At 70.1% G+C, this 56,342-nt stretch carries 53 protein-coding genes and 3 pseudogenes (1 of these 56 cut by a window edge); 32 read left to right on the top strand and 24 right to left on the bottom strand.

Features of this window, described 5'->3' with window-relative positions; genetic code table 11:
- Together K1J60_RS00565 and K1J60_RS00560 are read left to right on the top strand one after the other, a co-directional pair.
- On the top strand, nt 1-558 hold the 3' portion of the coding sequence (locus K1J60_RS00565) for a trypsin-like serine peptidase (protein WP_220644377.1). It extends 420 nt beyond the left edge of the window; the window shows 558 of its 978 coding nt (coding positions 421-978); its start codon lies beyond the left edge, outside the window; the stop codon is at nt 556-558.
- 257 nt (nt 559-815) lie between these two features.
- Nucleotides 816-1,181 carry a hypothetical protein gene (locus tag K1J60_RS00560; RefSeq protein WP_220644376.1) on the top strand — a complete coding sequence of 122 codons (366 nt, stop codon included), beginning with the start codon at nt 816-818 and terminating at the stop codon, nt 1,179-1,181.
- Between the two features lie 114 nt (nt 1,182-1,295).
- Here K1J60_RS00560 and K1J60_RS00555 read toward each other — a convergent pair whose 3' ends face one another.
- The 3 genes from K1J60_RS00555 to K1J60_RS00545 form a co-directional block, all read right to left on the bottom strand.
- Nucleotides 1,296-1,976: a class I SAM-dependent methyltransferase gene (locus tag K1J60_RS00555; RefSeq protein WP_220644375.1), complete on the bottom strand. Its 681-nt coding sequence runs from the start codon at nt 1,974-1,976 to the stop codon at nt 1,296-1,298.
- Between the two features lie 335 nt (nt 1,977-2,311).
- Nucleotides 2,312-3,154 carry an NAD(P)H-binding protein gene (locus K1J60_RS00550; protein WP_220644374.1) on the bottom strand — a complete coding sequence of 281 codons (843 nt, stop codon included), beginning with the start codon at nt 3,152-3,154 and terminating at the stop codon, nt 2,312-2,314.
- Nucleotides 3,155-3,159: 5 nt separating this feature from the next.
- Complete coding sequence (locus K1J60_RS00545; protein ID WP_220644373.1) at nt 3,160-3,648, bottom strand: nuclear transport factor 2 family protein; 489 nt, start codon at nt 3,646-3,648, stop codon at nt 3,160-3,162.
- Nucleotides 3,649-3,783: 135 nt separating this feature from the next.
- On the opposite strand from K1J60_RS00545, the gene K1J60_RS00540 reads away from it, so the two are divergent.
- Together K1J60_RS00540 and K1J60_RS45515 are read left to right on the top strand one after the other, a co-directional pair.
- Complete coding sequence (locus K1J60_RS00540; protein ID WP_220644372.1) at nt 3,784-4,674, top strand: LysR family transcriptional regulator; 891 nt, start codon at nt 3,784-3,786, stop codon at nt 4,672-4,674.
- 52 nt (nt 4,675-4,726) lie between these two features.
- On the top strand, nt 4,727-4,849 hold the full coding sequence (locus tag K1J60_RS45515) for a hypothetical protein (RefSeq protein WP_259407488.1): 123 nt from the start codon (nt 4,727-4,729) through the stop codon (nt 4,847-4,849).
- A 569-nt stretch (nt 4,850-5,418) separates the two neighbouring features.
- Here K1J60_RS45515 and K1J60_RS00535 read toward each other — a convergent pair.
- A complete protein-coding gene (locus tag K1J60_RS00535; RefSeq protein ID WP_259407487.1) occupies nt 5,419-6,369 on the bottom strand; it encodes a LysR substrate-binding domain-containing protein in 951 nt (316 codons plus the stop codon).
- 71 nt (nt 6,370-6,440) lie between these two features.
- On the opposite strand from K1J60_RS00535, the gene K1J60_RS00530 reads away from it, so the two are divergent.
- The 3 genes from K1J60_RS00530 to K1J60_RS00520 are packed head-to-tail and all read left to right on the top strand — an operon-like array spanning nt 6,441 to nt 8,997.
- Nucleotides 6,441-7,646 carry a thiolase family protein gene (locus K1J60_RS00530; RefSeq protein WP_220644371.1) on the top strand — a complete coding sequence of 402 codons (1,206 nt, stop codon included), beginning with the start codon at nt 6,441-6,443 and terminating at the stop codon, nt 7,644-7,646.
- On the top strand, nt 7,643-8,338 hold the full coding sequence (locus K1J60_RS00525) for a 3-oxoacid CoA-transferase subunit A (protein WP_220644370.1): 696 nt from the start codon (nt 7,643-7,645) through the stop codon (nt 8,336-8,338). The genes K1J60_RS00530 and K1J60_RS00525 overlap by 4 nt, the downstream gene beginning before the upstream one ends.
- Nucleotides 8,335-8,997: a 3-oxoacid CoA-transferase subunit B gene (locus tag K1J60_RS00520; RefSeq protein ID WP_220644369.1), complete on the top strand. Its 663-nt coding sequence runs from the start codon at nt 8,335-8,337 to the stop codon at nt 8,995-8,997. The genes K1J60_RS00525 and K1J60_RS00520 overlap by 4 nt, the downstream gene beginning before the upstream one ends.
- A 150-nt stretch (nt 8,998-9,147) precedes the next feature.
- On the opposite strand, the gene K1J60_RS00515 is transcribed toward K1J60_RS00520, so the two are convergent.
- Nucleotides 9,148-10,581, bottom strand: a complete 1,434-nt coding sequence (locus tag K1J60_RS00515; RefSeq protein WP_220644368.1) for an eCIS core domain-containing protein — start codon at nt 10,579-10,581, stop codon at nt 9,148-9,150.
- A 725-nt stretch (nt 10,582-11,306) separates the two neighbouring features.
- On the opposite strand from K1J60_RS00515, the gene K1J60_RS00510 reads away from it, so the two are divergent.
- Together K1J60_RS00510 and K1J60_RS00505 are read left to right on the top strand one after the other, a co-directional pair.
- On the top strand, nt 11,307-12,251 hold the full coding sequence (locus K1J60_RS00510; protein ID WP_220644367.1) for a LysR family transcriptional regulator: 945 nt from the start codon (nt 11,307-11,309) through the stop codon (nt 12,249-12,251).
- A 116-nt stretch (nt 12,252-12,367) separates the two neighbouring features.
- Complete coding sequence (locus tag K1J60_RS00505) at nt 12,368-13,651, top strand: MFS transporter (protein WP_220644366.1); 1,284 nt, start codon at nt 12,368-12,370, stop codon at nt 13,649-13,651.
- A 288-nt stretch (nt 13,652-13,939) separates the two neighbouring features.
- On the opposite strand, the gene K1J60_RS00500 is transcribed toward K1J60_RS00505, so the two are convergent.
- Nucleotides 13,940-14,137, bottom strand: a complete 198-nt coding sequence (locus tag K1J60_RS00500; RefSeq protein ID WP_220644365.1) for a hypothetical protein — start codon at nt 14,135-14,137, stop codon at nt 13,940-13,942.
- A gap of 7 nt (nt 14,138-14,144) precedes the next feature.
- Between K1J60_RS00500 and K1J60_RS00495 the strand changes: the two genes are divergently transcribed.
- Nucleotides 14,145-14,681 carry an alpha/beta hydrolase family protein gene (locus K1J60_RS00495; protein WP_220644364.1) on the top strand — a complete coding sequence of 179 codons (537 nt, stop codon included), beginning with the start codon at nt 14,145-14,147 and terminating at the stop codon, nt 14,679-14,681.
- Nucleotides 14,682-14,803: 122 nt separating this feature from the next.
- Here the strand turns inward: K1J60_RS00495 and dgoD are convergent, their stop codons facing one another.
- The 3 genes from dgoD to K1J60_RS00480 form a co-directional block, all read right to left on the bottom strand.
- Complete coding sequence (gene dgoD / locus K1J60_RS00490; protein ID WP_220644363.1) at nt 14,804-15,949, bottom strand: galactonate dehydratase; 1,146 nt, start codon at nt 15,947-15,949, stop codon at nt 14,804-14,806.
- Nucleotides 15,950-16,220: 271 nt separating this feature from the next.
- Nucleotides 16,221-16,988: an SDR family NAD(P)-dependent oxidoreductase gene (locus tag K1J60_RS00485; protein WP_220644362.1), complete on the bottom strand. Its 768-nt coding sequence runs from the start codon at nt 16,986-16,988 to the stop codon at nt 16,221-16,223.
- Nucleotides 16,985-18,034 carry a LacI family DNA-binding transcriptional regulator gene (locus tag K1J60_RS00480; RefSeq protein ID WP_220644361.1) on the bottom strand — a complete coding sequence of 350 codons (1,050 nt, stop codon included), beginning with the start codon at nt 18,032-18,034 and terminating at the stop codon, nt 16,985-16,987. The genes K1J60_RS00485 and K1J60_RS00480 overlap by 4 nt, the downstream gene beginning before the upstream one ends.
- 419 nt (nt 18,035-18,453) lie before the next feature.
- On the opposite strand from K1J60_RS00480, the gene K1J60_RS00475 reads away from it, so the two are divergent.
- From K1J60_RS00475 to grpE, 13 genes are all read left to right on the top strand, one after another.
- On the top strand, nt 18,454-19,890 hold the full coding sequence (locus K1J60_RS00475) for an extracellular solute-binding protein (protein WP_317619687.1): 1,437 nt from the start codon (nt 18,454-18,456) through the stop codon (nt 19,888-19,890).
- Complete coding sequence (locus K1J60_RS00470; protein WP_220644360.1) at nt 19,887-20,918, top strand: carbohydrate ABC transporter permease; 1,032 nt, start codon at nt 19,887-19,889, stop codon at nt 20,916-20,918. Before K1J60_RS00475 ends, K1J60_RS00470 begins: the two co-directional genes overlap by 4 nt.
- Entirely contained in the window at nt 20,918-21,739 is an 822-nt protein-coding gene (locus tag K1J60_RS00465) for a carbohydrate ABC transporter permease (protein WP_220644359.1), read from the top strand. Before K1J60_RS00470 ends, K1J60_RS00465 begins: the two co-directional genes overlap by 1 nt.
- A 137-nt stretch (nt 21,740-21,876) precedes the next feature.
- Nucleotides 21,877-22,548, top strand: a complete 672-nt coding sequence (locus K1J60_RS00460; protein ID WP_220644358.1) for a bifunctional 4-hydroxy-2-oxoglutarate aldolase/2-dehydro-3-deoxy-phosphogluconate aldolase — start codon at nt 21,877-21,879, stop codon at nt 22,546-22,548.
- Nucleotides 22,545-23,513: a sugar kinase gene (locus tag K1J60_RS00455; RefSeq protein ID WP_259407486.1), complete on the top strand. Its 969-nt coding sequence runs from the start codon at nt 22,545-22,547 to the stop codon at nt 23,511-23,513. The genes K1J60_RS00460 and K1J60_RS00455 overlap by 4 nt, the downstream gene beginning before the upstream one ends.
- A gap of 41 nt (nt 23,514-23,554) precedes the next feature.
- Complete coding sequence (locus K1J60_RS00450) at nt 23,555-24,628, top strand: lactonase family protein (protein WP_220644357.1); 1,074 nt, start codon at nt 23,555-23,557, stop codon at nt 24,626-24,628.
- Between the two features lie 58 nt (nt 24,629-24,686).
- The gene (gene arfA, locus K1J60_RS00445; protein WP_220644356.1) at nt 24,687-26,216 is read left to right on the top strand and encodes an arabinosylfuranosidase ArfA; all 1,530 of its coding nucleotides are present in this window, start codon (nt 24,687-24,689) and stop codon (nt 26,214-26,216) included.
- A gap of 11 nt (nt 26,217-26,227) precedes the next feature.
- Nucleotides 26,228-27,181 carry a glycoside hydrolase family protein gene (locus K1J60_RS00440; RefSeq protein ID WP_220644355.1) on the top strand — a complete coding sequence of 318 codons (954 nt, stop codon included), beginning with the start codon at nt 26,228-26,230 and terminating at the stop codon, nt 27,179-27,181.
- 59 nt (nt 27,182-27,240) lie between these two features.
- Nucleotides 27,241-27,756 (top strand): hypothetical protein, encoded by a 516-nt coding sequence (locus tag K1J60_RS00435; protein ID WP_220644354.1) that lies wholly within the window; start codon nt 27,241-27,243, stop codon nt 27,754-27,756.
- Complete coding sequence (locus K1J60_RS00430) at nt 27,753-30,137, top strand: carbohydrate binding domain-containing protein (protein WP_220644353.1); 2,385 nt, start codon at nt 27,753-27,755, stop codon at nt 30,135-30,137. The genes K1J60_RS00435 and K1J60_RS00430 overlap by 4 nt, the downstream gene beginning before the upstream one ends.
- Before the next feature lie 313 nt (nt 30,138-30,450).
- Entirely contained in the window at nt 30,451-30,912 is a 462-nt protein-coding gene (locus tag K1J60_RS00425) for an SRPBCC family protein (protein WP_220644352.1), read from the top strand.
- Between the two features lie 622 nt (nt 30,913-31,534).
- On the top strand, nt 31,535-33,427 hold the full coding sequence (gene dnaK / locus K1J60_RS00420; RefSeq protein ID WP_220644351.1) for a molecular chaperone DnaK: 1,893 nt from the start codon (nt 31,535-31,537) through the stop codon (nt 33,425-33,427).
- On the top strand, nt 33,424-34,017 hold the full coding sequence (gene grpE / locus K1J60_RS00415; protein WP_220644350.1) for a nucleotide exchange factor GrpE: 594 nt from the start codon (nt 33,424-33,426) through the stop codon (nt 34,015-34,017). The genes dnaK and grpE overlap by 4 nt, the downstream gene beginning before the upstream one ends.
- Here the strand turns inward: grpE and K1J60_RS00410 are convergent.
- Nucleotides 33,948-34,315, bottom strand: a pseudogene (locus K1J60_RS00410) (NAD-dependent epimerase/dehydratase family protein); the annotation flags it as partial. The gene grpE and the pseudogene K1J60_RS00410 sit on opposite strands and share 70 nt — an antisense overlap.
- 288 nt (nt 34,316-34,603) lie before the next feature.
- Nucleotides 34,604-35,014: a nuclear transport factor 2 family protein gene (locus K1J60_RS00405; RefSeq protein ID WP_220644349.1), complete on the bottom strand. Its 411-nt coding sequence runs from the start codon at nt 35,012-35,014 to the stop codon at nt 34,604-34,606.
- A 100-nt stretch (nt 35,015-35,114) separates the two neighbouring features.
- On the opposite strand from K1J60_RS00405, the gene K1J60_RS00400 reads away from it, so the two are divergent.
- The 3 genes from K1J60_RS00400 (at nt 35,115) to K1J60_RS00390 (ending at nt 38,163) form a co-directional block, all read left to right on the top strand.
- The gene (locus K1J60_RS00400; protein WP_220644348.1) at nt 35,115-35,714 is read left to right on the top strand and encodes a TetR/AcrR family transcriptional regulator; all 600 of its coding nucleotides are present in this window, start codon (nt 35,115-35,117) and stop codon (nt 35,712-35,714) included.
- A 601-nt stretch (nt 35,715-36,315) separates the two neighbouring features.
- A complete protein-coding gene (locus K1J60_RS00395) occupies nt 36,316-37,455 on the top strand; it encodes a TolB family protein (protein ID WP_220644347.1) in 1,140 nt (379 codons plus the stop codon).
- 333 nt (nt 37,456-37,788) lie between these two features.
- Nucleotides 37,789-38,163, top strand: a complete 375-nt coding sequence (locus K1J60_RS00390) for a hypothetical protein (protein WP_259407485.1) — start codon at nt 37,789-37,791, stop codon at nt 38,161-38,163.
- Between the two features lie 244 nt (nt 38,164-38,407).
- Here the strand turns inward: K1J60_RS00390 and K1J60_RS00385 are convergent, their stop codons facing one another.
- Together K1J60_RS00385 and K1J60_RS00380 are read right to left on the bottom strand one after the other, a co-directional pair.
- Nucleotides 38,408-39,430 (bottom strand): aminotransferase class I/II-fold pyridoxal phosphate-dependent enzyme, encoded by a 1,023-nt coding sequence (locus K1J60_RS00385; RefSeq protein WP_220644346.1) that lies wholly within the window; start codon nt 39,428-39,430, stop codon nt 38,408-38,410.
- Complete coding sequence (locus K1J60_RS00380; protein ID WP_220644345.1) at nt 39,427-40,767, bottom strand: radical SAM protein; 1,341 nt, start codon at nt 40,765-40,767, stop codon at nt 39,427-39,429. The genes K1J60_RS00385 and K1J60_RS00380 overlap by 4 nt, the downstream gene beginning before the upstream one ends.
- A gap of 250 nt (nt 40,768-41,017) precedes the next feature.
- Between K1J60_RS00380 and K1J60_RS45505 the strand changes: the two are divergent.
- Nucleotides 41,018-41,297: pseudogene (locus K1J60_RS45505) on the top strand (hypothetical protein); the annotation flags it as partial.
- Between the two features lie 656 nt (nt 41,298-41,953).
- On the opposite strand, the gene K1J60_RS00370 reads toward K1J60_RS45505, so the two are convergent.
- Nucleotides 41,954-42,859: an oxidoreductase gene (locus K1J60_RS00370; protein WP_220644343.1), complete on the bottom strand. Its 906-nt coding sequence runs from the start codon at nt 42,857-42,859 to the stop codon at nt 41,954-41,956.
- Between the two features lie 71 nt (nt 42,860-42,930).
- Here K1J60_RS00370 and K1J60_RS00365 point away from each other — a divergent pair, with 71 nt between their 5' ends.
- The gene (locus K1J60_RS00365; protein WP_220644342.1) at nt 42,931-43,554 is read left to right on the top strand and encodes a TetR/AcrR family transcriptional regulator; all 624 of its coding nucleotides are present in this window, start codon (nt 42,931-42,933) and stop codon (nt 43,552-43,554) included.
- A 205-nt stretch (nt 43,555-43,759) separates the two neighbouring features.
- On the opposite strand, the gene K1J60_RS00360 is transcribed toward K1J60_RS00365, so the two are convergent.
- The 10 genes from K1J60_RS00360 to K1J60_RS00315 all read right to left on the bottom strand — a co-directional run bounded on the left by K1J60_RS00360 (nt 43,760) and on the right by K1J60_RS00315 (nt 52,841).
- The gene (locus tag K1J60_RS00360) at nt 43,760-44,410 is read right to left on the bottom strand and encodes a CoA transferase subunit B (protein WP_220644341.1); all 651 of its coding nucleotides are present in this window, start codon (nt 44,408-44,410) and stop codon (nt 43,760-43,762) included.
- On the bottom strand, nt 44,410-45,165 hold the full coding sequence (locus K1J60_RS00355) for a CoA transferase subunit A (protein WP_220644340.1): 756 nt from the start codon (nt 45,163-45,165) through the stop codon (nt 44,410-44,412). The genes K1J60_RS00360 and K1J60_RS00355 overlap by 1 nt, the downstream gene beginning before the upstream one ends.
- A gap of 14 nt (nt 45,166-45,179) precedes the next feature.
- Nucleotides 45,180-45,950, bottom strand: coding sequence for an SDR family NAD(P)-dependent oxidoreductase (locus K1J60_RS00350; RefSeq protein WP_220644339.1), 771 nt, complete (start codon nt 45,948-45,950; stop codon nt 45,180-45,182).
- Entirely contained in the window at nt 45,947-46,699 is a 753-nt protein-coding gene (locus tag K1J60_RS00345; RefSeq protein WP_220644338.1) for an SDR family NAD(P)-dependent oxidoreductase, read from the bottom strand. Before K1J60_RS00345 ends, K1J60_RS00350 begins: the two co-directional genes overlap by 4 nt.
- Nucleotides 46,696-47,667 (bottom strand): fumarylacetoacetate hydrolase family protein, encoded by a 972-nt coding sequence (locus K1J60_RS00340; protein ID WP_220644337.1) that lies wholly within the window; start codon nt 47,665-47,667, stop codon nt 46,696-46,698. The genes K1J60_RS00345 and K1J60_RS00340 overlap by 4 nt, the downstream gene beginning before the upstream one ends.
- A gap of 95 nt (nt 47,668-47,762) precedes the next feature.
- A complete protein-coding gene (locus tag K1J60_RS00335) occupies nt 47,763-48,701 on the bottom strand; it encodes a VOC family protein (RefSeq protein WP_220644336.1) in 939 nt (312 codons plus the stop codon).
- Between the two features lie 13 nt (nt 48,702-48,714).
- Complete coding sequence (locus K1J60_RS00330; RefSeq protein ID WP_220644335.1) at nt 48,715-49,719, bottom strand: amidohydrolase family protein; 1,005 nt, start codon at nt 49,717-49,719, stop codon at nt 48,715-48,717.
- A complete protein-coding gene (locus K1J60_RS00325; protein ID WP_220644334.1) occupies nt 49,716-50,846 on the bottom strand; it encodes an FAD-dependent oxidoreductase in 1,131 nt (376 codons plus the stop codon). Before K1J60_RS00325 ends, K1J60_RS00330 begins: the two co-directional genes overlap by 4 nt.
- A 34-nt stretch (nt 50,847-50,880) precedes the next feature.
- Complete coding sequence (locus K1J60_RS00320) at nt 50,881-51,843, bottom strand: cyclase family protein (protein WP_220644333.1); 963 nt, start codon at nt 51,841-51,843, stop codon at nt 50,881-50,883.
- Nucleotides 51,840-52,841, bottom strand: coding sequence for a fumarylacetoacetate hydrolase family protein (locus K1J60_RS00315; RefSeq protein ID WP_220644332.1), 1,002 nt, complete (start codon nt 52,839-52,841; stop codon nt 51,840-51,842). Before K1J60_RS00315 ends, K1J60_RS00320 begins: the two co-directional genes overlap by 4 nt.
- A 127-nt stretch (nt 52,842-52,968) precedes the next feature.
- Here K1J60_RS00315 and K1J60_RS46815 point away from each other — a divergent pair.
- The 4 genes and pseudogenes from K1J60_RS46815 to K1J60_RS00295 all read left to right on the top strand — a co-directional run.
- Nucleotides 52,969-53,284, top strand: a pseudogene (locus K1J60_RS46815) (LysR family transcriptional regulator); the annotation flags it as partial.
- 182 nt (nt 53,285-53,466) lie between these two features.
- Complete coding sequence (locus K1J60_RS46810; RefSeq protein ID WP_220651197.1) at nt 53,467-53,847, top strand: M23 family metallopeptidase; 381 nt, start codon at nt 53,467-53,469, stop codon at nt 53,845-53,847.
- 347 nt (nt 53,848-54,194) lie between these two features.
- A complete protein-coding gene (locus K1J60_RS00300; RefSeq protein WP_220644330.1) occupies nt 54,195-54,488 on the top strand; it encodes a hypothetical protein in 294 nt (97 codons plus the stop codon).
- A gap of 53 nt (nt 54,489-54,541) precedes the next feature.
- Nucleotides 54,542-56,335, top strand: coding sequence for a S8 family peptidase (locus K1J60_RS00295; RefSeq protein WP_220644329.1), 1,794 nt, complete (start codon nt 54,542-54,544; stop codon nt 56,333-56,335).
- The last annotated feature ends 7 nt before the right edge of the window (nt 56,336-56,342 follow it).

Here is a 56,342-nt window from a genome sequence, read left to right as displayed (position 1 = left end):
AAGAGCACCGTCATCACCGCCGGGCACTGCGTGAAGCTGGAGGGCTCCTGGCACACCAACTGGGTCTTCGTGCCCGGCTACCACGACGGACAGGCCCCGTACGGCAGGTGGAGTGCCACGAAGACACTGGCGACCCCGCAGTGGACCGCGAGCGAGGACATCAACTACGACATCGGCGCGGCCGTCGTCGCCCCGCTGGACGGCAAGCTGCTCACGGACGTCGTCGGCGGGCAGGGGCTGGCCTTCAACACCGGCTACAACCAGGCGATGTACGCCTTCGGCTTCCCCGCCGCCGCTCCGTACGACGGGGAGAAGTTCATCTACTGCAGCGGAACCACCAACCGTGACTTCCTGCTCTCCAACGACCACGGCATGAACTGCAACATGACCGGCGGATCCAGCGGCGGCCCCTGGTTCACCCAGTTCAACGAGTCCACGGGCACCGGCCTGCTGTCGTCTGTGAACAGTTTCAAGTACAACTTCCTGCCCAACCGGATGTACGGGCCGTACTTCGGCACCGACGCTCAGAACCTCTACCAGACCGCTCAGTCGTCCTGACCGTCAGTCGGTTCGCCGGGCAGACGGCTTCGCGCGGCAGGTGACGGGCTTGCGCGGTCCTCGTGGCCGCGCAAGCACCTCCCATGCGTTGGTGACGCCGTATGTCCGCTCGCGGATGAGATCTGCGTGTCCCTCGGGGTGCGGGGACGGCCAGCGGGCACGTCGGGCCAGCCGGCTGTCGGAGACTGGGGATCGACGGAGCCGCTGTCTGCCGATGGCTGTCACGTCGGAACCGAGGACGAGGGAGGGGCGGGCCCATGGGCAGCTACGTGTCGATCAGAGGGTGGCTGGAGTGCGACGAGACACAACTCGCCGCCGTCCAGGAGATCATCGCCAGGCATGACGACAACCACTACACCCATGGATGGGGATCACCGCGGCGGCACATGAACTGGACCCACTACGTCTTCTACGGCGCCGACATCCGCGAGTCGGCCCTGGACTGGTTCGCCGACCAGATCAGAGCGATGGCTCGGGTCCCCGCGTCCGACGCGGACGGAGACCTCGTCCAAGGCCTGTTCCTGGTCGGCCATGAAGTCGAGGGGGCGACCGAATGGCAGGTCCGCGACGGCCAACTCTTCGTCGCGCAGGCCGACATCAGACACCGATACCTCGACGAGTAGGCCCCGCTCATGCCCACGCCCGGTGTGCCGCCGCGGTGCGAGACGTCCGCGCCGTGGACTCCGTCGGCGGACCGGCCGCCGGGGGAGTCCACGAGGGCGCGGTGCTGGATGTGGTCAGCGCAGTCGGCGTACGCGGAGCACGAGGTCGTCGGTGTGGTGCGCGCCCGCTCCGCCGTCGGGTGCCGGGCGGGGCCGTTGCTCGTCGACCTCCACCTCCCAGTCGTCGTCGAGGAGTTCGGTGACCATCGAGGGCCAGACGTAGTCGGCCGGGTCGAAGCCGCTCTCGTGCGTCTGCTGGGTCTGCATGCCGGCGTGGTGGACGAGCAGCAGCACCCCGCCGGGCGCGACGGCGGCGAGCAGTGCTTGTTCGGCTGCGGCGTCGGGGGTGCGCAGCAGGGCTGGGTACTGCGCGGAGACCAGGTCGAAGGAGGCCGACGGGAGTGCTGCCCGCGTGAGTTCGGCGTGTACCCAGTGGACGGTGAGGCCGGCGTCGCGTGCGTGTCCGGCCGCGCGTCGCAGTGCCACGCCCGAGACTTCGAGCGCGGTGACGTCCCAGCCGCGGCGTGCGAGCCAGAGGGCGTCCGCGCCCTCGCCGCAGCCGACGTCGAGGACGCGTCCGGGGGTGAGCGAGGCGGTCTCGGCCACGAGTGCACCGTTGGGGCGGCCGCTCCAGAGCTGCTGCCGCTCGGCGTACCGGCTGTCCCACTCCGCACGCACCGCCGGGTCGCCGGTGTAGCCGCCCTCAGGCGAACGGAACTCGGACACGGATGCTCCTACTGCGGTGTTGTCGGTCATGGGCCCACCGTTGCCCACCGCCTCCCGGACCGGCCACTGTTGTTGCCGGTCCGGCAAAACAAGTTCGCCAGTGTGAGTGTCCGAGTGTCCTGGGGGGGCGCGCCGGACGTCCCCGGCAGCGCAGCGGCTCAGCGGGCGGGCGACATGGGCCGCGTTGCTCGGCACCGTCTGGGCGTCGAACCCGCCGGACCGACAGGGCGAGGGGAGATGTCGCTGCGGGTCACGTCGCGGACCGACGGGGGCGCCAGGGGCACGTCCCAGGCACGGCAGGCCCGTGGGCGATCCTGCCGCCCGTTCACCGACGCTCGGGCGGTCGACGTCGGACGAGGCCGTGCTCAGCCGCCGAGGGCGGCGGCGTGGTCGTCGGCCCAGTCGGCGAAGGTGCGGGCGGGGCGGCCCAGCAGGTCTTCGACGCTGCCGGTGGTGGGTCCTGGACGGTGGGCGTAGTCGGCCAGGGAGCCGAGCAGGCGGTCGGGGACCTCCTCGGGAAGCCCTTGCGCGAGCATGCCCTGGCGGATGTGCTCCGGTGGGAGCTCCTGGAAGGACAGTGCCCTGCCGAGAGCGGCACCGATGAGGCGCACCTTCGCGACCTGGTCCAGTGGCTGCGGACCGGTCAGCGTGTGGGTCGACCCCGGCCGAAGTCCGCCGTGGAGGGCGCGTGCGGCCACTTCCGCGATGTCGGCTTCGTGGATGGGTGAGGTGGTGGCCCGGCCGTACGCGCCGCGCACGACGTCACCGGACCTGATCTGCGGCGCCCAGGCCAGTGCGTTGGCCGCGAAGTCGGCCAGGCGCAGGACCGTGAAATCCAAGCCGGAGCCACGGACGAGGTCCTCGGCGTGCTGGAACTGCGCGGCGAATCGGGCTTCTCCCGCCGGATACTCCACGGTGGTGGCCGACAGCAGCACCACACGCCGCACGCCCTGCTTGACGGCGATGCGCAGCAGTTCGCCGAGTCCCGGACCGGTGGCGCGCGGGCTGATCTGCAGGGCCTCCACTCCTTCCAGCGCCGCCTCGATCCACTGGGGGTGATACAAGTCGCCGCTGACGGCCCGTACGCCCTCCGGGAACGCGGCTGATCCGGAACCGCGCGTGACCGCGGCGATGCCCGTGTCCTCCCGCAGCAGCAGATCCATCACCGCACGCCCTACGACGCCATGGGCTCCAGTAATCATGATCATGACACTTAATCCTTCGTTCGATGCTGAGTCGGGTCCATACGGAGAGCGGGGACACGCGCCGGGGGCGGCGACCCCGTAAGCGGGGTGGAGTCGAGGTACCTGACCTCGTAGACGCGTTCGCTGAACCTCCAACCGTCGGAGGTGCGCTGATAACTGTCGTGATAGACGGCGTGGTTCAGATGCGAGCCGCCGTCCCGCATCCGCCCGAACTCCTGGACGTGGACGCGTCCGACCGCGGTGTCGCCGTCGAGCCGGACGACTCCGGGATGGCTGTTCTGCACGAAGAACTCCCACAGCCCTTGCCCCCATTCGATTCCCGCGCGGATCGCCTCACGGCCGACGAACTCCTTGTCGATGTGCGGCCATCGCAGGGCGCCGTCGGGCGTGAACAGCGAGGAGACGCGGTCGAAATCCCGCATCATCACGGCGTCGGTGATCTCGGCGCGCAGCTCCTCGATCTCGAAGCGATCGACGACGGCCCGCATATCGCTCATCACACGTCCCTGCCTCATCGATACGTCGGACAGGCCTCCGCTGCCTGCCCGCTGGGTGGTGTGTCCAGCATCGACGCAGGTCAGCGGCGGAACAATGTAGAGTCCGTTCAGCTATCCATAACGCGGGGGTTATGTATGGAGCTGCGGGACATCGAGATCTTCCTGACGCTGGCCGAAGAGCTGCACTTCGGCCGCACCGCCGAACGGCTGCACGTGTCCCAGGCCCGCGTCAGCCAGGCCATCAGCAGACAGGAACGCCGCCTCGGCGTGGCCCTGTTCGACCGCACCAGCCGCCGTGTGGCCCTGACTCCCGTCGGTCGGCGCCTGTGCGAGGACCTCCAGCAGGCCCTCGACCTCCTGCACGCGGGACTCGCCCGCGCCCAAGCGGCCGGCCAGGGCGCGCGCCGGAACCTGCGGTTGGGCGTCTTCGGTCACGCCGGACACGAACTTCGCCCCCTCGTCGACGCGTTCCGCGACCGCCACCCCGGCAGCGACATACAGTTCGGCGAGATCAACGGCGCCGACGCCTTCACCGCTCTGCGCAGTGGGGAGCACGACGCCCACGTGCTGTGGCTGCCCGTCGCCGAACCCGACCTCACCGTGGGGCCCACCGTGCTCACCGGCGGCCGCGTGCTGGCCGTGGCGGCGGACCATCCGCTCGCCCGACGCGGTAGCGCGTCCCTGGAAGACCTCGCCGACAACCACGTCGTCGACCTCGGGCCCGAAGCCCCCGAGTACTGGGTCGCCTCCATGGTCCCCACCCGCACCCCGCTCGGCCGCCGCATCCCCCGCGGGCCCGCCGCGCGGACCTTCCACGAGATCCTCTCCCTGGTCGCGGCCGGACGCTGCGTCCACCCACTGGGAGACCTCGCCGCGCGCTACAACAAGCCCCCCGGCATCGCCTTCCTGCCCCTCCACGACGCCCCCACCCTCGCATGGGCGCTCACCTGGCGCACCACCGCAGACAGCCCCGCCATCCGCGCCCTTGCCCAGACGGCCACCGACGTCGGCCCCATCGCGATGTGACGCCGACGGGGACTGCAAGACGTTCGGTGTAACTCCCGATCATGGAAGATGCATGATGACCAGTGAGAACGTGACCGATCCCAAGTTTGTCGAGTCGGCAGAGGCGGTGTCGGCGAAGGCCGTGGATGACCAGCTGGCGGAGTTGGTGATTCCACCTTCGGGGGAGGCCGGTTAGCGCCCGTCCAACACTTGTGCAGCGCAGCGGAAGGCCCCGTGCAAATCACGCCATGTGGCAGGGAAGAGCCGTTTGCGGGACCACACCGTCGTGAGGCTGGTGTACCCGCTCCCGCCGCTGAGACGACGGCGGCCTCGTGCTGATCACCGACACCGGCGTGGGGCGCGTGGAACGCCATGTGTCGGCGGTCGGGTTGGCCTGCCCGCCTGCGGGGCGTCACCTGCTACCCGGGGAGATGGAAGGGAGGGGACAGGGGGCCGGCGCGTGTGGTTCCAGTCCGGCGTGCAACCGTGGACTCGATCGGCGGCACGTGGCACTCGGCTGGGATGACGGAGTCGCCCATGGGCGGGACAGCGGCCCGTGCCCGCGCCGCCGCTGGTCGGATCAGCGGCGGAGGCAGGGTTTTCCGCTGCTCCCCGGCCCTCTGCCGTGTCTCCCCGGCCCTCGGCTGTGTCTCCCCGGCCCTCGGCCGTGGCTCACCAGCGCGCCCTGTGGCTCACCGGCGCCGCCCTGCTCCAAGCGGACCGGACGCCACCAGCCGTCGTCGGCGGGCCGTCGGCCTGGGGGACTCAGTCACCGGAGGTGGCCGGGGAGGTCTCCGCCGTCGCGGGTGCCGCCTTCCGGCGCGGGCGGGTGTCCCGGAACATCGCCCGGATGATCCCCACGGTGCGTGCCAGGTGCGGCTCGGCACGGTCGGCGCGGTGGGCGACGGCCAGCTCCACGCGTGCGTCGGCCCCGGCCAGCGGCAGGTAGATGACGCCGTCGAGCGTCAGAGAGGTCACGGGCTCGGGTACCACCGCGACGCCGAGACCGCCGGCCACGAGGGTGACCAGCGTCGAGGTCTCGCCTACCTCGTGGCGGATGTGCGGCTCCACACCGGCCTCGCGCAGCAGGCCCAGCACGACGTCGTACATCACGGACCGGCGGTCGGCGGAGTGCACGATCAGGTCGGCGCCCGCGAGGTCCGCTGCGCGCAGCCGCTTCCGGCGGGCGAGGGGGTGGTCGGACGGTACGGCGACGACGAGTCGGTCCCGGCGCAGGGTGTGCGCGGTGAGGGAGAGGCCGGCCGCCGGCGGGCGCAGCAGGGCGACATCGATCGCGCCGGTGCGCAGCGCCTCGACCTGGTCGGGCGCGAGCATCTCGCCCCGGAAGGAGAAGTCGACGCCGGGCAGCTCCTCCGTGAGCCGGCGCGAGAGCGCGGGCAGGAGACTGTACGTGGCCGAGCCCACGCAGCCGATCGCGAGGTGGCCCACCGAGCCGGTGGCGACGAGCCGTGCGTGGTGGGCGGCCTCGTCGACGTCGGCGAGAATCGCGCGCGCCCGCTCCAGGTAGGCCCGGCCGGCCTCGGTGAGGTCGACGCGGCGTGTGGTGCGGCGGAGCAGCTCGACGCCGAGCTCGGCCTCCAGCTGGCGGATCTGCTGGGAGAGCGGTGGCTGGGCCATGTGCAGCCGCTCGGCGGCGCGGCCGAAGTGACGCTCCTCGGCCACCGCCACGAAGTACCGAAGGTGGCGCAGATCCATATGTCGTCCATATCAATCAGCTCGGATATATGTATTTCAGAATATCGTGGACCGGGGTTAGCGTCACTGTCATGAGTGCTTTCCTCTACGCCGCGACCCGGACACCGTTCGGCCGCTTCAACGGCGCGCTGGCCGGTGTGCGCCCCGACGATCTTGCCGCCGCCGCGATCACCTCGACGCTCGCCCGGGTGCCGGGCCTCGACCCCGCCGCGATCGACGACGTGGTGTGGGGCAACGCCAACGGCGCCGGCGAGGACAACCGCAACGTCGGCCGCATGGCGGCGCTGCTCGCCGGGCTTCCGGTGAGCGTGCCCGGCACCACGGTCAACCGGCTGTGCGGATCGAGCCTGGACGCGGCCATGACGGCCAGCCGGACGATCGAGTCCGGGGACGCCGAGGTGGTGCTGACCGGCGGCGTCGAGTCGATGACGCGTGCGCCGTGGGTGCTGCCCAAGTCGGCGAAACCCTTCCCGGCCGGCGACGTCACCGCCGTCTCCACCACGCTCGGCTGGCGGCTGGTCAACCCGCGGATGCCGAAGGAGTGGACGGTCAGTCTCGGCGAGGCCAACGAGCAGCTCCAGGAACGCTTCAAGATCTCCCGCGAGCGGCAGGACGAGTTCGCCGCCCGCTCCCACCGACTCGCGCACGCCGCTTGGGAGTCGGGCTTCTACGACGACCTGGTGACACCGGTCGACGGCGTCGACCTCACCCGCGACGAGGGCATCCGGCCCGGATCCACACCCGAGGTGCTCGCGGGACTGAAGCCGGTCTTCCGTACACCTGAGCAGGGCGGCACCATCACCGCCGGCAACGCCAGCCCGCTGAACGACGGTGCCTCCGCGGTGCTGCTGGGCAGCGAGAAGGCCGCTGCCGCGATCGGAACCGACCCGATCGCCCGCATCGCCGGCCGCGGTGTGATGGCACTGGAGCCGCAGGCCTTCGGCTACGCCCCGGTCGAGGCAGCGAACCGGGCGCTGGCCCGGGCCGGGATCGGCTGGGACCAGGTGGGCGCGGTGGAACTCAACGAGGCCTTCGCCGTGCAGTCGCTCGCCTGCCTGGACGCGTGGAAGATCGACCCCGCCCTCGTCAACCAGAAGGGCGGCGCCATCGCGATCGGCCATCCGCTGGGCGCCTCGGGTGGCCGTGTGCTCGCCACGCTGGCCAAGGTGCTGCGTGAGACGAGGCAGCGTTACGGCGTCGCCGCGATCTGCATCGGGGTCGGTCAGGGGCTGGCCGTCGTCCTGGAGAACTGCGGTGTCACGGAGGTGGCCCAGTGAGCCGGGCGGAGATCGTCGAGAGCGCCGACGCGGCGGTCGCCGGGATCGAGGACGGGTCCACCGTCCTCGTCGGAGGCTTCGGGCTGGCCGGGATGCCTTTCGACCTGATCGACGCGCTCATCCGGCAGGGCGCGAAAGACCTGACGATCGTGTCCAACAACGCCGGCAACGGCGACGTCGGACTGGCGGCACTGCTGGCCGCCGGCCGTGTGCGCAAGGTGCTCTGCTCCTTTCCGCGCCAGGCCGACTCCTGGGTCTTCGACGACCTCTACCGCGCTGGGAAGATCGAACTGGAGGTGGTGCCGCAGGGCAACCTGGCCGAGCGGATGCGGGCGGCGGGTGCCGGCATCGGAGCCTTCTACTGCCCGACAGCGGTCGGCACGCCGCTGGCCGAGGGCAAGGAGGTGCGGGAGATCGACGGCCGGACGTATCTGCTGGAGTACCCCATCAAGGGCGATTACGCGCTGATCGGCGCGCATGCCGCGGACACGCTGGGCAACCTGGTCTACCGCAAGACGGCCCGCAATTTCGGTCCGGTCATGGCCACGGCCGCGACGACGACCATCGTCCAGGTCGACCAGGTCGTCGAACCCGGGAAGCTCGATCCCGAGGCGGTCGTGACCCCGTCCATCTACGTCGACCGGATCGTCCAGGTGACGGCCCGTCACTACACCGTGCAGGGGGCACGATGACCATCACGCCAAGCGATCAGGTGCGCGCCGACCACCGGCTCTCGACGGACGAACTGGCCGCCGTCATCGCGCGCGACATCCCGGCCGGCTCCTTCGTCAACCTCGGCATCGGCCAGCCCACCAAGATCGCCGATCACCTGCCGGCCGACTCCGGGGTGGTGCTGCACACCGAGAACGGCATGCTCAACATGGGCCCGAAGGCCGAGGGCGACGCGATCGACCCCGACCTCACCAACGCCGGCAAGGTCCCGGTGACGGAACTGCCGGGAGCGGCGTACTTCCACCACGCCGACTCCTTCGCCATGATGCGCGGCGGGCACCTCGACGTCTGCGTCCTCGGTGCCTACCAGGTCGCCTTCAACGGCGACCTCGCCAACTGGCACACCGGCAAGCCCGACGACATCCCCGCCGTCGGCGGCGCCATGGACCTCGCCATCGGCGCCAAGGACGTCTACGTGATGATGACGCTCTTCACCCGCTCGGGAGAACCCAAGCTCGTGCCGCGATGCGCCTACCCGCTCACCGGCCTCGGCTGCGTCAGCCGCGTCTACACCGACCACGGCGTCTTCGACGTCGGCCCCCACGGCGTACGGATCCGGGAGACGTACGGCATCAGCGCCCAGGAGCTCGCGGAGCGACTCGGCATCCCGCTGCCGTAGCAAGCGATTCGTCCACCGCACCCCGGGTTCGAGCGGAGGGTCGGCCGCTGTATCACCTGCGACGGCAGGGCCCGGTCCAGGTCTGCGGCGCGGCGTCCGGGGCAGCGCGGCCGGGCCGGGCCGGCTCATGCCGGGTCGGCCCGGGCCGGGTCACATGAGCTTCCGGCGGCCGGTCTCCTTCTTGAGGCCGCCCACGTTGATCGGCTGGAGGATGACGGTGATCGCGCCGACCGAGAAGTGCTGCACCGGGCCGCCGGTGTTGCGCCCGTGGAAGCTGCGTGGCAGCGCCTGCCCGTTGGTCGGGTCCGTGCCCGACGTATACATGTCGACGATGCCCTCGTACCCCTGACGGGCCTTCGCGTCGTTGCCGTCCGCGGCCTGCTCCACGGTGATGCGGTCGTCGCCGTCCACGGCGACCACGGCCGCCACGTGATAGGGCCACCCGCTGGTGTTGGCGGGCCGCTCGTAATCCCCGTGCCACGCGGTCTCCACGATGGCGAACGCCTGCCCGGCGTTCGGCCGTTCCTCGCCGTTCGCCTGGGGACCACCCGGCCTGGCGTTCGCGTAGGCCATGGCGCCCTCCGCGTTCTCCCTGTCGCCCAGGCCGAACTGGTTTCCCCCCAGGGCGAATTCGCTGGCGTCCTGCCCCAGGGCCAGCCGCTGCTGGTGCATGATCTCCTCGGCGGTGTGGGCGCAGTCCGCGAGGAAGGCCGTCGACGGCTCGTACTCCGCGTACACGCGCCCCCCGATCTCCCCGCTCTGCCCGGTCGGCGTGCAGTACCGGGGCGCCGGGGCACCCTCCGCGACCCAGATGACGGTGGTGTCCGCCCCAGGAGTGACGGTCATGAGGTACAGCCCGTTCTGCGAGACCCGCGCCGGCCCCAACTCCGCGGTCGTGACCTCGGAGAAGCGCTGAACGACCGTCGTGTCGGTGCCGCGCGCCGCGCCCCGGGCCGTGACGTCGGCTTCCCGCTGTACGGCGGCACCCGGCGGGCCTTGGTCGATCTGTTCAGGCGTCCGCCTCATCACCCGGACCGCGTTGGCCTCGGCCTCGCGCTCGAAGCGGTCGCCGGGGTCGGAGACACTCAGCCCCGACCCGTTGTCCGTACCGGCCACCGGGCCCTGGCGCTGTTGGATGACATGCGTCAGCTCATGGGCGAGGGTGTGCTTGTCGCCTCCGCCGTCGCCGATGACGACATGGCTGCCGGAGGTGTAGGCACGGGCACCCACCTCGGCGGCGGAGGCGCGGGCCGCGGAGCCGGTATGCACGCGGACGTCGGAGAAGTCGGCGCCGAGGCGGGACTCCATCTCCTGCCGCAGCGGTTCATCCAGCGGATTGCCCGGCGCGCGCAACACGTCGTGCACGGCGGAGCGCTGCACCGGCTCCGCCGTGGGCTGTGGGTGGCCGCAGCCCACGCCGTGCTGGTGCCGGCTCTGCTGGAGCATACGGACGACGGCGGCGTTGCCGGCGGTGCGCTGCAGCTCGACAAGCGCATCGGGCACCCGCCCTCCCGGCCGTACGGCCGCGCTCTTGGCGGGGCGCTGCGGCTGCTTGTCGTTCTTCATCGGCTCTTGCGCGTGCATGGACTTCCGCTCGTAGGCTGGCAGTTGGGCTGTGCTTCCTACATACCCGGTGCCGCGGTCGCGGGTGAGAGGTGGAGGGGCACGATGGGGTGCCCGTAGGGGCAGCGCGTCCGACCCGGCGGGTATCCGCGGACACCGCCCTGGGCGCCCGTACCACCGCGCACCCGCCCTCCCTTGACCTGACACGCCCGCTGACATGATCGCCGCGATCTCCGCGCGGGCCTCCTCGCCGGTGCGCGGGTCGTCGGGGGCGCGGTGCGCGACCTCCAGGTCGATCACGTGTGGCCGGTAGTCGGCGCCGGACCGGAAGATCTGCCAGGGCTCGACGGGCGCGTTCACGTTCAGGTCGTCGAGCGACAGCCAGTCCCGGCCGGATCGCCGCGAGGCCGTGCGGGCGCGGCAGTGCCTCGTCCCAGCGCTCCAGGAGCGCGCGGGCGGTCGTACGCAGGTCCAGCACTCTGCCGTCCGGGAGCACCAGTCCCGCGGACGGGGTCCGGCCCGGGGCGGAGAAGGTACCGAGGGCGAAGGGGCCGGTGAAGAAGAGGGACGCCCGACGTGAAGAAGAGGGACGCCCGACGTGGCTGCGGACTTCACGGAGATGTCCTCCCGATTGCGGTGTCACCAATCTGGCGCGTACCTTGCGATCGGGCAAATCGATTCCTCGGATGATCCACATCCAGATGACGAATGCCCGGGCTGTTTTCCACTCCGTACGGGGGCCCCTCGTGAACCTGGCCAGCCTTGACCTCAACCTCGTCGTCGCCCTGCGCGCCCTCCTGGAGGAGCGCAACGTCACCAGAGCCGGCCGGCGTATCGGTCTCAGCCAGCCCGCGATGAGCGCCGCCCTGGCACGGCTGCGCCGTCACTTCGACGACGACCTACTCTCCCGGGCCGGCGGACGCTACGAACTGACCGCTCTCGGCCTGGCCCTCCTCGACCGCACCGCCACCGCCTGCGACCTGCTCGAACGTGTCTTCACCAGCCAGGCCGAGTTCGACCCCGCCCGCGAAGAGCACGAGTTCACGCTGCTCTCCTCCGACTACGCGGTGGCCGTCTTCGGCGCCGAACTCGCCCGTACGGTGCACGCCGAGGCACCAGGCATCCGGCTCCGGTTCAAGCAGGCCCCGACGGACATCACAGAGAACATCACCGCGCTGCTCAGCACCGCCGACGGTCTGCTGCTGCCGCACGGCATCATCAGCGACTTTCCCACCGTGGAGCTCTACCGGGACCGCTGGGTCTACCTCGTCGCCGACGACCATCCCGAGGTCGGTGAGCACCTCACCCTCGACGACCTGGCCCGGCTGCCGTGGGTGACGTACCAGCGCACGTACGACGCTCCCGCCGCCCGCCAGATCGGCATGCTCGGCATCGAGCCGCGCGTCGAAGTATCCGTCGACAGCTTCCAGTTGATGCCCCTCCTGGTTGCCGGGACGCGCCGGGTGGCCCTCATCCAGGGGCGTCTCGCCGACCGACTCGACGGACTCGTCCCCGTACGGGTCGTGGAACCGCCCTACGACGCCGTGCCGCTCCGGGAGGCCCTGTGGTGGCACCCGGTCCACACGCACGACGCGGCGCACATCTGGCTGCGGGAGACGGCGGCACGGGTCGCGGAGACCATCCACGGCAAGGATGATCGCGATCCGGCAGATCGATCGGACAGAGACTAGGCAGGGCTGGGTCCGTCACCCATAGTCGACCGCAGTTCCTCCGCACGCTCCTCTTCTCGGGGTGTCTGTTCCCCGGTGGCGTGCCCGCCCCTCCCCTCGCCACATGGAGTTCCCGCATGCCCGCTTCCATGCCATCGCCATCGTCCCCGCCCGCTCACGCGGAACCCGTGCCGCCGCCCGGTGCGATCCTTCCGACGTCCGGTGCCGCGCACCGGCTGCGCGTCTCCCTCCTCATGGCAGGCAGCTGTCTACCGATCCTCGGGGCCGTCCTGATCGCCCCCGTGCTGCCCAAGATGCAGGACCACTTCGCCGAGGTGCCCGGCGCGGGCGCCCTGGTCCCGATGGCCCTCACCGTCCCGGCCCTGGCGCTGGGCCTGCTGGCGCCCTTCGCGGGCGTCATCGTCGACCGGCTCGGCCGCAAGCGCCTGCTGATCGTCGCGACCGTGCTGTACGCGATCTTCGGCACCGCACCGCTGTGGTTGGAGTCGCTGGGCGCCATCGTGGCCAGCCGCGCCCTGGTCGGTATCGCCGAGGCCGCCATCATGACCTGCTGCACCACGCTGATCGGCGACTACTACAGCGGTCGGACACGGGACCGCTACCTCGCCCTCCAGACCATGTGCGCCTCCGCCTCCGCGACCGCCTTCTTCGTCATCGGCGGTGCCGCGGGGTCGGCCGGCTGGCGGACCCCGTTCTGGATCTACGCCGTCAGCCTGCTCATCGCCCCGCTCATGGCCATCGGGCTGCCGAAGCCGACCGCGGCCACCGGTGCCGCCGCCGAAGGCGGGGAGAGTGCGGACACCGCGGTCCCCCCGAAGCGCTCGTTCCCCTTCCGGCAGCTGGCCGGGATCTGCGGACTCACCGTGTTCGGGGCCCTCGTCTTCTACACCGTCCCGGTGGAGATGTCCTACCTGCTGGACGACCTCGGCGTGACGGCGACCAGCGTGATCGGGCTGGCCACAGCCCTGGCCAGCGCCGCCACCGTGGCCGGCGCGATCACCTTCGCCAAGCTGCGCGGGGCCCCGGGGCCCCGGCTGCCACTCGTCTTCGCCCTGTGCGCGGCCGGGTTCGCGGTGATGTGGCTCGCGGACAGCGCGCCGCTGCTGATCGTCGGCGCCGTACTCAACTGCCTCGGCACCGGTCTCCTGCTGCCCTCCCTGCTCACCATCGCCATGTCCAAACTGGACTTCGCCGACCGCGGCCGTGGCACCGGCCTGTGGACCGCTTCCTTCTTCATCGGCCAGTTCATCTGCCCCCTGGTGCTGATCGCGGCCAAGTCCGCCCTCGGCACCCTGGCCGCCGCCGTCGGCCTGCTGGGCCTGGCCTCGGCCGTCGTGGCGGCAGGCCTCTTCCTGACCGCCCGACGCAGGTCCGCGGCCGTCGCACCGTTGCCCCAGTAGGACGAAGCCGCCCGCTCGGATGCGTTTCGGCCCGCACTACGAGGCGCTCCGCACCCCGGACCTCGACCCACGACGCGTCAAGTACCACCCGTACGTGATGTGCTTGGACCCGGTCGGCGGCCCGCTTCGCATCGCCGAGGGCGACTCCCCGAACCGGGAGTGTGGTACTCCGCCGATGCGGTAGCCCGCGGCTCGGCGGCCGGAAGGCCGGCGACTCTGCCCTTGCCCCGGCCGGGAGGTGGAGGCGGCCGGCGGGAACGTCGGGTTCCACTCCGGTCAGCGCCGTCATCAGGGCGATGGCCGCCGCCGACCAGGCTTGTGGTCGGCGGGCGGCCGGGTAGGGGACGGGGTGGGGGTGTTGGCGCGGGTGGCGCCGCCCCACAGTTCCGGCAGCCGGTGGTCGAAGGCGCGCGCTGCGGCGAGGACGCCATCGATGAGCCGGGCGGCGGCTTGGGGGTGACCGGTGCGGGCGAGGCCGGCGGCCACGATCGCAGTGGCCTTTCACACGGGCTACGGCCACACGGCCGTCGTCGCCGAAGCCGTGGCCCGTGGCGCGGCGGGAACCGGCGCCGAGGTGCTCTTGATCTCCGTGGACACCATCACCGACGGGCAGTGGGCGCAGCTGGACGCCGCTGGACGCGATCATCTTCGGCGCGGCGACCTACAGGCACCGCCTCCGCCGCCTTCCACACGTTCGCCGAAACCAGGCGGGCGCGGGTTCTCCCACGCCTGGCTGGTCAAGCCGGCCGCGGGCTTCACCGACTCCGGCGCCGAGAGCGGCGCCAAGTCGTCCACCCTGAAAGCTCTTTCGGCGTTCGATCAGATCCCGGAACTGTTGACCCAGCCGATGCTCCTCGTCGCAGAGAACCAGGCGGACACGAAGGTGTTCAGCGGCCAGGCCTACGAGCTTTCCAAGGGACCGAAGGAGTTGCTCGTCATGGACGGCGCGACTCGTATCGCGATGTATGACCGCGCGGACGAGCCGTCGTGGCTTGGTGCGTACGGCGCGGGTGGCTTCCTCACCTCGTGAGTGCCCGGTTGTCGGCGTGGGTCCACAGCTCCCGGACGCGGTCGTCAGTACGGACGTCGGCGAGAGGGCGGGGCCCGGGCCGGACGCGCGCGATGCGGCATCCGGCCGGAGTCCCCTGCCGACTACCAGGAGGCCAGCGAGCCGTCCGTGTTGCGCCAGATCGGGTTGCGCCAGCGGTGGCCGCGTTCGGCGGCGGCCCGGACCGCGTCCTCGTCGATGGTGATACCGAGACCGGGTGCGGTCGGCCGGTCGATGTAGCCGTCGCGGAACGTGAAGGGGGTGGTGTCGGCGAGGTAGTCCAGCAGTCCGCTGCTGTCGCCGTAGCCGATGCCCAAAGCCTGTTCCTGGATGAGGAAGTTGGGGATCGCGAAGTCGAGCTGCAGGCTGGCCGCCAGGGCGATCGGGCCGAGCGGGCAGTGCGGGGCCACCAGAACGTCGTATGCCTCTGCCATCGCGGCGATCCTGCGGGACTCGGAGATTCCGCCGGCGTGGCTGATGTCGGGCTGGGCCACGGCGATGCCGTCGGAGAGCACCGAGCGGAAGTCCCAGCGGGAGTACAGCCGCTCGCCGGTGGCGATGGGGATGGAGGTGGAGCGCACCACGGCGCCGAGGTCCTGGGAGAACTCCGGAAGCACGGGCTCTTCGACGAAGAGCGGCAGGAGCGGCTCCAGGTGGGGCAGCACGCGGCGGGACATCGCCCCGCTGAACCGGCCGTGGAAGTCGAGCGCCAGATCGCGCTCCGGCCCGATGGCCTCGCGGACCGCGGCCACCCCGTCCACGATGGCGTTGATCGCGGCGGGGGCGGCGAGCGGCTCCAGCTGGCCGCAGGGGTTCAGTTTGACCGCCGTCATGCCCTTGGCGACCTGCTCGGCGGCCGACTCGGCCAGTTCCTCGGGGGTTTCGCCGCCGACCCAGCCGTAGACGCGGACCCGGTCGCGCACGTGTCCGCCGAGGAGCTGGTGGACCGGGACGCCGTGGGTCTTGCCCGCGATGTCCCACAAAGCCTGGTCGATTCCGGCCAGGGCGCTGTTCAGGACGACTCCGCCGCGGTAGAAGCCGCTCTTGGCGAGCACCTGCCAGTGCTCCTCGATGCGGGCGGGGTCCTGGCCGAGCAGGTAGTCGAACATCTCCTCGACACAGCGGGCGACGGTGTGGGCCTTGCCCTCGACTATGGGCTCACCCCAGCCGGAGATTCCCTCGTCGGTGTCGACGCGCAGGAAGAGCCAGCGCGGTTCGACGAGGAAGAGTTCGTATCCAGTGATCTTCATGGGGTGGACCTCCGGGTCCTGTGCTGTGTACGGCCGGGTGCGGGACGAGGCTCAGTGGTCGGGCAGGTGGGCAGGTGGGTGGTTCTGTCGGTCGTGGCCGACAGCGAACGCGGGGAACGGCCGCTCGCGAGGACGGGAGAGGCGTCGGTACGGGGGAGGCGTCGGTACGGGGGAGGGCTGCTGTCCGGGGGCGGAGGTACGGGAAGGCAGGGGAGGGGCAGCGGCAGGGACAGGGGACTGGGACAGGGCGCATCGGCCGAGGTCGGGCGGGCTATTCCTGGGAGCTGATGCTGCGGCCGCCGTCCACGAGCAGGTTCTGGCCGGTGACGAAGGAGGCGTCCTCGGAGGCGAGGAAGGCCACGGCGGCGGCGATGTCCTCGGGGGTACCGAGCCTGCCGACCGGCGTGCGTGCGATGGTCTGCGCTTTGTACTCCGGGGGTGTATTGGTCCACAGGGCCGTCAGCACGGCCCCGGGCAGGACGGAGTTGAACCGGATCCGCCCCCCGTACTCGACGGCCAACTGCCTTACGAGGGCGTCGATTCCGCCCTTGGCCGCCGCGTAGGCGGGGAAGCCCTTGAAGCCGATGGCCGCGTGCACGGACGAGGTGATCACCACCGCGCCCCCGGCCGTTCCGAGGAGGGGAACCCCGGCCCGGACGCCGTAGAACACCGAGTCGAGGCAGAGCCGCAACTGGTCGTGCCAGGAGGCGTCGTCGAGTTCGTGTGCCGCTCCGGGCAGGTTGCGGCCCACGTTGAGGTGGAGCACGTCTAGGCGCCCGGTCCAGGACTCGGCCTCGGCGACGGCCGCGGCCCACTGACCCGGGGAGGTCACGTCGAGGGGCCGGTCCCGTGCCCGCCCGCCCCCCGCGCGGATGTCCTCGGCCACGCGCTGGGCGGCCTCGGCGTCCACGTCGGTGACGAGGACGGACGCCCCCTCGGCCGCCAGCCGGCGGGCGGTGGCCGCCCCGATGCCGGAGCCGGCCCCGGTGAGCAGGGCCGTACGCCCGATGAAACGTGCCGGTGCGGCGGCGACGGTCATGGCGTTCCTCCTGGTTCTGCCGGTCCGGCCGTGGAGCCGCGCAGCACCAGTCGCGGCTCGGTCGGTACGACGACGTCTCCCACCGGCCTGTTCTCGATGGTGGCCACCAGGGCGTCCACGGCAGCGGTCCCCAGTTCGTACAGGGGCATCGCGACGGTGGTCAGCGGGGGATGGAGGTGCGCGGCCACGGGCAGGTCGTCGTTGCCGACCACGGAGACGTCCTCCGGGATCCGGAGGCCGAGGTTTCTGATCGCGGCCATGGCGCCTATCGCCTGGGCGAGCGAGCTGGTGTAGAGAGCGGTGACCGGCGGGTGCGCACTGCCGACGCCGGGACGCAGCAGTTCCCGCGCGGCCGAGCCGCCGCCGTCCTCGGTGAAGTCCCCGGACGCCACCGGAGCCGCGTCCAGCCCCAGGGCGTCCGCGTGGCGCAGGAACGCCTCCTTGCGGACCTCACTGGGGGTGATCCCGGCGGGACCCGCGATGTGGCCGACCCTGCGGTGACCGAGCCCGTGCAGGTGGTCCAGCGCGGTCACGCTGGAGCGGGCGACGTCCATGGTGACGTTGCGGCCGGACCCCTCCACGGCGCGGTTGAGGAAGACGTGGGGGACCGGGCTGTGGTTCAGGGTGTCCAGCAGGGGGTGGCCGGGGCGGGCCGAGGCGATGAGCAGTCCGTCGACCCTGCCTTCCTGCACCAGGTCGTTGAAGGAGTCGTCGGCCTCCTGCCCGTCGAAGTCCTCCGCCAGCAGGGAGAGATAGCCCAGTTCGCGGGCCCGTTGATAGGCGCCGCGGGCGATGGTGACGTACGTGGGGTTGCCGAGGGCGGGGACCAGCAGGGCCAGTGCGTGGGTGCTGGCGCCGGCCAGGGCCCGGGCCCCGGAGTGGGGGCGGTAACCGAGTGCCTCGGCGGCCTCGTGCACGCGGCGGCGCGTCTCCGGGCGTACGGACAGGTCCTGTCGGCCGTTGAGCACCTTGGAGACGGTGGCCTTGGAGACCCCCGCCGCGTGTGCCACATCCACGAGCCTGGCTCTGACGGGCTGTTCCGGCACGTGCTCCCCCTCTCCGATGGGTGTCGCCCTGCTCCGCCGGCGCGGACCGAGGGTGACTCATTACAACCTCTTGACACCTTCTGGCGACGCAACCTAACGTTCGCGAAAGTTTCAGTCAACCGGTTTCCTCAGACGGAAATAAGCGACAGATCTGAGCAGAGCCCTAGAAACCGGATATATCGACACCGCTAGATGTCGGCCATGTTGACGCGCAGTCATATGAGCCGAGGAGCCGCCCCCGAGCTCACCGCGGACGCGACCACCGTCGCACCCGTGGTTTCCCGGCACCGGTGCGCGCACTCGTCCACGCAGACGGAGGCGCCCGGTCCGGGGCATCTCGCACCACCGCCGAGCGAGCCGGTGATCCACCGGCCGCAGTGCTTCCCCGTTCGCCTCTCGCGGCAGCCCCTCATGCCGCCATGGACCCCGTCGTACGTTCCGCAGCCGCCGTACGCCCCGCACCCGCGTACGTTCCGCACGAAAGGCCCATCAGCATGCCCATGTCGACGACGACCTCTCTCGACAGACGTCGCTTCCTCGCCGTCTCCGCCGGTGCCGCACTCTCCGCCAGTGCGCTGTCCGGCTGTGCCGCCTCCGTCAGCGACGACGGCGACTCCGGCGGCAAGAGCGGCGCCAAGACCACGCTCACCGTCATGTCCCAGGCCAACGAGCTGGATCCCAAGACCATCAAGGCCGCCGAGCAGGCGCTGGGCGTGAAGATCAGCCTGATCACGTACGACGCCACCAAGCTCAACGCCATGCTGGCCGCCCACAACCCGCCGGACCTGGTCCGTGGCAGTGGTGCGCTGGAGACGCCGTACTTCGCCGCACGCGGGCTGATGACCGAGCTCGACTCGTACTTCGAGAAGAGCTCGGTGCTCGATCCGTCCGACCTGGACCCGGTCAACGACCTGTGGCGCTTCGACGGAAAGCAGCAGGGGGCCGGCCCCCGCTACGGCATGGCGAAGGACTACTCCCAGGACGCGATGTTCTGGTACCGCACCGACCTGTTCGACGCCGCCGGCCTGGACCGCCCGAGCGACACCGAACCGCTCACCTACGACGAGTGGTTCGACCTCGGCAAGAAGCTCGCCAAGCACCGGCGCGGCAAGGTCAAGGTGTACGGGCTCAACGCCACCGGGCTCGGCAACTTCGCCATGTTCCTGAACATGACCGCGTCCGGTGGCGGCAGCCTGTTCGCCGAGGACCTCGCCTCGGTCGACTTCTCGTCTCCCGAGGCGCGCAACGCGCTGAAGTGGTACCTGGAGTACGCCCGGGCGGACATCGGCCCGAACGCCGCCAACCCCAACCCGGACGGCTGGGACTGGCCCACCTACCAGGCGGGCCGGATGGCGATGGCCTGCGACGGCTACTGGTTCGGCGGGGCCATCGGCGGTGACGCCAAGAAGGCCGAGGTCTCACGATTCGCTCCCGCCCCGCAGATGGCGGGCGGCACGCGCATCAGCCCGTGCTTCGGCGCCACCGGCTACTGGATACCCAAGGAGGCCAAGCACAAGGACGCCGCCTGGAAGTTCTTCGAGTGGTACTTCGGCGGCCGGCCCGCCAAGGACCGGGCCAGCAGCGGCTGGGGCATCCCCACGCTCAAGTCGCTGCGCCCGCAGATGCCGCAGAACACGACCTTCCAGAAGCAGGCATTCAAGGTGCAGGAGCAGGAGCTCCCGTACTTCTCGGTGCTGACCGTCACCCCGTACGTGCAGACGACAGCCCTGGACGCCGTGATCAACAAGGTTCTGCCGGGCGCCATCAAGTCCTCGACTTCCCCGGGGAAGGTCGCCGACCAGCTGAACGCGCAGATGAACGAGCTCATCGCCAAGGGCAAGGAGCTCGTGGGGTGAGCACCGACCAGCTTGCCGGGCGGCCCACCCGGCGGCCGCGCCCCTCGTCCCCGGCCGCGGGGACGAGGGGGCGGCCCGCCGGCGGGCGGCTCTCCCTCAGACAGCGCAGGGCCGGAGCCTTCTACCTGTTCGCCGGCCCGTGGCTGCTGGGTTTCCTGGCCCTGACGGCCTACCCGCTCGGCTACGCCCTCTGGCTCAGCTTCACCAACTCCGACGGGCTCTCCCCGCACGTCAGCTTCGTCGGTCTGGCCAACTACCGTGAGGTCTTCACCGACCCCGACACCATGGCGTCACTGGGACGTACCGGGCTCTTCACCGCGATCACCGTGCCGCTGTCGATCATCGGGGGACTGCTCCTCGCGGTACTGGTCAACCAGCCGATACGCGCCCGCGGCCTCTTCCGCACCCTGCTGTACCTGCCCGCCGTCGTACCGCCGGTCGGCGCGGCCCTCACCTTCAAACTGATCTTCGACCGGGACTCGGGCGCCGTCAACGGCTTCCTCGACCTCCTCCACATCAACGGAGTGCCCTGGCTGGTGGATCCGTACGCCCGCTGGGTGTTGGTCGCCCTGACGATGTGGGCCGTGGGCAACGTCATGATCATCTCCTTGGCCGGTCTGCAGGACATCCCCAAGGAACTGCACGAGGCGGCACGGGTGGACGGCGCCAGTCCCTGGCAGTCCTTCACCCGGATCACCCTCCCGCTGCTCTCGCCGGTGATCTTCTTCCAGGTCGTCACCGGGATCATCGGGGCGCTGCAGAGCTTCGCGCCCCTGCTGATCGCGATCAACCCCACCCCGGCCGGCGTGACGTCCGTCCCCGAAAGCAACTACTTCTACATGATCGACGTCTTTGCCCAGTACTTCGCCAACGGACGCTACGGCTACGCCTCGGCGATGCTGTGGGTGCTCTTCCTGGTCATCATCCTCATCACCTTCCTCCTCTTCAGGCTCAGCAGGGGCGCGGTCTTCTACTCGGTGGAGCCGGAATCCGCGCAGACCAAGCGCCGCACGATCGGAGGCGCGTGATGGTGCTGTCCCGGCGTACCGCCACCTACATGCTCCTGGTGGCCTGCCTCGTACTGTTCCTCAGTCCCTTCGGCTGGCTCGCCGTCACCGCGCTCAAAGCCCCCGCCGAGCTGCGTGCCCTGCCCATCCACTGGTGGCCGCACCAACCGGACCTGGCCAACTTCCAGGACGCCCTGACCGCGTTCGACTACCTGGGATACGCCCGCAACTCCCTGACGATCTCCGTGACCTACTCGGTCCTGGTGACCTTCGCCTCGGCCTGGGCCGGGTTCGGGTTCGCCCGGCTCGAGGCACCGGGGAAGCGGCTGATCTTCGGGGTGCTCATGTCGACGATGATGCTGCCGGCGGTCATCACCCTCATCCCGACCTATCTGATGTTCGCCAAGCTGCACCTGCTCAACACCTACATGCCATGGGTGCTGTGGGGTCTGTGCGGCGCCCCGTACCTGATCTTCCTGTTCCGGCAGTTCTTCGTGAACATGCCGAAGGAATTGGAGGAGGCGGCGATCGTCGACGGCTGCGGAACCATCCGCATCTTCGCGCGGATCTTCCTCCCGCAGTCCTGGCCGGTCATCGCCACCAGTCTCATCCTGTCCTTCGCCTGGACGTGGGGTGACTACATCGCGCCCGCGCTGCTGCTCGACGACGACCACACCACGCTCGCCGTCAAGCTCGCCACCGGCTACGTCAACGCGCACGGCGAACCGCTCTCCAACCTCGTCGCGGCCGGCGCCGTGATGTACGTCCTGCCGGTGCTGGCGCTGTTCCTGATCATGCAGCGCGGCTTCGTCGCCGGCGTCGCCACCTCCGGACTCAAATGACCCGCCCGCACCGACGCACCTCCGGTCCGCCCTTACCGACGCCTCTCTGATCCGCCTCCACCCGCGTACCTCGCCAGCAAAGGAACTCGCATGACCGACACCCAGGGAGCCCTCACGTCCCCCGCGGCGGTGGGGTCATGACGCAGCGTCCCGCCCTCACCCCGCAGCTCGGCCGGACCCGGGTCATGGCCATCCTCAGGTCGGCGGACGCCTCCGGGCTGCCCGCCGTGGCCCGCGCCCTCGCCTCCGGCGGCGTCACCTGTCTGGAGGTCACCCTCACCACCGCCGGAGCGCTCGACGCGCTGGCCCGCATCCGGGCGGAACTCGGACCCGACGTAGCGGTCGGCGCGGGCACCGTGATCACCGGCGACCAGGCCAGGGACGCCCTGGCGGCGGGAGCGGAGTTCCTCGTCGCGCCCGTCGTGGACACCGAAGTCGTCCGCGGCGCGGCCGACCGGGGTGTCCCGTGCTACCCGGGGGCCTGGACACCGACCGAGGTGTCACAGGCGTGGCGGGCCGGCGCCGCCGCCGTCAAGCTGTTCCCCGCGACCACGGGCGGCCCCGCTCACCTGCGCCAACTGCGAGCGCCCCTGCCTCACATCCCACTCCTCGCCGTCGGCGGCGTCGGCATCGACGAGGCGCGGGACTACCTGGACGCGGGCGCCCGCGCGGTCGGCATCGGCTCCCCGCTGCTGCGCGGGGCAAACCAGGCCCCGACTTCGCAGGCACTGGGCGCCCTCACCACGAGGGCACGCACCCTGCTGGACGCGGTGGGGACCACCGCACGGGCCGGGGAGGCGACCGCGTGAGCGTGTCCGCACCCCCGCCCGGCGAGCCCTACCTCGTCACCCTCGGCGACGTGCTCGCCGTCATGGCGGCCCGGGATCCCGGCCCGTTCGCGCTCGGCACGGCCCTGCGACTGGGGATCGCCGGCGCGGAGGCCAACGTCGCCGTCGGGGTCAGCCGGCTCGGCGGATCCGCGACCTGGATCGGCCGGGTGGGCGACGACGAACTCGGCGAACTCGTCCTGCGGGAACTGCGGGCCGAAGGGGTCACCACCGTCGCCGCGCGCGACGCCGCCCCCACCTCCCTCCTGCTGAAGGAACGCCGCACCTCCACCCGCAGCCGTACGCGCTACTACCGCACCCGCACGGCCGGCGCCCGGCTCACCGCCGACGACATCCCCGAGCACGTCGTCGCGGGGGCGGCGGTCCTCCACGTCACGGGCATCACCCCGGCGCTCGGTGAGGGCCCCGCCCAGGCCGTGACCCGGGCCGTGGACATCGCCGCCGACGCCGGCGTGACCATCTCCCTGGACATCAACTTCCGCTCGCTGCTGTGGAGCGAGGCCGAGGCCCGGCGCGTCCTGCTGCCTCTGCTGCGCAGGAGCGACCTGGTCTTCGCCGGACCGCACGAGGCCGGGCTCGTGGTGCCCGGTGCCGAAGGACCGGAGGAACTCGCCCAGGGCATCTGCGACCTCGGACCCGGCGGAGCCGTGATCAAGATCGGTGCCGACGGGGCGTACGCCCTCCTCGACGGACGGCCCCACCGGCAGCCCGCCGTACCGGTCCAGGTTCACGACTCGGTGGGCGCGGGAGACGCCTTCGCCGCCGGCTACCTCGCCGAACTGCTCGCGGGAGAGCCCCCGCAGCGGCGGCTGCGGACGGCGGCCCTGCTCGGCGCCTTCGCGGTGAGCACCGCCGGCGACTGGGAGGGCCTGCCCCGGCGCTCCGAACTGGGACTCCTCGACCACCACGACGACATCGTCCGCTGACACCTCCTTCCGCCCCGGCACAGCGACTCTCAGGACCACCCATGCCCACAAGCCCCTCCACCGGCGCGATCCCCTTCCTCACCGGCTCCTACACACCGGACTCCGGCGGGGACGGCCCCGGCATCGCCGCGCTGCTCCTCAATCCCACCACCGGCCGCATGACGTACGACGACCAGGTGAAGCCGCTGCCCGTCAGCGGTGCCTCCTTCCTGGCCGCTCACCCGTCGCTCGACGTCGTCTACAGCACGAACGAGACCGGGACGGGCACCGTCAGCGCCGTCGCCCGCGGCGGCGACGACACCCTGTCCCCGCTGGGCGACCCGGTGAGCGGCGGCGGGGCGAACCCGTGCCACCTCACCGTCCACCCGGGCGGCGAGTGGCTGCTGACAGCCAACTACGGCAGCGACACCGCGCCGGGCACCGTCGCGGTGCACCGCCTCGGCGCGGACGGACGCCTGCTGGAGCCGACCGACCTCGTCGTCCATCAGGGCTCGGGCCCGGTCACCGGACGTCAGGAGGGAAGCCACGCCCATCAGGTCCTCCTCGACCCCGCGGGCCGTTTCCTCCTGGTGACCGACCTGGGGGCGGACGCGGTGTTCACATACCGGCTGGACACCCGCACCGGCACCCTGGAGCGGGTCGCGGTGAATACGATGCGCCCGGGATCCGGCCCCCGCCACCTCGCCTTCGCTCCCGGCGATGACCTGGTGTTCAGCGCCGACGAGCTGTCCTCGACCGTCACCTGCCATCGCTACGACGCCACCGACGGCACCCTGACGGCCGTCTCCTCCACTCCTGCCACGACAGCCCACGGCGTCGTCAACCAGCCCGCCGGAATCGTGGCCTCACCCTGCGGACGCTTCGTGTGGGTGAGCAACCGGGGCGCCGACACGGTCGCCGCGTTCCGGCTCACCGGTACCACCCTCGAACCGGTCGACGAGGTCCCCGCCGGCGGCACATGGCCCCGCGGTCTGACCCTGGCGGCCGGCCACCTGCTCGTCGCCAACCAGCACAGCGGCACGCTCGCCGCCCTGCGGATCCTGGACGACGGCACCCTCACCCAGCCCCACCCACCGGTCGCCGCCCCCTCGGTGGTCTGCGCGCTGGCGCTCTGATCTCCCTCTCCTGCAGCCCCCTCCCGCACTCCCTCCCTGTCACACCCGAAAGGCAGTCATGTCCGAGTCCGGCACCACACCCGCCGCCCGCTTCACTCTCGATCCCGCCTTCGCGATCGGCGACGTCCACCCACGTGTGTACGGATCGTTCGTCGAGCACCTGGGCCGCTGCGTCTACACCGGCGTCTACGAGCCCGGTCACCCCGCCGCCGACGCGGACGGCCTGCGCCAGGACGTGCTGGAGCTGGTCCGCGAACTCGGTGTCACCACCGTCCGCTACCCGGGCGGCAACTTCGTCTCCGGCTACCGCTGGGAGGACAGCGTGGGCCCGCGCGAGGAGCGGCCGACCCGACTCGACCTCGCCTGGCGGACCACCGAGACCAACGAGTTCGGCCTCCGCGAGTTCATGGACTTCTGCGCCAAGACCGGCATCGAGCCGATGATGGCCGTCAACCTCGGCACCCGCGGCGTGGAGGACGCCCTGCGTCTGCTGGAGTACGCCAACCACCCGGACGGCACGGAGCTGTCCGACCGCCGTGTCGCCCACGGTGACAAGGAGCCGTACGGCATCAAGATGTGGTGCCTGGGCAACGAGATGGACGGCCCCTGGCAGATCGGCCACAAGACGGCCGAGGAGTACGGCCGGCTCGCCGCCGAGACCGCCCGCGCGATGCGGATGATCGAACCCGATCTGGAGCTGGTCGCCTGCGGCAGTTCCGGCTCCGGCATCGAGACCTTCGCCGCGTGGGAGGCGACGGTCCTGGAGGCCACGTACGACCTGGTCGACCACATCTCGCTGCACGCCTACTACGAGGAGATCGACGGGGACCGCGACTCGTTCCTGGCTTCCGCCGTCGACCTGGAGCACTTCATCGAGGCGGTCGTCGCCACCTGCGACCACGTGGGCGCGCGCCTGAAGTCGAAGAAGCGGATCAACCTCTCCTGCGACGAGTGGAACGTCTGGTACCAGAAGCGACCGAACCCGCACCAGGTCGAGGACTGGCAGGTGGCCCCGCGGCTGCTGGAGGACGTGTACTCCGTCACCGACGCCGTGGTCTTCGGCTCGCTGCTCATCGCCCTGCTGCGGCACGCCGACCGGGTCACCGCGGCGTCCCTCGCGCAGCTCGTCAACGTCATCGCGCCGATCATGACCGAGCCGGGCGGCCCGGCGTGGCGGCAGACCACCTTCTACCCCTTCGCCCAGGCGTCGGCGTACGGGCGCGGCCGGGTGCTGCGCGTCGAGGTGGACAGCCCGACGTACCCGACCGCCCGCTTCGGTGACGTACCGCTGCTGCACGCCACCGCGGTCACGGACGAGGAGACGGGCGCCGTCACCGTCTTCGCCGTCAACCGAGGCCAGACGCGGGCCCTGCCGCTGACGATCGACCTGCGCGGCCTCGGCGCCCACACCCTCGCGGAGCACCTGGTCCTGGCGGACAGCGACCCGGAGGCCACCAACACCGCGGACAGGCCCGACCGCGTCACCCCGCACAGCGCCACCGGCACCACCGTCAGCGACGGCGTCCTCCACGCCGAACTCGAACCGCTGTCCTGGAACATGATCCGCCTGACGAGCCGTCAGGACTGAGGGAAGCACCGATGACAGCCATTGACCGCCCCCTGTTCCGCGACCCCGTGCACGACGGCGCGACCGACCCCACCATCATCTTCAACCGGCACGCCGGCGAGTGGTGGATGTTCTACACGAGCCGCCGCGCCGACGCGCCACCGATGAACGACGTGAGCTGGGTCCACGGGACCGACCTCGGGATCGCGTCCTCCGCGGACGGCGGTGCCAGCTGGCTGTACCGGGGAACCGCCGAGGGGCTCGACATCGAGCCGGGGCGCCACACCTACTGGGCGCCCGAGATCGTCGACGACGGATCCGAGTACCACATGTTCGTCAGCGTGATCCGCGGTGTTCCGACCCAGTGGGCGGGCCATGCGCGCGTGATCCGTCACTACACGAGCCACGACCTCTTCTCGTGGACCTACCGTTCCACCTTGCCGCTCTCGTCCGACAGGGTGATCGACGCCTGCGTCCTGCGGCTCCCCACAGGCGGCTACCGCATGTGGTACAAGGACGAGGCCGATCACGCGCACACCTACGCGGCGGACAGCGACGATCTGGCACGGTGGACCGTCCGGGGGCCCGCCGTCGAGTGTTCGAAGCACGAGGGCCCGAACGTCTTCGAGCTCGGCGGCAGTTACTGGATGCTCGTCGACGAATGGCATGGACAGCGGGTTCTTCACTCCCGGGACCTGGAGACATGGGAACCGCGAGGACTCGTCCTCGACCGATCAGGCCAGGGCCCGGACGACGGGGGATACGGCTACCACGCCGACGTCGTCACCAGCGAACTCGGCGCCTACGTCTTCTATTTCACGCACCCGGGGCGGTCCGACGACGGTGCCGTACACGGCAGCGACGACAACGACCGCCGGAGCTCGATCCAGGTCGCCCGCCTGCGGGTGAGCGGAGACACTCTCGTCTGCGACCGCGACGAAGCCCTTGAGGCACCCATCCTTCCTCTCGAAGGGCCGGTCCGGTGACCGGGGTCCGGCAAGCGACGAAAGGAGCCCGTCGCGCGGGAAGGATCCCGTTCGTCGGCGTGCTCCTGCTCGTCCCCGCGCTCCTGCTCGTCACCGCCTGCCAGGCCGAAGAACGACCGGCCGGCTCCGGGGTGACCCTGCTCGACGGGAACCGGATCGCCGTCTCCGGGCCGACCCTCATATCGGCCCTCCCCGTCGACGACCGGGGAGACGTCGGAGCAGCGCACGCGCGGAGCCAGATCCCGTCGCTCAAGAGCGTGGCGCTGCAGTACCCCGACGTCCGCGTCCTCATCACCGACTCCGACGGTCGCACGACCGACGGCGCGCTGAAGAACTTCGCGGCGAACTGGTCCATCCCGCCCGCACTCGTGGTCGCCGCGGACTCGGCCTCCGCCGGCACCCGGCTGTCCATGGACGGACAGCTCCACACACTCCTGATCGGCGCCGACGGACACGTGGCCGCCGATTGGGCGAACCAGCCCGCTCCGACGCAGGCGATCGTCGCCGCGCTCCGCAAGAGCACGGCGAGCCCAACCACCCAACCCGACAATGTTGTACGGGGAGAGGCACCATGAGACATGTCACCGACATAAGACGCTTCATCGCAGGCCTGGTCGTCACCATGCTGCTCGCCTGCGCCGCGGTCGTGCTCACGCCGGCCGTCCAGGCCCACGCGGCGGGCACCTCCTACTACGTGGACTGCTCGGCGGCGGCCAACGGGACCGGCACCTCCGGCTCGCCGTGGAACTCGCTGGCCGGCCCGAACGCGAAGACCTTCGCGCCGGGGGACCAGTTGCTGCTGAAGAGAGGGACGACCTGCACCGGCACCCTGCACCCGCTGGGCTCGGGCAGCGCGGCAGGCGGATCGATCTCCATAGACGCCTACGGCACGGGCGCCCTGCCGATCATCGCCGGAGGCGGCGGCACGGACGCGATCTACCTGCACAACCAGGAGTACTGGGAGATCTCCAACCTGGAGGTGACCAACACCGGTGCCGTGAAGGGCGCGAACGCGCGGCGCGGTGTCTACGTGGTGCTGGAGAACTACGGGACCGGCAACCACTACAAGATCAGCAACCTCGACATCCACGACGTGAACGGAAACAACTCCAAGGAGGTCGACGGAAGCGCCGGCATCCTCTTCGCCGTTCTCGGCACCACGACGCCCAGCTCCTTCAACGACGTCGTCATCGACGGCAACACCGTCGCGAACATCGCCCGCAGCGGCATCAACATGTCCAGCACATGGCTGTGCCGGCCGTCCATCGGATGCAACAACCCCGCCTGGACCCCCTGGACGGGTGTCGTCGTCAGGAACAACACCGTCCATGACACCGACGGCGACGGCATCGTCGTGCAGATGTCGAAGGACGCCCTCATCGAGCACAACGTCGTCTACAACGCGGCCAAGGCCCCCAACGCGGCGAACGCCGGCATCTGGGCCTGGGACTCCGACGGCACCGTCATCCAGTACAACGAGGCGTACGGCACCAAGAAGAACGCCGGAAACCCCGACGGCCAGGGCTTCGACGTCGACTACGGGCAGGACGGCACGATCGTCCAGTACAACTACAGCCACGACAACGAGGGAGGGTTCATCCTCTTCTGCGGCTGCGGCGGAGGGTCACGCCTCAGCAGCAACGCGGTGGTCCGCTACAACGTCAGCGAGGACGACCGTCTCCGCGTCGTCAACATGCTCGGCTCCCAGGACTCCACGTTCTACAACAACACCATCTACGTCCCCTCCGGCTCCACCGCGAACATCTTCGAGGTCTCCGGCGCCTGGAACGACCTGACGCTCGCCAACAACCTCATCTACAACCTGGGCAGCGGCGGCTACGTCTACACCAGCGGTCAGCCGGCCTCGAACTTCTCCTGGCGGAACAACCTCTTCTACGGCAACCACCCGGCGAGTGAGCCGACCGGCAACGGGAACATCACCGCGGATCCCCTGCTGGTCTCGCCCGGCAGCGGAGGCACGGGCATCGACTCCGTCGACGGCTACCAGCTGACCGCGTCGTCCCCGGCCATCGGCGCGGGGGTCGTCATGCCCGACAACGGCGGCAAGGACTACTGGGGATCACCCGTTCCCGCGGTCTGCGCACCCGACATCGGCGCCGACCAGTTCAGCACGCCGTCCGACGCGACCTGCCTCGCGGACGAGAACCTCGGCTTCGAGAAGGGATCGCTCACGGCGTGGAGCGCGTGGAACTCCGCCTCGGTGGTGAACTCGGGCGCCCACGGCGGAACTTACGCGGTCCGGGTCGGCCCGTCGCCCGCCTCCGTGGAGAACTACGTCCCCGTCGCGCCCCGGACGACGTACCGCGTCTCCGGCTGGGTGAAGTCCGCTGTTGCGGGTGAGGTCATGAACATCGGCGTCAAGAACACCGGTGGCCTGGAAACGGTGGCGAGCGCCAGCGGCACCGCGTGGACGTTCGTCTCCGCCGACTTCACCACCGGCGCGGCGAACGGCACCGTGCGCCTTTACTGCTACAAGAGCTCGGGCAGCGGAAACGGCTACTGCGACGACCTCGCCGTCACCCCCGTGAAGAACCACGTGATCAACGGCAACTTCGAGTCCGGCCACACCGTGCCCTGGCGCAACGGTGACTTCTCGCTCACGGGCACGTCGTCCAACGGCAACGCCGCCGGACTGACGAACTCGTCGCTGAGCGGTGGCGCCCTGTGGCAACTCGTCTACACGCTCAAGCCGAACACCACCTACCGGCTGAGCGGCGCGATCGCGAGTCAGACCGCCGGCACCACGACAGCACTGGAGGCCAAGCTCTACAACGGCTCCGCCGTCACGAGTGCCTCGACCACGTCGAGCACCTACTCGAAGCAGTCGACGACCTTCACGACAGGGGCAGGTGTGACCACCGCTCGCATCTACTGCCACCTCGTCTCCGGAACCGGCGACGGCTACTGCGACGAGGTCACTCTGACCGAGCAGTGATCGACGGCGGCCCCGGCCGGGTGACACCGGCCGGGGCCGCCGGTGAGCGTGGGCGTGCCTCGGCGCTGTAGTGAGATCAGGCGGGGTAAGGGCCCCGGCATTGCTTTGTGCGCGGCATCGTAGCTGGAAACCGCAGGTCAGCGCCCTGTGTCTGGCAACCCGGGCCCGCGGCGTGAACCCTTCACGCGCGGCAGACGTATCGGTTAACTGCAGGGAGTTTGGGTACTTCGCCCTGGTATCAACCGGTGAACTCCGGGCACAGAGGAAGTCGGCTGACGTGGGTGCCCGCCGACATGCAGACACGGAGGCTCACATGAGCACGGTCAAGGAAGCGGTGGAGGTCGAGGTCCCGGTCAGCACCGCCTACAACCAATGGACCCAGTTCGAGCAGTTCCCGCAGTTCATGGAAGGAGTCGAGGAAGTCAGGCAGCTTGACGAGCGTCACAACCACTGGACGACCAAGATCGGTGGGAAGAAGCGCGAATTCGACACCGAGATCGTCGACCAGCTCCCCGACGAGCGCATCACGTGGCGCACCACTACCGGTGACACGAGGCAGAAGGGCACGGTGCGCTTCCAGAGCCTGGACGACACGCACACTCGGGTGGAACTTGTCATGGACATCGAGCCCTCCGGCGCTGCGGAGAAGGCCGGCGACATGCTCGGAATGATCGATCGGCGTGTGAAGGGCGACATGCAGCGGTTCAAGGAGTACATCGAGAGCCGCGGCGGTGAGTCCGGAGCCTGGCGTGGACGGATCACGCCCGAAGGGTAACGCCCTGTCCGGCTCCCGCGCGGCCGGCTCCCTACGCGTCGGGCCACGCCACAGGCCAGGTGTCCCGTTGCCGGGGGGCGGGTCGGAGGCGTAGACCTGCGACCACGGTCCCATGGCGATGCCCACCTGGCCGCCCCCCCGTCCCACTGGACCGGGCGGGCGGCCACTGCGTACGACCTGCTCAAGCCCGACCCGACGGGTGGCAGCCGACCTCGCGTCCGGGCTGCCACCCGTTCTCGTGCCCTGGCTGGGTGGGGTCGCGTGGGTGCCATGGCTTCGGCGGCCTTGACGGCCTTGGCCATGGCGGCGAGATCGCCGGCGCCGGCGTCGCGGCGGACATGGGTGAACTCTCGTCGTCCCTGTCGCCCTTCCGGTCCTCGCACGGGCCTTGGATATGAAGCTTTATGCGGACGAAACCCGACTGAGGGTCACGGCGGGAGCCATGATCCTCCCCCTGGGGGTGGTGGGACTGCACGCTCGCGGGCGACTGCATTCCGCCCGACGCGAAAGTGTTCAAATAGGGTGAAAACTGGAATATGGCGGCAAGTGGTCAAAGGCTCACCTGTGCAGGTTGCAGCGCCTCGGACAGTCGGCGTCCGCGTGCAGATGAAGGAGAGGACCAATGACACGTGCAGTGGGAATCGACCTCGGCACCACCAACTCGGTCGTCAGCGTGCTGGAGGGCGGGGAGCCCACGGTCATCACCAACACGGAAGGCGCTCGGACGACCCCGTCGGTGGTGGCCTTCGCCAAGAGCGGCGAGGTGCTGGTCGGTGAGGTGGCCAAGCGCCAGGCCGTCACCAACATCGAGCGCACCGTACGGTCCGTGAAGCGCCACGTGGGCGACGCGCAGTGGCGGTTCCCGGACTCGGGGAGCGTCGACGGCAAGCGGTACACGGCACAGGAGATCTCCGCCCGTGTGCTGCAGAAGCTCAAGCGGGACGCGGGAGCGTACCTGGGTGAGGACGTCACGGACGCGGTCGTCACGGTTCCGGCGTACTTCAACGACTCCCAGCGCACCGCCACCAAGGAAGCCGGGGAGATCGCCGGGCTGAGGGTGCTGCGGATCGTCAACGAGCCCACGGCCGCCGCCCTGGCGTACGGGCTGGACAAGGAGAACGACCAGACCATTCTCGTCTTCGACCTCGGTGGCGGCACATTCGATGTGTCACTGCTGGAGATCGGCGAAGGCGTGGTGGAGGTCAAGGCCACGAACGGTGACACGCACCTGGGTGGCGACGACTGGGACCAGCGGATCGTCGACCACCTGGCCCAGCAGTTCAAGAACAACTACGGCGTGGACCTGACCAAGGACAAGATGGCCGTCCAGCGGCTGCGGGAAGCCGCCGAGCGGGCGAAGATCGAGCTGTCGTCGTCCTCGGAGACCACGGTCAACCTGCCGTACATCACCGCCTCCGCCCAGGGCCCGCTGCACCTGGACGAGAAGCTCACCCGCGCCCAGTTCCAGCAGCTCACCAGTGATCTGCTGGACCGGTGCAAGAGCCCGTTCCACAATGCGATCAAGGACGCCGGGATCAAGGTCTCCGACATCGACCACGTCATCCTGGTCGGCGGCTCGACGAGGATGCCGGCGGTGACCGATCTGGTGCGGGAACTGACCGGCAAGGACCCGCACAAGGGTGTCAACCCCGACGAGGTCGTGGCGGTCGGCGCCGCCCTGCAGGCCGGCGTCCTCAAGGGCGAGGTCAAGGATGTCCTGCTCCTGGACGTCACCCCGCTGTCCCTGGGCATCGAGACCAAGGGCGGCATCATGACCAAGCTCATCGAGCGGAACACCACGATTCCGACCAAGCGCTCGGAGGTCTTCACCACCGCCGAGGACAACCAGCCCAGTGTGCAGATCCAGGTCTTCCAGGGCGAGCGCGAGATGGCGGCCTACAACAAGAGGCTCGGCATGTTCGAGCTGACCGGCCTGCCGCCGGCTCCGCGCGGTGTCCCGCAGATCGAGGTCACCTTCGACATCGACGCCAACGGCATCATGCACGTCACGGCGAAGGACCTCGGCACCGGCAGGGAGCAGAAGATGACTGTCACCGGTGGCTCCTCGCTGCCCAAGCAGGACATCGACCGCATGATGCGCGAGGCCGAGCAGCACGCCGAGGAGGACCGTAGGCGACGCGAGGCGACCGAGGTCCGTAACCAGGCCGAGCAGGTCGTCTACCAGACGGAGAAGGTGCTGACCGACAACGCCGACAGGATCCCTGGGGACGTGAAGGGAGAGGTCGAGACCGCGCTGTCCGAGCTCAGGGAAACCCTCAAGGAGCAGCCGGCCGACAGTGACAACACGGCGGCCCTGCGCCAGGCGACGGAGAAGGTGATGGCGGCGGCTCAGAAGGTCGGCACCGCCATGTATGCCCAGGCGCAGCAGGGTCAGGGCCGGCAGGCCGCCGCCGGCGGCGCGGCCAGTGGCGAGGCAGGCGGCGTCGGGCAGGACGAGGACGTCGTCGACGCCGAGATCGTCGACGACGACAAGGGGCGGGAGGGCGCCGGATGACCCGCCCGAGCGATACACACCGCCCCGGCGAGCACTCGCTGTCGATCATCCGCGACAGCCGGGGGCGGGATCCGGGCACCAGCCTGGAACCCCGCCGCCACGGCGACGTCGAGCCTGTCGGCCTGGCCCGGTCGGCCGATACCGCCGCGGGCGGGACCGACGCCCTGCACACGCAACTGAGGGAACGCACAGCGGACCTGCAGCGCCTGAAATCCGAGTTCGACAACTACCGCAAGCGGGTCGGTCGAGACCGCCGCACGGTCGGCGAGATTGCCGTGGCCAACATACTCACCGGCCTTCTTCCCGTCCTCGACGCCATCGACCGGGCCCGCGACCAAGGAGAGGTCACCGGCGGCTTCCAGCGCGTCACTGAGGTACTGGAAGGCGAACTCGCCGCCCTGGGGCTGCAGTGCTTCGGCACAGCGGGCGACCCCTTCGACCCCGCATGGTACGAGGCCGTCACCTGCACCCACTCCGACCAGGTCGAACAGCCCACGTGCACGAGGATCCTGCGCCCCGGCTACCGTGTCGGCGGCCAACTCCTGCGCCCGGCCCAGGCGGAAGTCGCCGAACCACCGGCAACGCGGTAGGGCGCCTCATCTTCGTGTGTCGACCAGGACGACGCCGGGTCGTCGGTGGGGCGTTCGATGAAACGGATCTCGGAGTCCGACCCGGTGAGGATGACGACCAGGCGGGCCAGGTCGAGCACGGTGATCTCGCCCGGGTGCCGGTTCACGGGGCCGCGCATGCCGTGGGCCGCTGCCGCGAGCACACCGCGCACGGTGTCGTCGACGTAGCACAGCGAGCGCGTCTGCCGCCCGTCCTGGTGACCGGGGGCTCGCCGGCGGGTGCCTGCCGGACGAACGTCGGTGGCGCACGATGCCGGTGTCGGTGCTCTTGGTGCCGGCCGCGTGGGCGAGTTCCCGGGCATGACGCGCCGAGGCTGCCGGTGTCCAGGTCGTCGACGCAGGTGACGTCCACACCCGAATCCAGCAGTGCCGTACACAGGTGGGAACCGACGAAACCAGCGCCACCGGTGACGACGGCGTGAGGCTTCAGGGGCTCACGAGATGAGCGGCCGGGCGCGGGGACTCGCGGGAGCTGCCGCCACGACGCTGTGGTGGCACTGCAGCTATACCGACGAAGGCGAGGAAGCGTTCGGCCGTGCGTTCGCCTCTATGGGTTCTGCCTGATTTCAGTCGCTTGGGACCACACCGCTCGCCAGTGGCCGTCGATGTTCTCGTAACTGTCGGTGTGCCAGTACGTAGCGCGAGGCACCGCATGGCCTGCGAACAGCACCTCGAGCGTGGCCTGGTAGCGGATGACGGCGGCGTTGCCGTAGACGCGGACGTCGATGGAGCCGGGCTCCCAGACGACATAGTCGATGTGTCCGGTCGCGATGGCCGTGAGGTATTCGCCCTTGGACAGCACCGCACCGACCGGGGTGACGAGTTGGAAGTCCGGCGCGTGCAGATCGGCCCCGGCGGCGACATCACCCGCAACCAGCGCGCGGAGCCGGGCTCGCTCGACCTCGCGAATCCGTTCCGCGATCGGGTCGGTGGCCGTTGCGTCGGCTGTCTGTGCCATGAGGTGTCACTTCCTGGGGTGCTCTGGGGGCGGTCTGCTAGACAACTTAACACTATCTGTCTAACTGGACTCGATCTGTCTAACTTGTTAACGTGCCGCCGTGGCAGACAACCGGAACGAGCACATCCTTGACACCGCACTGACCGTTTTCAGTCGGTACGGGTACGCCAAGACCACCATGCAGGACATCGCCCGCGCTGCCGGGATGTCCCGGGCAGCGCTCTACCTTCACTTCTCCACCAAGGAAGACCTCTTCCGGGCAGGGGCCCGAAGGGCGCACTCCAGAGCACTCGGTGAGGTGGACGCGGCCCTTGCGGAGCAGGGCGACGTTCTGTCGCGGATCGACGCCGCGACGGACGTCTACTTCGGGGGACTGATGGCCCAGATCTCATCGGGCGTCCATGGCGGGGAACTGCTCGACGCCGGTCTCACCATCACGGGGGACATCGTCAGCGAAGCCCATACCGCCCTGGCGGCCAGGCTGGCCTCCGCGCTGGACGCGGCTGCGGCAGCGGGAGAAGTCCAGTTCTCGAACGCCGACACAACCGCCGAGGACATCGCGCGTCTCCTCCTCGCGGTCACGGACGGACTGAAGGAGACAAGCAGGGACCCAGCGCTCAGGCGCGAGCACAAAGACCTCTTCCTGCGCTTGGTGCGTGCGGCGATCGCGCCGTCCGGAACATCAGTTCATGACCGATGACCGATGACCGATGACCGATGACCGATGGCCGGGTCTCTCCGGCCGACCGATGACCGCCGGGGCGCCTTGAGCCCCGAGGCGCCCCGCGCACCTCCCGCCGCGCATCGTACGACCGTGTCGCCCAGATGGAACGAAGGATGTCCACGATCGGTTACGGCCCTCAACTACCGCTTCCCCTCGTACCGTTGGTCGACCGACCGACCGACCGACCGACCGGCCGGCCAGCTCCGCGAGGGCGTCCGGCGGATGTCCTCGGTGCCACCAGCAGATGCGAGAAAGGCTGGTTTGCCCTCCCGCCCTGTTGCCCGCGGCCTGTCCCCGCTATTGGCTGTGTCCGGCCTGTACACCCAGGGGCCGAGGGGCTTGTGGAGGGGGAGCGATGCGTTGTGTGAGACGGGCCGCGGTGTGGGCGGTCCTCGTCGGCAGTTGTGTGGCCGTGCTGCCTGCGACCGGGGCGGCGGCGTCCGGTGACGGGCACCGGCCCCGGACGGAGCGGGTCAGTGTCACGGCTGAGGGGTCTCAGGCGAACGATTTCTCCGAGGCGGGTGGGATCAGCGCAAACGGGAGATACGTTGCTTTCGATTCTTCGGCGACCAATCTTGTGGCCGGTGACAGCAACGGATTTTCCGACATCTTCGTAAAGGATCTGCGGACCGGCACGATCGAGCGGGTCAACGTGGCCGGCGACGGCACCCAGGCCGACAACGAAACCACCACGTACTCGCTGAGCGCGAACGGGCGTTACGTCGCCTTCAGTTCCTACGCCGACAACCTGGCGCCCGGCGACACCCCTGACGCCCAGGACGTCTTCGTCCACGATCGCCTGACGGGGCGGACCGAGCTCCTGCTGGAGTCCGGGACCGCCTGGGCGCAGACGTATGAGCCGTCCATCAGCGCCAACGGCCGTTATGTGGCCTTCACTTCCAGCAGGAGCGATCTGGTCGAGGGAGACACCAACGGCCGTGGGGACGTCTTCGTCCGCGATCGGTGGAAGAAGACCGTCGAGCGGATCAGTGTGGCCGACGACGGGTCGCAGACGGCCGGTTTCTCGGAAGGGGCGGCGATCAGCGCGGACGGTACCCGGATCGGCTTCCGGACCCAGTTCCTGCTCGACGGAGGTGACGAGGAGGGGACTCAGCCGGAGGGCTCCGAGGCCAGAAGACCGCAGGCGTTTCTCTTCTACGTGCGCGACACCCGAACCGGGCGGACCGTCCAGGCGGCACACACCCGTGACGGCGTGTCCGTGGCTGTCCGAGGCGACATCGGGCTGAGTCCTGACGGGCGCTACGCCCTCTACGCCAGTGAGTGGGAGGGGATCGTGCCGGGTGACACCAACGACAAGCGGGATGTCTTCGCCAAGGACCTGAGCACCGGAGCCACCCGGCGCCTCACACTCGCCCACGACGGGTCGGAGCCGAACGACCACTCGGCGGGCCAAGTCGACCAACGCGGCCCTGCTCTCAGTGCCGACAACCGGCGAGTGGTCTTCACCTCGTCCGCCGACAATCTGGTGCCGGGCGACACGAACGGCGATGCCGACGCGTTCCTGCGTGATCTGGTCACGGGCGAGGTGCAGCGGCTGAACGTCACGCGGGACGGAGGGCAGAGCGACATGGCTCAGCGCTCGTCGCCCGTGGTCGACGCTTTCGGGCGGACGGTGGCTTTCGGCTCGGCGGAGAGTGACCTCGTGTCGGGGGACACCAACGAGACCAGCGACGTCTTCGTCCGCTGCCTCGAGTGACGCGCACGCAGTTCCCCCGGCATCGGGCGGTCGTCTGCCAGGCCGAGCCCGTACACCATTTCCCCGGACGTAAGCCCACGCGACCGCGTGAAGAGGGACCTTGAGTGAGTGTCAGGTCCATCATGCCTGTTCGGAGGCGGTTTTCGGTAGGACGCAGCGCACGTCCGTTTGTTCTTGTGGCAGTTGGCGCCGCGCGTCAGACTCGTCGTCATCCCCACTCCGGCCAACGTGCCGGCAGCCGTTCTCGGTTGTCGGCGCGGTCGCCGTGCTGCCACACCGTGTGACGTGCACGGGCCGGAGGGGGTCTGACGAAGGGGATCGATGGATCAGGGCATGGTCGAACTGGCGAGGGTCAGACTGCTGAGTGCCAACCGGCGCGTGGTGCGTGGTGCCGAAGGGCTGTGGATCTACCGGCTTCTGACACAGGTCGAGCCGGAGACGTACGGGTCGAAGCTGGCGTACGTCCTGGTGGAGGCGAGCGCGTCTCCTCTCGTGCGGGAATTGCCTGAGCGGCGGTTGGCCCTGTTGGACGAGGCCGTGGAGGTGGCGAAGGCCCTTGGAACCTCGAACCCCTACCGGGCGAAAATGCTGGCGAGGGCCCTGGCCGCCAGAGAGCGGGAACTGAAGGGCCGCCCGGCGGAGCCGCTCGCGTCCGAGGGGCGGGAGCATCGGGCGGCCCTTCAGGAAGACCCGCGAGAGCGCGCATGACCCTGTGGGTGCCGGGCACCGACTCCCCGGACGGTGAGGAAGCGGAGGGGCAGGTCCCGTCGTCCGAACGGAGCGGTGCCTGATTCCCCGGGTGCCGGCACGTTGCGTGGGGTTCCTGCTGCGTCAGGAACCCCACGCTCGCGATGCCGGATGGCACGTGTGGGCAGGACCCGAGCCCGACAGCCCGATAGTCAGCGGTGGCTCGTCGAGCGAGGTTCTCGAGCGGGGTGTACGGCCAGGCCCTTCAGCGGTTTCGTGTGCCCGCCGGCGCGGGGGCGAAAGCGTCGGCGAGGCTGGTCAGGATGGAGCCGGGCCAGGTGCTCTCCCCGAACACGCTCACCGGCATGGCGAGCACGCCGTACTCGCGCTGGAGTGTCTCCGCCGGGATCTCGGCTGGGAAGAAGTAGTTGCCGGGACAAGTCCGGCTCGCCGTGGGAATCGCCTTGAAGACGTCGTCCGGCAACCGTTCGAACAGTCGCTCGGCCCGTGCGGTCAGTTCGTCGACGACGTGCCGGGGCACGTCACTGTGCTCGGTCAGCAGGCGGTCGGCGAGCCCCAGCTGTGCCGGCGAGGGCGGATCGGCCCGGAAGGCTTCGGCCAGTTCGGTCTGCGCCGGACCCAGAAGGACCACGCCGAACGTGCGGGGCCACAGCCATCCCTTGGTGACCGAATGCAGCAGGACCGCACAACCGGTGTCCAGCAGTCGCCGTGTGCCGGGGGCGAAAGGGGCCTTCAGGTCGTAGACGCTGTCGATCAGCACGCGGCGGCGTGGTGATTCCCGCAACCACGCGATCACCGCGGCGCACTCGTCATCGGACAGGTAGCGGCCGAGCGGCTTGCTGGGGTTCGCGAGCAGCAGGTATTCGGGCCGGTGGTCCACCGGTGACCTCGGCAGAGCCGGCGCCGGCAGCGTCGGGTAGGACGCGGGCGCCAAGCCCGCGGCACGGGCCAGCTCGAAGTACACCGGGTACACGTCACCGGGCAGCCACACCCGCGCTCGCAGGGCGCGCAGCCACTCGAACACCACCTCGAGCCCGTGCCGGACCCCTCGACAGACCATGGCGCGGCCGGACCACTCCTCCGGCAGCTCGAAGCGCCGCAGCCAGGCTCGCGCGAGATCGCACCGGTGCGCCGTGCTGATGTCGGTCGGAGCTTCCGGTCGTGTCGGAGCAAGCGCCCGGTACACGTTGGTCTCGGCGGCGTCCAGAAGCATCGGAGAAGCACCGAGTTGCCGCTGCCGGAATTCCTGGAACTCCTCGAACCTCATGCCGCCGCGCCTTCCGGCACGATCTCGCTGGCCCGGTCTTCCAGGGAGGCGTAGCAGCGTCCGTCGGCCATGACGTTCCAGCTGCGTGCGATCCCGTTGGTGCGTTCCCAGAGCAGGCTGGGTTCGGTGTAGGCGGCGATCCGCATGGGCCGCCCGTCCCAGCCGCCGTGGTAGACCGGCGCGCCCCAGGGCAGGCGGTCCGCCAGTGCGAAGCCGTGCCGCTCGGCGAATCCGGTGACGACGGACAGCGAAACCTGGTGCTCTCGGCTCCAGAGGTTGGCGGCGCGGTCGAAGTAGAGCGACTCCGTGCTGGTGGATACGTAGAGCTCCTTGAAGCAGACTTCCTCGACACCCAGAGCCGCGGCCCACGAAAGGTAGTCGCCGACACCGGCCGCGTCGGCGACGCCACCGTGCTGGAGCACACATATCAGTCTCATCCGCAGCCCCGGCCAGCGATCACGTTCCACGCGCCAGGTGTCGATCACAGAGTTCACCGGCGTGCGCAGCATCATCAGCCGCTCGTTGACGGCGTCGTCCTGATGGTGCCGAGAGACTGCCAGTACGTTCAGGCCTGCGGCGCCCAGGGCTGCGAGGCGGTCGGCCCGGTCGGCGTGCCGGCCCCTCGCCGTGGTGTGCGCGTTGGTGATGAGGACGACCTTCGGGAAGGCCGCCGAGCAGGCGGACACCAGCCGCAGCTGCTGTTCGAACGGTATGAGTGTGGGTTCCCCACCGCCGGTGATCACCGCACGCTCGGCCCCCGCCGCACGGGCGCGCTCCAGCCAGTGCGCGACCGCGCCCCACGGGACCCGTGCCGGTGCTTGGTCGCTGGAGATCGAAGCCGAGGAGAAGCAGAACGAACAGCGGGCCTGGCAGGCGGAGGCGACCGGCAGAAGCGAGACCGAGCGCGGTCGCGTGGCGGCGTAGCTGCGCAGTGCCGAACCGTGCAGGTGCAGGGAGGCCGCCATGGCATCCTCCACGGTTGTCGTGCGCAGCGTGAACTCATCGCCCACTTGGTCGAGTTCGTGCACGGCTGACAACCGGATGCGCGCCTCGTGCAGTTCCATGCCGAGGCCGGTCGACACGTTGGGCACCAGCGTGTCGGGGTCCACCAAGGTCTCCAGCACCAGCAGCCGGTCGCCCGGAATGGCCAGACGATCCAGCAGGCGTCGCGCCTTGCCTATGCCGATGTCCAACTCCGCACGGGTCAGCAGGTGGAACCGGTCCGGATAGGTGCTCTCCGGAATCCCCGCCTTGCCGTAGGCGAACGCGTACTTGTCGAAGCCCTTCGCGAAGTTCGACAGCACGATGACGTGGAATCGCTGGCCGCTGTGGTTCATCCCGTCATCATGCTTGACTTCCTCCCCGCTCTGAAGGCGGGGGGATCATCCAGCTTCTTGGCCTCTCGCACAGGGGCCCGGAGTTCACTCGGGTCAAGCATGTGTCGGGGGTGTCCGGCGTGCTCATGTGGCGCGGGGCCGTCGTGTCCGTGACGCGTCGGTGCGGCGGTGGCGTCGGGTGGGGGACGCCGGCGGGGGAGAGGCCGGTCGGGTGCGTGTCGGCGGATGCTTCGGAGCCGGAGGTCTGAGGATGTCGAGAAGGCGCCACCGGCTCCGTCCCAGGTACATCACCGGCCGTCACCGGCCATCACCCGGCCGCGCGAGGAAGAGGGAGAAATCAGCATGGCGATTCAGCGGTCACAGCCGGCTCGAGCTGGCGAAGTACCGCAGTCCCGAGGCTGTCAGCGCCGGGCCGCGCAACCGGCCGCACTGAACTCGTGGGCGAAATCGCCCAGTTCGAGGACAGCTATCTCCTCTGCTACGTCCGTGGCCCGGAGGGCCTCATCGTCGGACTCGCTGAGCAACTGCGCCGAGGAGGAGGAACCGATCAGGCGGCACAACGAGATCACCGTGCTGGTAGAGGTCCCGGTAATTCACCGTCGGCGTGAGGTACGCGTACTTCCGCGAGATCGCCTCCAGTCCGCTTCGGGAACCGCAGGCCATGCGTTCAGATACCCGCAGAACAGTCGCGGGATCCGCATGAAGGGCTCCGCGTGCCCGCGAGATGACGCGACAGCGAAGGGACAAGTCGCACGCGAGCGGATCTTCGACGGACTCCTCAGCAGACTCGACGGAGAAGCCTCCTGACGAACATCAGTAACTGAGGGGGAGCCGTGCTGCTGAGCCTGTCTACGATGTGCGACCACGCTGCCTTCCCCAGGAGCGCGTCAGCTCCGGGCGTGCCTCCGTACAGGAAGTGCGGGGAGGCCGGCGCCGGCTCTCGCCGGGAAAGCGCGGTCGGTGGCCGGCGTCATGGCGGGCGATCAGATGTGCAGTGGTCCCGGCTGAGCGTCGGCGTTCTGCCAGTTCCGTATTGGTCGGTCACCAGGTCCGGATGTTCCTGCACGCCTCGGAAGTGGTCGTCTTCGACAGTTCCGACGAGGTCGCCCGGCACGAGCGGGTGACCACCCGCTATGGATCGAAGCTCGTCTTGGACCACTACTCGAGGCCCTCCGACGGACCGCGCTCAGCCGCGTACGGCCGTCTCCAGCGGGAACCGTGTCCCCGTCAGCTCCTCCGACACCGTCCACAGCCGCTTCGCCGCCTCCGGGTCGCTCGCCGCCGCGCTCCGGCCGACCAGGGTGGGCGCGCCGCGCAACTCCTGGAAGCCGTCCGGGCCGACGTAGCTCGCGCCGGGGAGGTCCTGCGTCGCCGCGTACAGGGTGGGCAGCGCGCCCGCCTTGTCGTCCTGGGCCATGAACCGGTTGCCGAACTTCATGAAGAGCCGGGACAGCGGGCTCGCCGCGTGGCTCTGGAGGTTGGTGGCGGCGTACCCGGGGTGCGCGGCGGTGGCGCGGACCGGGGAGCCCGCCTCCGTCAGACGGCGCTGGAGCTCCAGGGTGAAGAGGAGGTTCGCGAGCTTCGACTGGGCGTAGGCGCCGGTGGGGCTGTAGTTCGCCGTCCGGTTCAGGTCGGAGAAGTCGATCACTCCGGTGCCGCCGCGGTGCAGGCCCGAGGAGACGGTGACGACCCGGTCGGTGATGTGGGGCAGCAGCAGGTTGGTCAGGGCGAAGTGCCCCAGGTGGTTCGTGCCGAACTGCATCTCGAAGCCGTCCCGCGTGCGCTGCTCCGGCAGCATCATCACACCGGCGTTGTTCAGCAGCAGATGCAGCTCGCCCTTCCAGTCCGCCGCGAACTCCCGGACCGAGGACAGGTCCGCCAGATCCAGGCGGCGGACCTCCGTGCTGCCGTGCACGGTGGCCGCCGCCGCGCGGCCGCGCTCCGGATCCCGTACGGCGAACACGACATGCGCGCCCGCGCGGGCCAGCGCCTGCGCCGCCTTGAGGCCGATACCGCTGTTGGCTCCGGTGACCACGGCCGTGCGGCCCGTGAGGTCAGGGAGGTCGGTCGCGTTCCACTTGTCAGTTGCCATGACCTCAATGTAGACGTCGACAACAATGATGTCAATGACAACAATGCTGGCGCCGTCTACATCCGGATACGATGGTGCGCATGCCGTCCGAGAAGTCCGAGAGTCGCGAGACCCGCCCCTACCACCACGGAGACCTCCGCTCCGCGCTGCTCGCGAGCGCGGAGCGCACCCTGCGGGAGAAGGGGGTCGCGGCCCTGTCCCTGCGGGAACTGGCCCGGGACATCGGCGTCAGCCACGCCGCCCCCGGGCGCCACTTCAAGGACAAGCAGGCCCTGCTCAACGCCCTGGCGCTCGCCGGCTACGAGCGGCTGACCCGGGCGCTGACCGCCGTCGACGACCCCGCTCTCCCGCTGGAACCGCGGCTCGTCGCCCTGGCCCGGGGTTATCTCGGCTTCGCCACCGAGAACGCCGAGCTCCTGGAGCTCATGTTCGCCCGCAAGCACGACCCCGACGCCTCCGAGGAGATGGCCGCCGCCGTCGACCGCACGGTGGGGGCGCTGGAGCGGATCATCGCGGACGCCCAGAAGCGCGGAGAGATCATCGAGGGGGACCCCGCCGACCTCACCCTCGCCGTGGGCGCCACTCTCCAGGGCACCGCCACCTTCGCCGCCAACGACCGGCTCGACGCGCGGACCGCTCTCGACGGCGTCCCCCGACTGGTGCACCTGATGCTGCACGGCCTCAAGCCCAGGTGACCTTCGGGCAGTTGTGCGCGACGTGTGCAGATGGTCGATCCGAGACCGTTCGCCGCCCATCGCCCCGCCATGGATCAGTAACCCCCAGCCCCTGCACAGCCCCCCGCAGCAGGACCGACCCCACTGCGAAGACCTCCAGCCACTGGAGGTCAAGACGGTGCAGTGCCAGGGCTCGTGGCCCAGGCCGCGGCGGGGAAAGCGCGCGTCACGAAGCGGACGTGAGGGCGTCCAGACGTACCGGGGCGTGCGTGTGCGCCGTGAGGTCCGCCGCAGTGACGCCGGGAGCTGTCTCGACCAGCGCGAGGCCGTCGTCGGTGATGTCGAGGACACCGAGGTCGGTGATGACGCGGTGGACGCAGCGCTCACCGGTGAGCGGCAGGGTGCACTCCTTGAGGATCTTCGGGCTGCCGTCCTTCGCGGTGTGGTCCATGAGGACGATCACGCGGCGGGCGCCGTGGACGAGGTCCATCGCGCCGCCCATGCCCTTGACCATCTTGCCGGGGATCATCCAGTTGGCCAGGTCGCCGCGCTCGGAGACCTGCATGGCGCCCAGGACGGCGGTGCCGATGTGGCCGCCGCGGATCATGCCGAAGGACAGGGCGGAGTCGAAGAAGGACGCGCCGGGCAGGACTGTGACGGTCTCCTTGCCCGCGTTGATCAGATCGGGGTCGACCTCGTCCTCGGTCGGGTAGGGACCGGTGCCGAGGATGCCGTTCTCGGAGTGCAGGACGACGTGCACGCCGGGCGGGAGGTGGCCGGGGATGAGGGTGGGCAGGCCGATGCCGAGGTTGACGTAGGAGCCGTCGGTGAGTTCGGCGGCGGCTCGGGCGGCCATCTGGTCGCGGGTCCAGGCCATCAGGTACGTACCGTCCTCTTCTCGATCCGCTTGTCGGCGGCCTCTTCAGCGGTGAGAGCCACGACCCGTTGGACGAAGACGCCGGGCAGGTGTACTTCGTCGGGAAGCAGTTCGCCCACTCCGACGAGTTCCTCGACCTCGGCGATGGTGACGCGGCCGGCCATGGCGGCCAGCGGGTTGAAGTTGGCGGCTGCGCGGCGGAAGCAGAGGTTGCCGTGCCGATCGCCGCGCCAGGCGCGGACGAGCGCGTAGTCGGTGGTGATGCCGTGCTCCAGGACGTACGGGCGGCTCGCGAAGTCGCGGGTCTCCTTGGGCGGGGAGGCGACGGCGACCGAGCCGTCGGGTGCGTAGCGCCAGGGCAGCCCGCCCTGGGCGACCTGGGTGCCGACGCCGGCCGGGGTGTAGAAGGCGGGGATGCCCGCCCCGCCCGCCCGCAGGCGTTCGGCGAGCGTGCCCTGCGGAACGAGTTCCACCTCCAGCTCGCCGGACAGGTACTGCCGGGCGAACTCCTTGTTCTCACCGACGTAGGAGCCTGTGACCCGGGCGATGCGACCGTCGGCGAGCAGCACGCCGAGGCCGCGGCCGTCGACCCCGCAGTTGTTGGAGACGACTCGCAGACCACCGGTGCCCTGCGCGTGCAGGGCACCGATCAGAACGTCGGGTACGCCGCTGAGGCCGAAGCCGCCCACGGCGAGCGAGGCGCCGTCGGGGATGTCGGCGACCGCCTCGGTGGCGCCGGCGATGACTTTGTCCACGGTGTGGATTCCTTTCAGTGCGCCGCGCCGGGCAGCACGGTGGAGCAGGCGTCGTCGACGACCGGATGAGTACCGGTGATGTGCGCAGCCTCGTCGGAGGCGAGGGAGACGGCCGCCTCGACGACGTCGTCGCGTGCGCCGACCCGGCTGAGCGGGATGTGGCGGGCGATGTCGCGCATCGGGTGGTCCTCGGCGAGGGATCTGCGCGGGAGCCGCTGTCGATCACGCCGGGGTGACGCAGTGGGCCGGATGCCGTACGGGGCGCCCTCTGCGGCGATGTGCCGGGTCAGCGCGGTCAAGCCGCCCTTGGCGATGTGCCCGTTGGTGGGCGAGCCGCCGACTACCGGAGTCCAGCCGCCGGTCAGGACGCGGCCTCGGCTGCGGATCACGTGTGACCAGGCCGCGTGGGCGGTCAGCCACACCGATTTCAGCTCGGCCCGCAGAGGGGAGGCGAAGTCGTCGCACAGTTGGCCGTCGACGGGTCCGAAGCGCACGGCGCCGGCGTTGGCATGGACGTTGTCGATCCCGCCGAAGGCGTCCGCGGCGTCCGCGGCCTCCGCGGCCCAGGTGCGGACGGAATCCTCGTCGGTGACGTCCACGGGGCCGGTGGTGAGCGCGGTGCCACCCTCCCGGGCGATGAGCCGCTGGGTCTCGACGGCGCCCTCGTGCCGCAGGTCGCCGCCGACCACGAGCGCGCCCTCGGCCGCGAAACGCAACGCGGCGGCCCGGCCCTGACCGCGTGCGGTGCCGGAGAACAGGGCGACCTTGCCGTCGAGCCTCTTCACGGAGTTCCCTCGCGCACGGCGTCGGACAAGGACTTGACGCCGCCGTGCGCGGTCAGGCCGCCGTCGACCGGGATGTCGGCGCCGGTGATGAACGACGACTCGTCCGACAGCAGGAACACGACCAGGGGCGCGACCTCATCGACGGTTCCGGTGCGCCCCAAGGGGGTCTCCCGGATGTTGCTCTCGCGGAAGGCCGGTGCGGCGGAGGCGGTCATCTCGGTCTCGATGTAGCCGGGGTGGATGGTGTTGACGCGGATTCCGCGCGGCCCGAGTTCCAGTGCGGCCACCCTGGAAAGACCCCGCAGTCCCCATTTGCTGGCGGTGTAGGCGACCGGATAGTGCGCGGTGAGCGCGGCGGACGAGCCGACGTTGACGATCGAGGAGCCGGGCGGCATGAGCGGGGCGAGGTACCGGATGCCGAGGAGCGGGCCGGTGACGTTGACGGCGTGGACCCGGTCGAAGTCCGCGGCCCGTACGTCGCCGAGGCGGGCGCGCCAGGTGATCCCCGCGTTGTTCACCAGACCGTGCACCTGCCCGTACGCCTCCTTCAGCTCGGCGGCGAGTTCGGCCCAGTCGTTCTCGCCGGTGACGTCGAGGTGCCGGCAGCCGCCCTCCGGCCGTACGTCGGTGGTGATCACCCGCGCGCCCTCCCGGGTGAGCGCGTCGGCCTCGGCGGCGCCCTGGCCGCGCGCCGCGCCGGTGACGACGACGACCTTGCCCAGGAGCCTCTTGCGGTACGAGTCGCTCATGCCCGTTCCCGGGGCCGACGTCGGCCGGTGGGAAGAGGCACCGGATCGGCGCCCGGGACGACGGTGTTGGACACGGTGCCGATGCCCTCCACCGTGAGGGTGACGGTGTCGCCCGGCTTGAGGGGCGGCGGGCTCTGCTCGCCGCGTACGCCCCACAGCTCGGCCAGGCAGCCGCCGTTGCCGCACGTGCCGGAGCCCAGGACATCGCCGGGCATCACCCGCGTACCGCGCGAGGCGTAGGCGACCATCTCCTCGAACGTCCAGCTCATGTTGGACAGCAGGTCCCTGCCGACGACCTCGCCGTTGACCTCGGCGGTGAGCGCCAGCCGCAGGAAGCCTTCGTCGTCGCGGTAGCGGTCCAGTTCGTCGCTGGTCACCAGGTAGGGGCCGAGGGTGGTGGCGGTGTCCTTGCCCTTGCAGGGGCCGAGACCGACCTTCATCTCGGCGGACTGCAGGTCACGGGCGGACCAGTCGTTGAAGACGGTGTAGCCGACGATGTGGTCGCGGGCCTGCTCGGGCGTGAGGTCGCGGCCCTCGCGGCCGATGACGGCGGCCACTTCCAACTCGAAGTCCAGGACCATGGAGCCGGGTGGCACCGGAACGTCGTCGTGGGGGCCGTACAGGGCGTGCGGGTTGGTGAAGTAGAAGGTCGGGGCGGCGTACCACTGTTCAGGTACCCCGACGGCGCTCTGCACGGACCGCCGTACACCTTCCACGTGCTCCTCGAAGGTGACGAAGTCCCGCACCGAGACGGGCTGGAGGGGAGGCAGCAGCCTGACCTCCGAGACGTGAGGGCCGGGCGGTGCGTCCAGTGCCGCCGCGCCCGCGGCCAGCAGCCCCGGCAGACCGCCGACTTCGGAGAGCAGGGCGGTGAGCGACGTGACGCCGGGCAGGGGGAGGAGGGTGCCGTCGTCCTCCACGACGGCCACGCGGTGGCGGCGCTGGTGTTCGTAGGCGGCGAAACGCATGGTGCGGCTCCTGGCGGGCTGGGCCCGGGGGCAGCGGCGCTGGTGCGGTCAGGGCAGTTGACAGGGCCACCGCGCCCCCGGGCGTCGGGATGGGATCAGACCGGCGGGGCGACGAAGACACCGCGGTCGGGGTCGTTGAACGACTCCTTGGCGACCAGTTCGTTCATCGGGTTGGCGGTGCCCCACTGGTCGGTGACCTCGGGCTGGGAGAAGTCGTAGACGTGCGGGTGCCAGGTGTCCTCGTCCAGCAACTCAAGCTCCGTCGTGTACTCGACGGTGTTGCCGTGCGGGTCGAGGAAGTAGGTGAAGGTGTTGTCGCCCGCCATGTGCCGGCCGGGCCCCCAGACCTTCTGGTGGCCGGCCCGGATGACGCGGCCGGATCCGCGCATGTACTCGTCGAGGCCGCGCATCTCGAACGAGACGTGGTGCAGGGCGGTGTGCGGGCCCTGGGCGATGGCCATGGAGTGGTGCTGGTTGGAGATCCGCATGAAGTGCATGACCTCGCCCATGTGCGGTGAACTGAGCGTGTCGGAGAGGCGGAAGCCGAGGTGGCGCTCGTACCACTCCCGCGTCCGGTTGAGATCCGGGGAGTTGAGCACGACGTGGGAGAGCTTGACCGGGATCGCCTCCTTCTCCTCGATCTTGCGGTGCCGGCGGACCTCCACGTCGGACGAGACCTCGATGGTGCGTCCGTCGACGTCGAAGAAGCGGAAGCCGTAACCGCCGCCGGGGGTGTCGACCTTGCCGGGCTGGGAGATCAACTGGACGCCGCCCGCGAGGAGTTCCTCGGCGAGTGTGTCCACGTCGGCCGCGGAAGCGGCACCGTAGGAGACCAGGTCCAGGCGCTTCTCCTCGGCTTCGCGCAGCCGCACGACGTACTGCTCCGGTGAGCCCTCGGCGGCGAGGAAGGAGATGCCGGAGTCCTCGGCGACCTTGGTCAGTCCCCAGACGCCGGCGTAGAAGTCGAGTTGCTTGTCGTGGTCGGGCACGGCGAGGTCGACGTGCCGCAGGTGGGTGAGCAGACGTGCGCTCATGACGGGATCCTCCTCAGGCGGGGATGAGGTTGAGCAGTGCGGCGGCGTTGCCGCCGCGTACGGCGTCGAAGTCGGCCTCGGACAGCCGGGCGGCGCGCAGCGCGCCGACGGGGTCCTCGGTTCCCATGTCGAACGGGTAGTCCGATCCGAGGCAGACACGGTCGGGACCGGCCACGCGAACCAGTTCCCCGAGGACGTGCGGGTCGTGGACGAGGGAGTCGAAGTACAGGCGCTTCAGATAGCTGCTGGGCAGGTGGGCGCAGCCGGCGCCGGCGTCGGAACGGGTGGACCAGGCGTGGTCGGAGCGGCCGATGTGGGTGGGCAGATAGCCGCCGCCGTGTGCGGCGATCACCTTCAGACCGGGGTGGCGGTCCAGGACGCCGGAGAAGATCAGGTGGGAGAGAGCCACGGCGTTCTCGGTGGGCTGTCCCACGGTGTTGGACAGGTACCACTGGTCGAGCCGCTCGTCGAGCGTGCAGCCGAAGGGGTGCAGGAAGAGGACCGCGCCACTCTCCTCGGCCCGCGACCACAGGGGTTCGTACGCCGGGTCGGACAGCTCACGGCCCGGGGCGTGGCTGGAGATCTCCACTCCGCTCAGCCCCTGTTCGAGGGCATGGTCGAGGGCACGGACCGCGAGCCGCGGGTGCTGGAGCGGTACGAGGCCGAGTCCGCGCAACCGGTCGGGGGCGGCCGAGCAATGCGCCGCCGTCGCCTCACCCGCGAGCCGGCACAGCTTCTCGGCCGTCTCCTCGTCCGCCCAGTAGTGGTAGTGCGAGGGGGACGGACTGACGAGCTGGACGTCCACGCCCTGCCTGTCCATGGCGGCCAGCCGCACGGTGGGGTCGGTCAGCAGGGGGACGCGCTCGCGCACCATGGGCCCGTTGACGGCCAGGGCCGCCGGGCCGTTGCGCCGGGCGTCCAGAGCCCTCGCCTCGGCCAGGCCCGGCAGGCCGCCCACCAGTGCTTCGATTTCGGGCAACAGGACGTGGGCGTGCACGTCAATGGTGAGCGCGGTCACGGCAGCTCCCGCAGCATCGTCATGGTCCGGGCCATCAGACCGGGAACGTCCGCGTCCCGGACGCCGTCGAGCTGCCACTGCCCGAGCTGCACGGATGCCTCCACCACCGGACGGACCCGGGCGATACGTCGCTCGTAGTACGCCTGGAACAGGGCGTCGTCCCAGCTCTGCGTGGCTGTCAGCAACTGGGCGAGCACCCACGCGTCCTCCAGGGACAGGGCCGCGCCCTGAGCGAGGGTGGGCGGACAGCAGTGCGCGGCGTCGCCGATCAGCACCACGCGGCCGCGGTGCCAGGAGTCCTCGACCAGCAGCCGGTCGAACCGCGTGTAGTTGACCTTCGCCGGGTCGGCGATGTGCTGGGTGATCTCCGGCCAGAAGCCGCCGTAGGCGCAGGCGAGGCGGCGCATCTCGTCGGCGTACGTGGCGGGCGGGATCGAGGCACGGTCGCGGTTGTCCTCGACGACGTACGCGTACAGGGTGCTGTCGCTGGTCGGGCTGTAGCCCGCGATGTAGGCGGGGCCGCCGAAGGCGAGGTCGGTGCGGGTGACACCGGCGGGGCGCGGGGCGGCGATGCGCCAGATGGCCATGCCGGTCGGTTCCGGCTTGTCGGTGATGCCGATCGCCGCGCGGGTCGAGGAACCGAGTCCGTCGGCGGCGATCACCAGGTCGTAACGTCCCTCGCCGCCGTCGGAGAAGCGTACGGAGACCCCGTTCGCGTCCTGGTCGAGGATCTGGGCGGTCGTGCCCAGGCGCACCGAGGCGCCGCTCGCGCGCACGGCGTCGATGAGGATCTGCTGGAGGCGGGGACGCTGCATGCCGAGCGTGGCGGGCAGGTCGTCACCGCCGGTGCGGATGTCCCGGGCGACGTGCAACACGGTGCCGTCGGGGGCGGTGATGCCGACCGAGCCGTAGCCGAAGCCGGACGCCTGAACCTGCTCCCACACCCCGAGTTCACGCAGGACGCGCAGGGCGTTGCCCTGAAGGGTGATGCCGGAGCCCGCGGTGGCGTTCCAGTCGTCCCTCGCCTCGATCAGATCCACGGCGAATCCGCCGCGACGCAGGAGGATGGTGACGGCGTTGCCGGCTGCTCCACCGCCGATCACCAGGACCGTACGGGCTCTGCTCATGGATGTCATTGGGGGAACTCCCTTGTTCCGCCGGTTACTTGACGGCGATCGGGTTGACCGGGGAGCCGACGGCTCCCGTGATGGGCAGCGGGGCGGCGGTGAGCCAGAAGTCGTGCACGCCGTCCGCGGCGCAGTCCTCGGCGAGCGCGTCCAGGTCCCACATCTCGCCGATGAGCAGGCCGAGGTGCGGGATGGCGACCTGGTGCAGCGGCTGGAACGCGGGCTCGAACTCGTTCGGCCTGACCTCGAACCCCCAGGTGTCGGTGGCGAGCGCGGCGATCTCGGTGCCGTGCAGCCAGCCGACCGTGGTGAAGGACAGCCCGGGGGCGTCGCCGCCCGCGTAGTCGCCCCAGCCCTCACGCCGGGCCCGGGTCAGCCGGCCGGTGCGCACGAGCACCATGTCGCCGCGGCCCACCGCCACCCCGTGCGCCTCGGCCGTCGCCGTCAGGTGCTCCTCGGTGATGGCGAAGCCGTCGGGCAGTTCACCGTTGTCACCGATGACGCGGCCCACGTCCAGCAGCACACCGCGCCCGGCGACATGGGGAGCCATGTGCTCGATGCCGGTGACCAGGTCGCCCTCGGAGGTGACGACCTGCTCCGCGGCGCGCCCGTTCCACGCCTTGCCGTGGTCGAAGATGTGGCCGAGCCCGTCCCACTGCGTGGAGCACTGCAGCGGCATCGCGATCACGTCGTCGGCGCCGCCGAGACCGTGCGGGAAGGGCTGGTGGCCGAGGGCCGCGTCCACACCGGTGTCCAGCATCGTGTGCACCGGGTTGGTGCGCCGCCGCCAGCCCTTCTGCGGGCCGTTCATGTCGAAGGACTGAGCGAGCGAGAAACTGACACCCCGCCGGATGAGAGCCGCGCCCTCGCGGCGCTTGGCCTCGTCGAGGAAGTTCAGCGTGCCGAGCACGTCGTCCTCGCCCCAGCGCCCCCAGTTCGAGAAGGCCTTGGCCGCCTCGGCGATGGCGGCCTCGGGGTCGTGGCGGTCCAGGGTCACGGCGCGACCTCCGTCACACAGCGGGTGCGCTGCACGCCTAGCCCGGTGACCGAGCCTTCCATGACGTCGCCGTGGCGCAGCAGGCGGCCCCAGTGCATGCCGTTGCCTGCCGGGCTGCCGGTGAGCACGAGGTCGCCGGGCAGGAGCCGTGCGGTCTGGGAGGCGTACGCCACCATGCGCGCGACCGTGAAGATCATGTCCTTGGTGGACTCGTCCTGCATGGTCTCGCCGTTGAGCCTGAGCGTGACTTGCAGGTCGTCGGGGTGCGCGATCGACTCGGCCGGGACGATCCACGGGCCGAGCGGGGTGAACCCCGGGGCGTTCTTGCTGCGCAGCCAATCCGTGCCGATCTGCGGCATGTCCCGGCGGAAGACGGTGGCCCGGTCGGTCACATCGTTGGCGATGGTGTACCCGGCGATGTACCGCGGCGCCTCCTCCACCGACACCCGAAAGGCGGCCCGGCCGATGACGACCGCCAACTCCAGCTCCCAGTCCGGTTGTTCGGCCCAGGCGGGCAGGACGACATCGTCGTACGGTCCGGTGATCGCGCCGGGCAGGCCGATGAAGACGTACGGCAGGTCCTCGGCAGCGCGCCGATCCATGAGCTCCGCGGCCTCCGCGCGGCGCTCCTCCTCCGGCCGGTCGTCGCCGGGAGCGCGATGGGCCACGTGCAGGTCGATCACATGCTGGCGGTAGTTCGCGCCCGACTGGAACACCTGCCGCGGCGCGACGGGCGCGTGCACGCGGAGGGCCGCAACAGGTACGCGGGGCAGGGCGGGGTCGGCCGCCAGTGCGCGCAGTCGGGGCAGTGCCGTCTCCCAGCGGTCCAGGACGTCCAGCGTGGTCAGCCGCTCGTCCCCGAAGGCCTGCCGCAGGTCGAGAGCCTGGCCGTCGGGCGTCACCAGGGAGGGAAAGGCCGGCCCGTCCGGGGCCGACAGCGTGGCAAGGGCCAAGGGTCCGGCGAAGAGCGCGGACGCGGGTTCAGGTTTCACTGGCATGTCCTCCCGATTGCGGTGTGACTAATCTGGACCCCGCATCCGTGATCAGGGAAATCGATCCTGCCGATGATCACTATCCATGTCGTTTATTCACACTGGTCGTCGCCGTACCGCTGAGGGGAAGTCCGTGAATCTGGCCCGCCTCGACCTCAACTCGTCGTGGCGCTGAGCGCGCTGCTCGAAGAGCGCAACGTCACCCGATCCGGCCGGCGAGCCGGGCTGAGCCAGCCCGCCATGAGCGCGGCCCTGGCCCGGCTGCGCCACCACTTCTACGACGACCTGCTCGCCCACGTCGGCGGCCACTACGACGTATGCGGCGGGAGTTCGATCCGGCGTCCCCGACCCGGGAGTTCTCGCTGATGGTCAGTGACCACGGCGAGGTGGTGCTCCCCACGGCGGTGGCCGACCGGCTTGCCCCGCAGGCGCCTCGGGCGCGAGTGCGGTTGCTCGGCAACGTCGTGCAGCGCGACCGCGATGGTCGTCGTCGCCGTCCTGGGTGTGAACGTGCGGACCAAGGGCGGTTACCTCGCGGCCCTGGAGGAACGGGCGGCGCGCCTGCAGCAGGAGCAGGAGCAGGAGCAGGAACGGCAGACGCGGCCGGCCGTCGCCCGACAAGCGGGGCTCTCTGGGTGTCCTGCGGACCGACGTCCGATACTGCCACCTCTCCGAGCGAACGGTGAACGGGGGCTCCGTGGAAGCCGGGCAGAAGATCGGAGAAGTCGGCTCCACCGGCAATGCCATCGGCCCTCATCTCCACCTCGAAAAGCGCCCGGCTGGTGGCGGCTTCGGATCCGACGTACCCCCGACTGGCAGGCGGCAGACAAGCCGGTCCTCGCCCGTCGGCCCGGGTTACTTTGCAGACGTAGGCCGGGCATCCGTCGATCGATGCGGGCCTGTGCCGATCTGCAGAAGCCGCGTACCCACGCGGGGCATCCCGGCGTTAGGGGTAGAAGGGATGGCTGACGCCCGTGCACTCCACTCTCATCTGAGACCCGGGTGCCTGTGAGCGGAATGCGCCGACCGGGGGAGGCCGGATACAGGCGGACGGCCGCCAGGGATTCGGTGAAGCCTCAACCGAGTGGAGATCCGGCACTTGACTGGTCATTTTCTGCCGCTGTGAGGAAGGGACAAGAGCGCTTGCTTGCGAGCTTGTCGTCGGGCAGGACCATCTCGCACCCATCTCGCACCCACACCGTTCGCGACGGGGGCTGCCCAAGCGGTCCGGGACGGAATGGCATGTGCCGCCTGCGATGCCTACGGTGGTATCAGAGGCAATGCGGCGCGAATGGTCGCCGACACGAGGATTAATCGAGTTCGTACGGACCGCGCCGCTCACCGGATCAGGTGGGGAATATGCGCTCTCACAAGCTTGGCTCCGCCGCACGGCGTGCGCTGTCGGATGCCCGTGAGGCAGTCGGCCCCACTCCCTTCCAGGTGCTCATCCGGGTGAAAGGCGAACCCGATGAAGAACAGCGACGGCAGATCGCCGATGCCGGCGCACGCGTCGGTATGGCCGCGGGCGATGTCCTGACCGCTACGGTCGCCCCCGGCGATCTCGGACGCTTGACGGAGGTCGACTGCGTCGACTACGTGGAGCTGTCTGAACCACTCCACCCCGAGACGGGCACCCGGCCACAGAAACCGTGATCGCCTGTCCTCCGAGGAAGGGCTGGCGATTTTCGCCAGAGAGAAGACCAATCATGCTCGACTCACGGCTGAAGTTCCTGCAGTCCCGTGCCGAGGAAGGCCCGGCGGAGCTGGTGGGCCTGGAATCCACCGGCCGTTTCGCGCTCACGACGGAAGGGGTGAGGACACCTCGTGTGCGTGTACTGGTGCGAATGGCGGAGGGGCACGGCGCCGACGACCTGGGAGAGCTGTCGCAGCACACGGGGCTGACGGTTCACATCAGGGCCGGCGACGTGGTTGGCGGCGAGATCGGCATCGACCGACTCACGGAGCTCGACGAGTCGGAAGCCGTCAGCTACGTCGAGGCGTCCCGCCCTACCCTGACGGAGCTGGACGCCGCCGTGCCCGAGACCAATGCCGACAAGGTGCACACCGGACCGCCCGGACTGCGTGGCGCCGGTGTGATCGTGGGCGTGGTCGACAGCGGCATCGACTGGCGCCACGCCTGCTTCCGGGACCCGACCGGGAAGACGCGCATCCTGCGCATCTGGGACCAGAACCTCACTCCCGGAGCGGGGGAATCCTCACCGGCGCCGTTCGGCCACGGAGTGGAATACCAACGTTCCGCGATCGACGACGCATTGACCGCTCCGGGCCCGACGAGCACGGTGCGGCACATGGACGACAGCCTCGGCCATGGCACCCATGTGGCCGGCATCGCCGCCGGTGACGGGTCGTCGGCCGGGAACGGCAAACCGGAGTTCACCTTTGTCGGCGTCGCCCCCGAGGCGGATCTGGTCGTCGTGGCCAACCGGGTGACGACAGAAGCCCTGGGCGATTCCATGAGTACGCTCGAGGCCGTCGGTTACGTCTTCAAGGTAGCCGAGACCCTCGGACGGCCGGCGGTCGTCAACATCAGCCAGGGCGACAATCTGGGACCGCACGACGGCTCCAGCCTGCTGGAGCGCGGCATCGACAACCTGCTCAACGCCCCGGGGCGCGCCCTGGTGAAGTCCGCGGGCAACGCGGCGAACGCCGGCGTACACGCGACGGGCCAGGTGACGGAGGGGGGCAGCGACGTCGTCCAATTCCTGGTGCCCGTCGGTGACGACACGCCGGATACGCTGGACATCTGGTACTCCGGCGCCGACCGTCTCTCCCTGCGGATCACTCCCCCCAACGGCACGGCGAGCGTCGAGATCGAACCCGGCACCACCAGTGCGGAGCTGGATCTCTCCGGGGGCAACAAGGCCTTCGTCGACTCTGTCGTGCACCACTCCCAGAACGGCGACAACCGGATCTACGTTCAGCTGAGCCCGGGAAGCCAGACAGCGATCCGGCCCGGCACCTGGAGCCTCACGCTCATCGGCCAGACCGTTGCCGACAGCGGCCGCTGGCACGCCTGGATGGAGAGAGGGCGGACCGTTCCCCAGTTCATCGGCGCACACCGAAACGACGAGACCACCATCTCCGTACCCGGGACGAGTCGGAAGGTCGTCACCGCCGCCTCCTACATCACCAAAGGCGCGGGACAGGGGAACCTTTCCACCTTCTCCAGCCGGGGCCCCACCCGCGACGGTCGCCACGCACCGACGCTCGCCGCGCCGGGCCAGGCCATCACCTCGGCACTGGTGGGCGCCGCGGGATCGAGTCAGTACCAGCCCATGTCCGGCACGAGCATGGCCGCACCGCATCTCACCGGGGTGTGTGCCCTCATGCTGCAGTCGAGCCCCAAGCTGACCCAGGACGACCTCGTCCTGCTCCTGACCAACTCGGCCCGGCTGGACCCCTTCACCGGTGGGGCACCCGGCGACGACTGGGGTGCGGGCAAGGTGGACGCGGCAGCGGCGGTTGACGCCATCCCCTGACCGGTGG

This window comes from Streptomyces akebiae (assembly GCF_019599145.1).
GTDB classification, from domain to species: domain Bacteria; phylum Actinomycetota; class Actinomycetes; order Streptomycetales; family Streptomycetaceae; genus Streptomyces; species Streptomyces akebiae.
The sequence above is the reverse complement of the archived record's forward strand: the minus strand, read 5'-3'. Positions and strand labels throughout refer to the sequence as shown.

Bases quoted from the DNA above. Each gene is read 5' to 3' on its own strand.
- K1J60_RS00560 (WP_220644376.1), top strand. From the start codon at position 816: ATGGGCAGCTACGTGTCGATCAGAGGGTGGCTGGAGTGCGACGAGACA.
- K1J60_RS00555 (WP_220644375.1), bottom strand. From the start codon at position 1,976: ATGACCGACAACACCGCAGTAGGAGCATCCGTGTCCGAGTTCCGTTCG.
- K1J60_RS00550 (WP_220644374.1), bottom strand. From the start codon at position 3,154: ATGATCATGATTACTGGAGCCCATGGCGTCGTAGGGCGTGCGGTGATG.
- K1J60_RS00545 (WP_220644373.1), bottom strand. From the start codon at position 3,648: ATGAGCGATATGCGGGCCGTCGTCGATCGCTTCGAGATCGAGGAGCTG.
- K1J60_RS00540 (WP_220644372.1), top strand. From the start codon at position 3,784: ATGGAGCTGCGGGACATCGAGATCTTCCTGACGCTGGCCGAAGAGCTG.
- K1J60_RS45515 (WP_259407488.1), top strand. From the start codon at position 4,727: ATGATGACCAGTGAGAACGTGACCGATCCCAAGTTTGTCGAGTCGGCA.
- K1J60_RS00535 (WP_259407487.1), bottom strand. From the start codon at position 6,369: ATGGATCTGCGCCACCTTCGGTACTTCGTGGCGGTGGCCGAGGAGCGT.
- K1J60_RS00530 (WP_220644371.1), top strand. From the start codon at position 6,441: ATGAGTGCTTTCCTCTACGCCGCGACCCGGACACCGTTCGGCCGCTTC.
- K1J60_RS00520 (WP_220644369.1), top strand. From the start codon at position 8,335: ATGACCATCACGCCAAGCGATCAGGTGCGCGCCGACCACCGGCTCTCG.
- K1J60_RS00515 (WP_220644368.1), bottom strand. From the start codon at position 10,581: ATGCACGCGCAAGAGCCGATGAAGAACGACAAGCAGCCGCAGCGCCCC.
- K1J60_RS00505 (WP_220644366.1), top strand. From the start codon at position 12,368: ATGCCCGCTTCCATGCCATCGCCATCGTCCCCGCCCGCTCACGCGGAA.
- dgoD (WP_220644363.1), bottom strand. From the start codon at position 15,949: ATGAAGATCACTGGATACGAACTCTTCCTCGTCGAACCGCGCTGGCTC.
- K1J60_RS00485 (WP_220644362.1), bottom strand. From the start codon at position 16,988: ATGACCGTCGCCGCCGCACCGGCACGTTTCATCGGGCGTACGGCCCTG.
- K1J60_RS00475 (WP_317619687.1), top strand. From the start codon at position 18,454: ATGGACCCCGTCGTACGTTCCGCAGCCGCCGTACGCCCCGCACCCGCG.
- K1J60_RS00465 (WP_220644359.1), top strand. From the start codon at position 20,918: ATGGTGCTGTCCCGGCGTACCGCCACCTACATGCTCCTGGTGGCCTGC.
- K1J60_RS00460 (WP_220644358.1), top strand. From the start codon at position 21,877: ATGACGCAGCGTCCCGCCCTCACCCCGCAGCTCGGCCGGACCCGGGTC.
- K1J60_RS00450 (WP_220644357.1), top strand. From the start codon at position 23,555: ATGCCCACAAGCCCCTCCACCGGCGCGATCCCCTTCCTCACCGGCTCC.
- arfA (WP_220644356.1), top strand. From the start codon at position 24,687: ATGTCCGAGTCCGGCACCACACCCGCCGCCCGCTTCACTCTCGATCCC.
- K1J60_RS00440 (WP_220644355.1), top strand. From the start codon at position 26,228: ATGACAGCCATTGACCGCCCCCTGTTCCGCGACCCCGTGCACGACGGC.
- K1J60_RS00430 (WP_220644353.1), top strand. From the start codon at position 27,753: ATGAGACATGTCACCGACATAAGACGCTTCATCGCAGGCCTGGTCGTC.
- K1J60_RS00425 (WP_220644352.1), top strand. From the start codon at position 30,451: ATGAGCACGGTCAAGGAAGCGGTGGAGGTCGAGGTCCCGGTCAGCACC.
- dnaK (WP_220644351.1), top strand. From the start codon at position 31,535: ATGACACGTGCAGTGGGAATCGACCTCGGCACCACCAACTCGGTCGTC.
- grpE (WP_220644350.1), top strand. From the start codon at position 33,424: ATGACCCGCCCGAGCGATACACACCGCCCCGGCGAGCACTCGCTGTCG.
- K1J60_RS00405 (WP_220644349.1), bottom strand. From the start codon at position 35,014: ATGGCACAGACAGCCGACGCAACGGCCACCGACCCGATCGCGGAACGG.
- K1J60_RS00390 (WP_259407485.1), top strand. From the start codon at position 37,789: ATGGTCGAACTGGCGAGGGTCAGACTGCTGAGTGCCAACCGGCGCGTG.
- K1J60_RS00385 (WP_220644346.1), bottom strand. From the start codon at position 39,430: ATGAGGTTCGAGGAGTTCCAGGAATTCCGGCAGCGGCAACTCGGTGCT.
- K1J60_RS00380 (WP_220644345.1), bottom strand. From the start codon at position 40,767: ATGAACCACAGCGGCCAGCGATTCCACGTCATCGTGCTGTCGAACTTC.
- K1J60_RS00370 (WP_220644343.1), bottom strand. From the start codon at position 42,859: ATGGCAACTGACAAGTGGAACGCGACCGACCTCCCTGACCTCACGGGC.
- K1J60_RS00365 (WP_220644342.1), top strand. From the start codon at position 42,931: ATGGTGCGCATGCCGTCCGAGAAGTCCGAGAGTCGCGAGACCCGCCCC.
- K1J60_RS00360 (WP_220644341.1), bottom strand. From the start codon at position 44,410: ATGGCCTGGACCCGCGACCAGATGGCCGCCCGAGCCGCCGCCGAACTC.
- K1J60_RS00345 (WP_220644338.1), bottom strand. From the start codon at position 46,699: ATGAGCGACTCGTACCGCAAGAGGCTCCTGGGCAAGGTCGTCGTCGTC.
- K1J60_RS00340 (WP_220644337.1), bottom strand. From the start codon at position 47,667: ATGCGTTTCGCCGCCTACGAACACCAGCGCCGCCACCGCGTGGCCGTC.
- K1J60_RS00335 (WP_220644336.1), bottom strand. From the start codon at position 48,701: ATGAGCGCACGTCTGCTCACCCACCTGCGGCACGTCGACCTCGCCGTG.
- K1J60_RS00325 (WP_220644334.1), bottom strand. From the start codon at position 50,846: ATGAGCAGAGCCCGTACGGTCCTGGTGATCGGCGGTGGAGCAGCCGGC.
- K1J60_RS00315 (WP_220644332.1), bottom strand. From the start codon at position 52,841: ATGCCAGTGAAACCTGAACCCGCGTCCGCGCTCTTCGCCGGACCCTTG.
- K1J60_RS00300 (WP_220644330.1), top strand. From the start codon at position 54,195: ATGCGCTCTCACAAGCTTGGCTCCGCCGCACGGCGTGCGCTGTCGGAT.
- K1J60_RS00295 (WP_220644329.1), top strand. From the start codon at position 54,542: ATGCTCGACTCACGGCTGAAGTTCCTGCAGTCCCGTGCCGAGGAAGGC.